The following is a 44,592-nucleotide window of genomic DNA, read 5'->3' on the forward strand; positions in this document are numbered from 1 at the left end:
TCGAACCCTCCCTGGGCCCCCTCGCCACGGCGTACGTCCTGATCCTGGTCATCCTGGGCCCCCTGACAGCGCGCTACACAGAACCCCTGGCAACCCGCCTCACCACGCACCGGCATCCGCCGGAGACACCGGGGCCGTCGTCGTCCCGGGTTACGGAGGCGACGGTGGGGAGGGACGGGGGGTAGGGGGTGCCGGGTGCGGTTTTGCGGGCGCCTAGGGGAATGCCGGGTACGGCTTACAGGCGGCTGCGGGTCCATCGTGGCTTGTCGCGCAGTTCCCCGCGCCCCCGCTGCGCTTGGCTTGGGCCGGGCGCCTACGGGGGTGCCGGGTTCGGTTTGCGGGCGGCTTGAGGTCCGTCGTGGCTGGTCGCGCAGTTCCCCGCGCCCCTGGGGAGTTCCAGTTCGCCTGCGCCATGACGGGACCGTCAGCCTCCGCCGCCCCCCCGACCGTCAGCCGTGCACGCCCGCCCTCCCCGGACCGTTCGCCGCGCGCGCCCGCCCTCTCCGGGCCGTGGGCCGCGTACGGCGGGCAGGGGACGGGGTGGGGGGTGTCCGCCCGCAGCGGCCGGCGTCCGGAACCGAACACATCTCAGAGTGACCGAGCCGCCGGACCGAGGACGGATACCCCCCACCCCGGCACCGACCCACCCACCGGACGGAACGCGCTACGCACAGCCCCACCGGACCGCAAGAGGCCGCCGCAGGCATCCAGGGGCGCGGGGAACTGCGCAGAACGCCCGCCCCCACCGAACCCGCAGACAAACACCCGCCCCCACCGAACCGGCAGACAAAGACCCGCCCCCACCCCAACCCTGGCCACCGCCCCACCCCCCTGGCAGGATCACCGCCATGCCCCACCCGCCGTCGCCGCTCCCCCACCTCACCCGCCGCCAGTCAAAGATCCTCCAAGCCGTCGCCGCCACCCTCGTGGCCCTCGGCCTCCTCCTCTGGTGGCTGCTCCCCCTCGGCAAGACCCCCCCGAGCGGCACGATCATCTTCAGCACGGGCACCCGCGCCGGCGTCTACCAGAAGTACGGCGGACTCCTCAACGACGCGATCCACAAGGACATGCCGGACCTGAAGGTGGTCCTGAAGGACACCGCCGGCTCCCAGGAGAACGTCCGCCGTGTCGCCAACGGACAGTCCGACTTCGCCATCGCCGCCGCCGACGCGGTGGAGAACTACCTCCAGAACCACGACCCCCACGCCGACACGCTCCGCGGAGTGGCCCGCCTCTACGACGACTACGTCCAACTCGTCGTACCGGCCGACTCGGACATCCGGACGGTGGAAGACCTCAAGGGCAAGCGCGTCTCGATCGGCGCCCCCAACTCCGGCGTACGCCTGATAGCGGACCGCGTGCTCAAGGCCACCGGCATCGATCCCGACAAGGACATCCAGCCCAAGGCCTACGGCATCGACACCGGCCCCAAACTCCTCGGCCACGACCTGGACGCGTTCTTCTGGTCCGGCGGCCTGCCCACCGACGGTCTGAGGAACCTCGCGGAACACTCGGCGATCCGCTTCATCCCGATCCAGCCGTCCCTGGTGGCGAAGCTGCACGCGGAGGGCGAGTCCACCCGCTACTACCGCGCCACGAACATGCCGGCGTCGGCGTACCCGTCCGCCCAGAACAACGCGACGGTACCGACCATGGCCGTCTCCAACCTGCTGATCACCCGCAGCGACGTGGACCCCGAGCTCGTCAAGTGGCTCACCCGGACCGTGATCAACAGCAGGGACCGCATCGGCCACGACGTCCACTCCGCCCAGCTGGTCGACGTACGCACGGCGATCTACACGGACCCGGTCCCCCTCCACGAGGGCGCGCGCCGCTACTACCGCTCGGTGAAGCCGTAGCAGACGTCGAAGAACCTCCAGCCGCAGACCTCACACCGCACCATCCAGGAGACCTCACCCCACCACGGGACGATCTCCCACCCGGCCCGGCCCCTCACACCGCAGGCCCACTACGCGGCACGGCCACCGTCACCACCAGCCCATGCGGCTCCTGACGCCCGTACGAGATCGTCCCTCCCCCCGCCGCCAGCAACGCCCGCGAGATGGACAGCCCCAGCCCGGACCCCTTGACGTTCTGATGCCGCCCGCTGCGCCAGAACCGGTCCCCCACCCGCGAGAGTTCCTCGTCGGTGAGCCCGGGCCCACGGTCGGCGACGACGACCGTCGACGTGTCCCCGTCCGCGGCGACGGTGACCGTCACGGTCTCGTCCTCCGGCGTGAACTTGAGCGCGTTGTCGATGACGGCGTCCAGGGCGCTGGACAGGGTGACGGGGTCGGCCCAGGCGGTGGTGGGCGGACACGTACCCTCCAGCCGTACCCCCTTGGCCTCCGCGGTCGGCGTCCACGCGGCGACGCGCTCCGCCGTGAGCTCACCGATGTCGGTGATCCGCAGATCCGCCTCGGTGTGCTCGGCGAGCGCGAGGTCGAGGAGGTCGTCGAGGACCTGGGCCAGCCGCTTGCCCTCGGTCTGGACGGACGCGATCTCCTTGTTGCCCGGGGGGAGTTCGAAGGCGAGCAGTTCGATGCGCAGCAGCAGCGCCGCGAGCGGGTTCCTCAACTGGTGGGACGCGTCGGCGACAAAGGCCCGCTGCTGTTCCAGCACGTCCTCGACGTTGTCCGCCATCTCGTTGAACGACCGTGCCAGCCGCTGGAGTTCGGGGGGTCCGCCCGCCACCGCCACCCGGGATTTGAGCCGCCCGGTGGCGATGTCGTGGGTGGTGGCGTCGAGCACCCGCACGGGCCTGAGCACCCAGCCGGTGAGCCGCAGTGCCGCACCCACGGCCAGCAGCATCGCCGCGAGTTCGCCCGCGAAGATGACGAGCCAGCCCTTCAGGATCCGTGAACGCATCGGCCCGCTGGGCGAGTCGGTGACGACGACCGCGATGACGTCCCCGTCGCGGATCACCGGGGAGGCGACGACGAGCCGGCCCTGCTGCCAGGGCCACACCTGCTTCGGGTCCTGGCTGCGGCGGCTGAGGAGCGCCTCGTCGAACGCCTCGCGGACCTCGCCCTGTTCGGGGATCGACCAGGTCCGGGGCGCCGTGGCCATGGGTACGCCGCCGTCGTAGAAGACACCGACGCGAATGTCGTAGACGTTGTGGTAGCTGGCGAGTTCGCTCTTCAGGGTCTCCAGGCGCTCGTCGGAGGCGTCGCTGACGAACTGGGCGAGCGCGGCGAAGTGGGCGGTGTCGTCGATCCGGTCGACGACGACCTTCTGCTGCTGCGCGGAGGCCACCCCGATGGCGAGCGGCACGCCCAGCGCCAGCAGCACGGCGGCCATGAGGACGATGAGCAACGGAAGAAGACGTGTCCGCACGGTCCCGCCTACACCCCGCCCAGCGACGATTCGAGGAGCCACGGCCCCCGGTACTCACCCGCACGGAGCCACAACCCCCGGCGCCCGCCCACGCGGGCCCACGGCCCCCGGCGCCCGCCCGTACGGACCCGAGACCCCCCGCAGCCGCCCGCACCGAGCCCCGACCGGGCGCCGCCACCCAGGGCACCGCACCCGTGGGCACTCACGCAGCCCCGCTCACCCGCGTCCACAGCCACCGTCCCTCTTCCGGTTCCGGCCCTATCTCCTCGCCCCGAGCCTCGCACAGGTCCGCGCCGCACACTCTCACGCGGCGCCTTCACCTCAGCGGCGCTCAGGGGCGCGGTCCAGTCCAGGGACCGGACCTCCTGACCCGTCACCGGTCCTTCTCGCCCGGCCCCTCTCGCCGGACCTCTCTCGCCCGGCCCCTCAGACCCCCGGCGCCACCAACCGGTACCCCACCCCCCGCACCGTCTCGATCAGCGCCGGCATCCGCAGCTTCGCGCGCAGGGACGCCACGTGGACCTCCAGCGTCCGCCCGGTGCCCTCCCAACTCGTGCGCCAGACCTCGCTGATGATCTGCTCGCGCCGGAAGACCACACCGGGTCGCTGGGCGAGCAGCGCGAGGAGGTCGAACTCCTTGCGGGTGAGCTGGACGACCGTGCCGTCGACGCTGACCTGCCGGGTCGGCAGTTCGATGCGTACGGCGCCGAGGACGAGCGCGGTGTCGGCGCCGCCGGGGGCGTCCTCGTGGGCGGTGCGCCGGCTGACCGCGTGGATGCGGGCGAGCAGTTCACCGGTGTCGTACGGCTTGACCACGTAGTCGTCGGCGCCGAGGTTCAGGCCGTGGATGCGGGAGCGGACGTCGGAGCGTGCGGTGACCATGATCACCGGCGTGCTGGTGCGCTTGCGGATCTTGCCGCACACCTCGTAGCCGTCCTGGTCGGGCAGGCCGAGGTCGAGCAGTACGACTCCGAAGCCGTCGCCCTCCGGGACGAGCGCCCGAAGTGCCTCCTCGCCGTTGCGCGCATGCGTGACGTCGAACCCGTGACGGGCGAGCACCGCGGACAGCGCGGCGGCCACGTGGTTGTCGTCCTCGACGAGGAGAAGTCTCACGCCGGCCCCCTTCGATCCATCGGGCGTACTATCTGAATATGTGCTGAACAGGCATAATGCGCACACCCCACACGCGCGTGCGCACCGTGCAGTCATGCTGATGGATGAGGACGGCGTCAAGAGGGTTCCGGTTGCGCCGCGGTTCCGTTATCCGGCTGATACGCACACCGGACGCACCTGGTCACAACTGCTACGACACGTGTCCGATTGCTATCGGATCGTGATGCTCAGATTCCCCTCAAGACTAATGACGCTGGTCGCATACGGTTACTACTGTCCTCCGAAACCGAGGAGGACGGAGCCAGAGAGCGATGACCGAAGTATCGGCGGCCAAGGAAGATGCGGTCGCGACCGGCGAACTGGTCGTCCTGAAGGGCGTCAACAAGCACTTCGGTGCGTTGCACGTACTCCAGGACATCGACCTGACCATCGCCCGCGGCGAGGTCGTCGTGGTCATCGGACCCTCCGGGTCCGGGAAGTCCACCCTGTGCCGCACCATCAACCGCCTCGAGACGATCGACACGGGTTCGATCGCCATCGACGGCAAGCCGCTGCCCCAGGAGGGCAAGGAGCTGGCCCGGCTGCGCGCCGACGTCGGCATGGTCTTCCAGTCCTTCAACCTCTTCGCGCACAAGACCGTGCTCGAGAACGTGATGCTGGGTCAGATCAAGGTCCGCAAGGCCGACAAGAAGAAGGCCGAGGAGAAGGCGCGGGCCCTCCTCGACCGGGTCGGCGTCGCCACCCAGGCCGACAAGTACCCCGCCCAGCTGTCCGGCGGCCAGCAGCAGCGGGTCGCGATCGCGCGGGCGCTGGCCATGGATCCCAAGGTCATGCTCTTCGACGAGCCCACGTCGGCGCTCGACCCTGAGATGATCAACGAGGTGCTGGAAGTCATGCAGCAGCTCGCCCGCGACGGAATGACCATGATCGTCGTCACCCACGAGATGGGTTTCGCACGATCGGCTGCAAACCGCGTGGTGTTCATGGCGGACGGACGCATCGTCGAGGAGGCTGCGCCCGACCAGTTCTTCAGCAACCCGCGCAGCGACCGCGCCAAGGACTTCCTGTCGAAGATCCTGCACCACTGACGTGCCACCCGGATCGACCACCGACGGCCCACATCTCTTCACCACCCAAAGGATGTTCACCATGAAGCTCCGCAAGGTCACCGCCGCCTCGGCAGCCGTTCTCGCCCTCGCCCTGTCCGCGACCGCGTGCGGCGGCGACAGCAAGGACGAGGGCTCGGGCTCGGGTTCCGGCGGCGGCAAGATCAAGATCGGCATCAAGTACGACCAGCCGGGCCTCGGTCTGAAGAAGCCCGACGGCTCCTTCTCCGGCTTCGACGTGGACGTGGCCACGTACGTGGCCAAGCAGCTCGGCTACAAGCCCGACCAGATCGAGTTCGTCGAGACCAAGAGTGCCGACCGTGAGAACGCGCTCGCCCGCGGCGACGTGAAGTTCATCGCGGCCACCTACTCGATCAACGACGAGCGCAAGAAGAAGGTCGACTTCGCCGGCCCGTACCTGCTGGCCCACCAGGACCTGCTGGTCAAGAAGGACTCCAAGATCAGCGAGGCCACGGACCTCAACGGCGAGAAGCTGTGTTCCGTGACCGGCTCCACCTCGGCGCAGAACGTCAAGGACGACTTCGCCCCGAAGGCCCAGCTGCGTGAGTACTCCGGCTACTCGGAGTGCATCGCCGGCCTCCAGAGCGGCGCCGTCGACGCCCTGACCACGGACGACTCGATCCTCGCGGGCTTCGCCTCGCAGGACAAGTACAAGGGCCAGTTCAAGCTCGCCGGCCTCAAGCTGAGCAACGAGAACTACGGCATCGGTGTCAAGAAGGGCGACACCGCCACCGTGAACAAGATCAACGCCGCGCTGGAGAAGATGGTCAGCGACGGCTCCTGGCAGAAGGCCGTCGACGCCAACTTCGGCCCGGCCGGCTACAAGAACGAGCCCGCCCCGAAGATCGGCGTCATCGTCAAGTAATCGCGGGAACCCACCAGCGCACCGCTGCGACCGCGGTCCGGCCGCGCCCCTGAGGGGGCGCGGAGCGCCGGCCCGCGTGTGGCCGGTCGTCGGCGGCAGCTGCCGGCGACGACCGGCCGGCGGGGCGTCTGCGCGGGGTACCCACCGGCTCGCCGCCGTCCGCCGCGATCAGGGCGGCGGCGCGTCGCGCCCCTCATCCCTCCGCCACACACCCGGAAGCGCGGGAGATCGTGTTCGACTTTATTTCAGACTATGACGACCCGAGCCTGTGGGGCGCCTTCTGGATGACGGTGAAGCTGACCTTCTTCTCCGGCATCGGCTCCCTCGTCTGGGGCACCCTGCTGGCCGCGATGCGGGTCAGCCCCGTCCCGCTGATGCGCGGGTTCGGCACCGCCTACGTCAACATCGTCCGGAACATCCCCCTGACGGTCATCATCGTCTTCACCTCCCTCGGCCTCGCCGACATCTTCCGCATCACGCTGGGCGCGGGCGACGACGTGAAGGTCATGAGCTTCCGGCTGGCCATCCTCGGCTTCATCGTCTACACCGCCGCGTTCGTCTGCGAGGCGATCCGCTCCGGCATCAACACGGTGCCGCTCGGCCAGGCCGAGGCCGCCCGCGCGATCGGGCTCAACTTCAGCCAGACCCTGCGTCTCATCGTGCTGCCGCAGGCCTTCCGCTCGGTCATCGGCCCGCTGGCCAACGTCCTGATCGCGCTGACGAAGAACACCACGGTGGCGGCCGCGATCGGCGTGGCCGAGGCCGCGTACCTGATGAAGACGATGATCGAGAACGAGGCTCAGACGCTGCTCATCGGCGCGGTCTTCGCCTTCGGTTTCGTGGTACTTACCCTGCCCACCGGCCTCTTCCTGGGCTGGCTGAGCAAGCGACTGGCGGTGAAGCGATGAGTTCGGTCCTCTACGACACTCCGGGACCCCGCGCCAAACGGCGCAACATCCTGCTGTCCGTCGTCTTCACCCTCCTGCTCGCCCTCCTGCTGTGGTGGGTGTGGCGGACCATGGACGACAACAACCAGCTGGAGTGGGACCTCTGGCAGCCCTTCACCACGGGCGAGGCCTGGACGACCTACCTCCTGCCCGGTCTCGCCGACACCCTCAAGGCCGCCGCGATCTCCATGGTGATCGCCCTGCCCCTGGGCGCGGTCTTCGGCATTGCCCGGATGTCCGACCACGCCTGGGTACGGGGTGTGGCCGGCACGGTGGTCGAGTTCTTCCGGGCCATCCCGGTCCTGCTGCTGATGCTGTTCGCGAACGAGCTCTACGTCCGTTCCTCCCTGAACATCAGCAGCGAGGAACGCCCGCTGTACGCCGTGGTCACCGGCCTGGTGCTCTACAACGCCTCGGTGCTCGCCGAAGTCGTGCGCGCCGGCATCCTCTCGCTGCCCCGGGGGCAGACGGAGGCGGCCTACGCGGTCGGTCTGCGCAAGGGCCAGACGATGACCAGCATCCTGCTTCCGCAGGCGGTCACCGCGATGCTGCCGGCCATCGTCAGCCAGCTGGTGGTCATCGTGAAGGACACCGCGCTCGGCGGCGTGATGCTCGGCTTCACCGAGCTGCTCAACGCGCGCCAGACGCTGGCGGCCAACTACGCCAACGTCATCCCGAGCTTCATCGTCGTGGCGATCATCTACATCATCGTCAACTTCATCCTCACCAGCTTCGCGAGCTGGCTGGAGCAGCGGCTGCGGCGCAGCAAGAAGAGCACGGGGGCGGTGCTGGGCGAGGACACGGTGGAGGTCAACCCGGCCGCGGTGCGCGGAGGCTTCGGTACCGGCGAGAACACCGGTGGCGGCGGATTCTGATGATCAGTCAAGTGGGTTGACCCACAAGTAGGAGTGACACGGAGGCAGTGGCATGATCGCCACTGCCTCCGTCACTTGACGCAAGCACCGGCAATAGGTTGCATACGTTCTGTGATCGTGCACCCTGCTCCAACCTCCTGTTCACAAACGTCCCTCGGGACTCCGCCGCGGTCAGGAGGCGCCGCACCGTGGACCCGGTGATCATCGTCGGAGCGGGGCCCGTCGGGCTCACGCTCGCCCTGGCGCTGGCGCGCCAGGAGGTCCCCTCCGTGGTCCTCGACGAGGGACCCGGCAAGGACGAACCCCGCCTGGCCCGCACCGCCGTACTGCACGAGGACACCGCCGCCCTGATGTCCCGGCTGACCGGGGTCCCGGTCACCGGGCTGGGCGCGCACTGGGCCGGATGGCGGTCCATGCGCCGCAAGCAGGTGATGCGCGAGGTCGACTTCGAGGAGACCGGGGACGCCCCCCTGCACCTCGCCCAGCACGTCCTGACGAACGCCCTGCGCACCGCCCTCGCCGAGGAGCGGCTGGTGAAGATCGTCACGGACAGCAGGCTCGACACCGTCGAGCAGGAGCCCTCGGGCGTCACCGCCCACACCCGCGGCCCCAAGGGCACGTGGTGGCGCGGGAGTTACCTGGTCGGCTGCGACGGCCCGCGCTCCACCGTGCGCAAACTGGAGGACATCCGCTTCCCGGGCCGTACGGCGGTGGAACGCCACGCGGTCGCCGCCCTGCGCACCGAACTCCCCTTCGAGGACTGGGCGTTGCTGCACCGGACGCCCCCGTGGCGGACGTCCGGGCCGTCGGCCGGGGAGATCTCCGCCCGCCCGCTCCCGGACGGCGTGTGGCGCCTGGACTGGCTCCTGCCCCCGGGCAAGGACCTGGTCACGCCCGAACTCCTGGTGACCCGCGTCCGGGAGACCCTCGCGGGCTGGACGGGCGGCTCGACACCGCCGTACGAACTCCTCGACACCGGCGTCCACACCGTGCACCACCGGCTGGCCCGCCGCTGGCGGGCGGGGCGGGTCTTCCTGGCCGGGGACTCGGCGCACTGCCTCGGCGCGCTCGGCACCCAGGGCCTCGACGAGAGCCTCAGGGACGCCGACAACCTCGCCTGGAAGCTGGCCCTGGCCTGGCACCACGGGCCGCACGAGGCGCTTCTCGACAGCTACCAGGCCGAGCGGCGCGCGATCGTCTCCGCCCGGCTGCGCGCCGCCGACCAGGCGCTGCCGCTGGTGCGCGGCGGCGGGGGCCTGCGCTCGGTCGTCCCGGGCTCGGCCCGCGGCCACGACGCGCTGCTCACGGACGGCCATCTGGGGCGCGGTCCGCTCGGTGCGCCGGGGTCGTACGCCCACTCACCGCTGGCACCCCGGCACCTCGAAGGAGAGGTACTGGTCGACACCCCGCCGGGCGCTTCGGTCACGGACGTACGGGTCACCGCCGAGGACGGTTCGTTCGTACGGCTGCACGAGCGCCTCGGCCGGGGCGCCCTGCTGGTCGTCCTGGTCGCGCCGGGCACCGGTGTGTGGGAGCGCAAGCACTGGGTGACCGCCGGAATCATGCCCCGCCTGGCCGCGGCGGTGACCGCGCTGCCGCACTCCGCCGAGCTCCTGGTCGCCGAGGAGTACCCGGGCGCCGCCCCGCACACGGTCCTTCTCGTACGACCCGACGGCTACCTCGTCACCGCCCTGAGCGGTGTCCGCCCGGCCGACCTGTACTCGGCGGCCGAGACGGCCCTGGGCGGACCGCCGGCCAGGACCGAGGCGGGCACGGGGGCCGGTCCTCGTTGACGTGCTCACTGTCACTGTGCGTCCACATAGTGACAGTGAGTTGAAAGGCCCCTGGGCGTCATGGTGTACTCCGCATCGTGACCGACACCTGTGTGCGCCTGTGGCGGAGGGTCCATATGGACCTCGTCCGCTATGCGGGCTGCGTGTGTCGCCCGTCCTGCTGAATTCGCCGCTTTCCTTTCTCGCGTGCCGCTGCTGAGCGGCACCGCGGTTCCGCGAACTCCTCTCAGGACGGTACCCGTGTCTGCCCTCCCCTCTGTCTCCGCCGTCGCCGCGCCCACCCAGGCCGAACTCCTCGACTTCGTCCGACGTACGGCCGCCGACACCGAGCTGATCGACTCGCTCCCGCTCGACCCCGAAGGCCGCACCTGGGTGCGCCTCGAGGGCCCGGGCGGCAGCGAGGCCTGGCTGATCGGCTGGCCGCCCGGCACCGGCACCGGCTGGCACGACCACGCCGAGTCGGTCGGCGCGTTCATCACCGCGGCCGGTGAGCTCAAGGAGAACTCCCTGGCCGCCCGGCTGCCCGCCGACGGCTGGAAGACCCTCGAACTCTCCGACGACGTGGACCGTGAGCGCCGCCTGCCCGCCGGCAAGGGCCGCTCCTTCGGACAGCACCATGTCCACGAGGTCCTCAACGAGTCCACCGAGGTCCACGCGGTCTCCGTGCACGCCTACTACCCGCCCCTCCCCCAGATCCGCCGCTACAGCCGCACGGGCCAGATCCTCCGCCTGGAGCACGTGGAACGGCCGGAGGACTGGCAGTGAGCGCACCCGGCCCGCGATCCGTGCGGCCGGAATCCTGGTCCCCCTGGACCTACCCCCGTCTCAGAACCCCTCGTTTCAACACCCCTGGTCTCAGAACCCCTCGTCGCCGAGGAACTCCGTCTCCTCCCCCTCCTCCTCCAGTGCCTGCCTGACCACCCGCAGGGCCATGCCCTCGGAGTAGCCCTTGCGGGCCAGCATCCCGGCGAGGCGGCGCAGCCGCTTGTCCCGGTCGAGACCCCGGGTGGCCCGGAGCTTGCGCTCGACCAGCTCGCGCGCCGTCGCCTCCTCCTGCTCGGAGTCGAGCTGGGAGACGGCCTCGTCGATCAGCGTGGAGTCGACGCCCTTGGTCCGCAGCTCCTGGGCGAGCGCACGCCGGGCGAGCCCTCGGCCATGGTGCCGCGACTCCACCCAGGCGTCCGCGAACGCGCTGTCGTTGATCAGCCCGACCTCCTCGAACCGCGACAGCACCTCCTCGGCGGCCTCGTCGGGGATCTCCCGCTTGCGCAGGGCGTCGGCCAGCTGCTTGCGGGTGCGCGGGGTCCCGGTGAGCAGGCGCAGACAGATCGCCCGCGCCCGCTCCACCGGGTCCGCCGGAGGCTCCCCCTTCTCGGCCCTCGACGAGGAAGGACCGCCTCCGTCCTCACCGGGCGACTCCCCGAAGCCGCGCCGGCGCTGCCGACGCCCACGGGGACCGTTCCGTCCGGGAGCGCCGCCGTCACCGCGACGCGAACCCCGTCCGGCTCCCCCGAAGCCATGCGCGGCCGCCTCTTCACGGCCGTACGCAGGACCGTCATCGCCGCGGGAAGAACCGTCGCCGTATGAGCTGGATGACGCACGGTCACCGTACGACTCGCCACCACCGTATGACGGATCGTCACCGTACGGCTCATGGCCGTGCCCCGCGCCCCCGCTCGCCCCACCGCCCTGCAGGACGGCGGCACCGTCGCCGGGGCGGCCCACCAGGTACGGCCGGCCGTCGCCGTACCTCAGGGCATGGCCCAAGCCCCCGTCCGCACCGCCCCCCGACGGCCCGTCGACGGAGGGGCGACGCGAGCCGCGCGACACCGGGCGGCCGTGTCCCCCGTCCGCCCCGTGCCCCGTACCGTCCCCGTGCTCGTCGCCGTCCGGCCCGGCAGAACCCCCGCTGCCCTTACCGCCCCGCCCTCGCGGAGCGTCCTCGTACTCGGCCCAGTCGGTTCGCCGTGTCACGGGATCAGCTCTTGGCGGCCGGGGCCTTGGCCTTCGTCGCCTTCGCGGCTGCCGGAGCGGGCACCTTCGCGGCGTCGTCCGCGGCGGCGGACACCGCGGCGTCCGCACCCGGCTCGGCGGTCGGCTCCTGGGGACGCACGCCGACGCCCAGCTTCTCCTTGATCTTCTTCTCGATCTCGTTGGCCAGGTCGGGGTTGTCCTTCAGGAAGTTGCGCGCGTTCTCCTTGCCCTGGCCGAGCTGGTCGCCCTCGTACGTGTACCAGGCGCCGGCCTTGCGCACGAAGCCGTGCTCCACGCCCATGTCGATCAGACCGCCCTCGCGGCTGATGCCCTGGCCGTAGAGGATGTCGAACTCGGCCTGCTTGAAGGGCGGCGCGACCTTGTTCTTGACGACCTTGACGCGGGTGCGGTTGCCGACCGCGTCGGTGCCGTCCTTCAGGGTCTCGATGCGGCGGATGTCCATGCGCACCGAGGCGTAGAACTTCAGCGCCCGGCCACCGGTCGTGGTCTCCGGCGAGCCGAACATCACGCCGATCTTCTCGCGGAGCTGGTTGATGAAGATCGCGGTGGTCTTGGACTGGTTGAGCGCGCTGGTGATCTTCCGCAGGGCCTGGCTCATCAGACGGGCCTGGAGACCGACATGGCTGTCGCCCATCTCGCCCTCGATCTCCGCGCGCGGGACGAGCGCGGCCACGGAGTCGATGACGATCAGGTCGAGGGCACCGGAGCGGACCAGCATGTCCACGATCTCCAGGGCCTGCTCGCCGTTGTCCGGCTGGGAGAGGATCAGGTTGTCGACGTCGACGCCGAGCTTGCGCGCGTACTCGGGGTCGAGGGCGTGCTCCGCGTCCACGAAGGCCACCTGGCCGCCGGCCCGCTGAGCGTTGGCCACCGCGTGCAGGGTGAGGGTCGTCTTTCCGGAGGACTCCGGGCCGTACACCTCCACCACACGGCCACGCGGGATGCCGCCGACGCCGAGCGCGACGTCGAGCGCGGTCGACCCGGTGGGGATGACCTCGATGGGCTCGTTCGGCCGCTCGCCCATGCGCATGACCGCGCCCTTGCCGAACTGCCGTTCAATCTGTGCGAGCGCGGCGTCGAGCGCCTTCTCGCGGTCGGTTCCTGCCATGGGTTCCACCCGATTTGCTTGAGTCGATCGCTTCACGTCAAAGACGCTAACGCCTGCCACTGACAATGCGCCCTGACGCCCGTCCGGCCTGTGGATAACTCGGGTACTTCTCCGGGCAAATCATGCCGAATGACACACCGTCGGCTAGGCCGGAGCCTCCATGAGAATGGATGTTCGATTTTCGTGTCAAGCGCACCACGCGGCACTCGGACGACTTCCTCCGACAGGCTCCGACCGCCTCCCGAAGCCTCCGTCGACCGCCTTTCCATGCCCTCTCCGGCGGGTCGGCTACTGCCCGCGGCGTACCCCAGGTGCCTTCGGCCGTACGACGACCCCGGGGGCCGTCCTCGCCAGTGTTGAGCCATGGACACCCGGAACAGCAAGGACCTCGACAGAACGCCCGCGGCGTCGGCACGGACATCGGTGCCGCGGATTCCCGGCGCACGCCGCGTGGAGCGGCTCTGCCACGCCACCGGTCTTTTCCTCGTCATCTCCGGGCTCGTGCACCTCGTGGTGTTCGCCGTGGACGGCGGCCCCTGGGACGGACCGGTCTCCTGGCGCAAGCCGGTGACGTTCGGGCTGTCCTTCGGGGTGACGCTGATCGCGGTCACCTGGGTGACGTCGTATCTGCGCGTCGGCGCACGCACGCGTGCCGTGCTGCTCGCGGTGTTCGCGGCCGACTGCGTGGTCGAGGTCGGCGGCATCACCCTCCAGGCGTGGCGCCGGGTGCCCTCGCACCTCGACATGGAGACGCCCTTCGACACGGCGGTGTCCATGACGCTGGCGGTGGGCGGGGGCGTCCTCGTGGTCCTGCTGACCGTGTTCGCCGTCGCGTCGTTCCGGCAGCGGCCCTCGGGCCCCGCGGGGATGGACCTCGCGGTGCGCTCGGGGTTCGCGATCCTGCTCGTGGCGCTCGCCTCGGGTGCCGCGATGATCGCGCGCGGAGTCGTCCTCACCCGTACCGGACACCAGGAGGCGGCCTACCACTCGACCGCCCCGCTCAAGCCGCTGCACGGTGTGAGCCTGCACGCGGTCCTTGTCCTTCCCGCGCTGGCCTGGCTGCTGTCCCGCACCCCGTGGAGCGAGACGCTGCGGCGCAGGCTCCTGTACGCGGCGGTCGGCGCTTACGTCACGGCCGTCGCCGGCGCCGGACTCTGGGCCGCCCTCACGTACTGAACCGGCGCCTCAGGCCGACTCGTCCCCGTCGGTGGAGTCCTGCGCCCCGTGCCGCCGCCGCTCCCACAGCGCACGCGCGCGCGTGACCGGCGAGGGCCCCTCGCCCCGCTTGCGGTGGCCGTGGACCCGCGGGTCGTCGGTGACGGCGTACCGCTTCACGTACGCCCCGAGGAACGCCTGGAGCGTGGCGACCGCCGGGATGGCGATCAGGGCGCCGACGGCACCGAGCAGGGCGGTACCCGCGATGACCGAGCCGAAGGCGACCGCGGGGTGGATGTCGACGGTCTTCGAGGTCAGCTTGGGCTGGAGCACGTAGTTCTCGAACTGCTGGTAGATCACCACGAAGACCAGGACCCACAGCGCGTACCAGGGGTCGACCGTGAAGGCGATCAGCATGGGCAGGGCGCCCGCGAGATAGGTGCCGATGGTCGGGATGAACTGCGAGACCAGGCCCACCCACACGGCCAGCACGGGCGCGTACGGCACCTCCAGGGCCTGGAGGAGCACGAAGTGCGCGACTCCGGAGACGAGCGCCATCAGACCGCGCGAGTAGAGGTAGCCGCCGGTCTTGTCGACGGCGATCTCCCAGGCGCGCAGCACCTCGGCCTGCCGGGCGGGCGGCAGCACGGAGCAGATCGCGCGGCGCAGGCGGGGCCCGTCCGCAGCGAAGTAGAACGAGAACAGCACGATCGTCAGCAGCTGGAAGAGCCCGCCGAGCACCTGGGCGGACACGTCCAGGACGCCGGTGGCGCTGTTCTGCACATAGTTGCGCAGCCAGTCGGAGCGCAGCAGGCCCTCCTGGACGTCCACCCGCTTCAGATCGGTGTGGAAGTGCCCGTTGATCCAGCTGATGACGGAGTCGAGGTAGTCGGGGAAATCCTCGACGATCTTGATGATCTGGCCGGCGAGCATCGACCCGAGCAGCACGATGAAGCCCGCGGAGACGATCAGCACCGCGAAGAAGACCAGGAAGGTGGCGAGTCCCCTGCGCATGCCCCGCGCGGCCATCTTGCTCACCGCGGGTTCTATGGCCAGGGCCAGGAAGAACGCGATGAGGATGTTGATCAGCAGCCCTATGAGCTGGTGGAAGGCCCAACTGCCGAGCTGGAACACGGCGATGAGAGCGAGGGCGAGCACCATGGCGCGCGGCAGCCAGCGCGGCATACGGGCGTTCGGCCCGGCGCCTGCGGCCGGGGGCCGGGAGGGCGGCGTCGTGCCGGACGGAGGTGCCTGCGGGGCTGTCTGCCCGGACTCGTCAGTGGGTGCCACGGAGCAAGTCTCACCCACGGCACTGACATTCGGCTGCCCTGCTGCGATCTTCGTGACCGGTCAGTGCTCTTCGGTGTGACCTGTCAGTGCTCTTCAGTGCCTCTCCGCGGGAACGTTCATCACCGTGCACACCACTCGCCACACGTCCTTGGCGTCCCAGCCGGAGTCCAGCGCCTCGTGCACCGTGCGTCCACCGAGCTCCGCCATCACATGATCGCGCGCGAAGGTGTCGGCGTACCCCGGACCGAAGTGTTCCGCCATCCGCTGCCAGAAGACCGTCAACCGCATGACTCCAGTATCCCGCCCCTGAGGGTGGGCCTCGGCCGGGACCGCTTGTCGAGACCGCTTTCCGCCCTACGGTCTGTCGCATGCCCGAAACAGGAGCTTTCCCACTCCCCCAGACGCCACCGGCGCACTCCCCGCTCTTCCGCGCGGAGCACTTCGTCTGGCTCACCGCGCGCGTGCTGGAACAGCGGCTGTTCGCGTACCACTTCCTGAACGGCGGCCCCGACCCGGTGGAGACGGCTCTGGACGCCTACCGCAACACGGACGGCGGGTACGGCCACGCCCTGGAGCCCGATCTGCGCGGCCCGGTCAGCCAGCCCCTGCACATCGCTCACGCCCTGCGGATCCTGGACGCCGTGGGGCGCTGCGGCGGACAGCGGGTGGAGCGCGTGTGCCGCTATCTCACGTCCGTCTCCACCCCGGACGGCGCCCTGCCCGCCGTCACTCCCGCCCAGCGCGGCTATCCGACGGCCCCGTTCCTGCCGGTGGTGGACGCCCCGCCGAGCGAACTGCTCGCCACGGGCCCGGTGGTCGGCCTGCTGCACCGCAACGAGGTGTGGCACGCCTGGCTGTTCCGGGCCACGGACTTCTGCTGGCAGGCGGTGGAGTCTCTCCAGGTGTCCCACCCGTACGAGATCAGGGCCGCCCTGACCTTCCTGGACTCCGTTCCGGATCGCCCGCGCGCGCAGGCCACCGCGGACCGCCTGGGCCGACTGGTGCGCGAGCGACGACTGGCCGTGCTGGACCCCGCGGACCTCGCCGCGTTCCCCGTCGCCCCCGGCTACGCGCCGGGCGAGCACCACTTCCCGCACGACTACGCGAGGACTCCGGACTCCCTCGCGCGCGCGTGGTTCACCGACGACGAGATGGCCCGCTCGCTGGACCACCTGGCGGCCGAACAGCAGGAGGACGGCGGCTGGCCGATCCGCTGGCGCCCCTGGGCACCGTCCACCACCCTCGAAGCGCGCCCCATGGTGACGATCGAGGCATTGCGCACCCTGCGCGCGTACGGCCGCGGCGTCGGCTGAGCCGGTCCGCGCGCGTACGACCGTCCTTCAGGCACCCAGAGCCCGCACCCCCGCCGTCACGACCACCGCGGTCGCGACCACGACCAGGAACGGCGCCCGCAGGAGCAGTGCCAGGGCGGCCGAGGCCAGTCCAGCGGCCCGCGCGTCGAGGACCGGCATCCGCCCGTCGGCGAAGGTCTGCTGAGCGGTGAGCGCGGCCAGGAGCGCCACCGGCACCAGTGCGGCAAGGCGCTTCACCAAGGGCCGGTCGAGCACGCCCGCCGGCACGAGCAGTCCGAGGAGTTTGACGACATAGCAACCGAGGGCGGTGACGCCGATCGCGATCCATGTGCTCACCGCCCCTCCTCCTTCGTCCGCTCGCGACGCCCTCGCGCCCACAGGACCAGGGGCGCGGCGAGGGCGGCCGCCAGCACCGGCACCCCGGCCGGCAGCACCGGAAGCAGCCCGAGCCCCAGCAGCACGGCGAGCCCGGCCACGGCCCGCTCGGTGCCGCTCCTGACCATGGGCGCGAGCAGCGCGAGGAACACGGCCGGCCCGGCCGCGTCCAGCCCCCACGCGCGCGTGTCCCCGATCGCGTCGGCGCCCAGGGCCCCCAGCAAGGTGGTCAGGTTCCACAACACATAGAGGGTGAGCCCCGTGACGGCGAAGCCGATCCGACCGGCACGCCGCGTGGGCTGCGCGAGCGAGACCGCGGCGGTCTCGTCGATGACCCACTGAGCGGCGAAGGGCCGCAGGAAGCGCGGAAGAGCGAGCAACTGGGACAGCCGCAGCCCGTAGAACGCGTTGCGCACCCCGAGGAAGAAAGCCCCGGCCGCGGCCGTGAAAGGACTCCCGCCGGCCGCGAGCGCCCCCACCAGAGCGAACTGGGACGCTCCGGTGAACACCAGAAGGCTGAGCGCACAGGTCTGCGGCAGCGTGAGCCCGCTGCCGGCCGAGGTCACCCCGAAGGCGAAACCGGACAGTCCGACGGCCACCCCGACTCCGAGGGCGTCTCGGACGACGGCGGAGTCCGGCTTTCCGCCCCCGTGGGGTTGCCGATCTGCGAGTGCGCTCTGTTCTGCCACCTCTCGGACGCTAGGAGCAGCGGTCCGGACGAGTCTTGTACGTTCTTGCGCTCCCGCTGGTAGGCCCCGGGCGGCACACCGACGATCCGGGTGAAGTGCCGGTTCAGATGAGACTGATCGGTGAACCCCACCTCGACGGCGGCCAGGGCCGGAGCGGCCCCTGTGTCCAGCAATCGGCGGGCCCGCCGCACCCGGGCATCGGTCAGCCAGGTGTGCGGCGGCATCCCGTACAGGCCCCGGAACGCACGCAACAGCGCGAACGGACTGGTCCCGAGATCAGCCGCCAGCCTCTCCAGAGAGGGCGGCTCAGCCATCCGCTCCTCCAGCACGGCACGCGCCCGCACCGCCACCCGCGCTCCGGCGGACCGCACGTGCCGCTCCGGCAGAACCCCGCCGTTCAGCCGCAGCAACCGCGTCACGGCCACCCGCAGCAAGGTGTCGGCGGCCAGCGCGTTGCCCTCCTCGGCGGCCCGCAGCACCTCGTGCACCAGACCCACGGCATACGGATCGTCGAGCACGGGCCGCACGAATCCCGGCGTACCGCGCAGCGAGGTGGTCTCGGCCGCGATCCCGGCCACCACCTCGGGCGACGGATAGACGGCCCCGTACCGCCATCCCTCGGGCACCCCGGCCCGCCCGGTATGAGCCGTATCAGGATTGACCAAGGCCAGCGTCCCGGCCCCGGCGTACTGATCGGCCCCGCGATGGTGAAAGACCTCGACCCCGTCGGCAATGGCAGCGATCACGAAGTTCTCGTGCGTATGCCGCACGAACCTCTTCCGCACGTACCGGGCCCGCAGCAGATCGACCCCGGGCAGCTCGGCATATTGCCAATGCCTGGCCCGCTCCTTGGAACCTGCCATACACCCATTGTGCCGGGTGCGGTTCCACAGTCGGCTGCGGCCCGGTGGGGGCTGGCCGCGCCCCCGCTGCGCTGGGCCTGAGCCGGGCGCCTACGGGGTGCCGGGTTCGGTTGTCGGGCGGCTTGAGGTCCGTCGTGGCTGGTCGCGCAGTTCCCCGCGCCCCTGGGTGGGGCATGGGGACGCCTGCCACGACGCACTGTTCGCCGCCTACGGCGGGAAGGGGACGGGGTGGGGGGTGTCCGCCCGCAGCGGCCGGCGTCCGGAACCGGGCCCCTTTGAATCGACCGAGCCGCCGGACCGAGGACGGATACCCCCCACCCCGGCACCGACCCACCCACCGGACCGCACGCGCTACGCACGCCCCCACCGAACCGCAACGGGCCGCCGCAGGCCTCCAGGGGCGCGGGGAACTGCGCAAAACGCCCGCCCCCACCCACCCCGCAGACGACAAACCCGCCGCACACCGAATGTCAGTGCCTGGGTGCAGGATGGAACACATGGTCAGCCCAGCACACCGCGCCCTCGACGCCTTCTCCCCCGCGACCCGCGGCTGGTTCACGGGTGCCTTCGACGCCCCCACCACCGCCCAGGCAGGCGCATGGCAGGCCATCGCGGAGGGCTCGGACGTGCTGGTCGTAGCCCCCACCGGCTCCGGCAAGACCCTCGCCGCCTTCCTCGCCGCCCTGGACCAGCTCGCCTCCACACCCCCACCCGCCGACCCCAAAAAACGCTGCCGTGTCCTCTACGTCTCCCCCCTCAAGGCCCTCGCCGTGGACGTGGAGCGCAACCTCCGCAGCCCCCTCACCGGCATCCGCCAGGAGTCCGTCCGCCTGGGCCTGCCCGAACCCGAGGTCAAGGTGGGCATCCGTTCGGGCGACACCCCCGCGGCCGAACGCCGAGCCCTCTCCACCCGTCCCCCGGACATCCTGATCACCACTCCGGAATCCCTGTTCCTGATGCTGACGTCGGCGACCCGTGACGCGCTCACCGGCATCGAGACGGTGATCCTCGACGAGGTCCACGCCGTGGCCGGCACCAAGCGGGGTGCCCACCTGGCCCTCTCCCTGGAGCGCCTGGACGAGCTCCTCCCGAAGCCGGCCCGCCGCATCGGACTGTCCGCGACCGTCCGCCCCGTGGACGAGATCGCCCGCTACCTCTCGCCGAACCGCAAGGTGGAGATCGTCCAGCCGAAGTCGGGCAAGGAGTTCGACCTCTCGGTGGTGGTCCCCGTGGAGGACCTCGCCGAACTGGGCGGCTCCCCGGTCGCCGAGGGCAACGAAGGCGCCGAGCGTCCGTCGATCTGGCCCCACGTGGAGGAGCGCATCGCCGACCTCGTCCAGTCCCACCGCTCCACGATCGTCTTCGCGAACTCCCGCCGCCTCGCCGAACGCCTCTGCAACCGCCTCAACGAGATCGCCTACGAGCGGGCCACCGGCGAACCCCTGGACGAACACCACGCCCCCGCGGAACTCATGGGCGGCTCGGGCGCGGCCCAGGGCGCACCCCAGGTGATCGCCCGGGCCCACCACGGCTCGGTCTCCAAGGAACAGCGCGCCCTGGTCGAGGAGGACCTGAAGGCAGGCCGTCTCCCCGCGGTGGTGGCCACCTCCAGCCTCGAACTCGGCATCGACATGGGCGCGGTGGACCTCGTGGTCCAGGTCGAGTCACCCCCCTCGGTGGCCTCCGGCCTGCAACGTGTCGGCCGCGCGGGTCACCAGGTCGGTGCCGTCTCCACCGGCGTGGTCTTCCCGAAGTACCGTGGCGACCTCGTCCAGGCGGCGGTCGTCACGGAGCGCATGCGTACCGGCTCGATCGAGTCCCTCAAGGTCCCGGCGAATCCCTTGGACGTCCTCGCGCAGCAGCTGGTCGCGATGACCGCGATGGACACCTGGCAGCTCGACGACCTCCTGGCCACCGTCCGCAAGGCGGCCCCCTTCGCCTCCCTGCCCGAGTCCGCGTTCACCGCGGTCCTGGACATGCTCGCCGGCCGCTATCCCTCGGACGCCTTCGCCGAACTGCGCCCGCGCGTCGTCTGGGACCGCATCGCGGGTACCGTCACCGGTCGCCCCGGCGCCCAGCGCCTCGCCGTCACCTCCGGCGGCACCATCCCCGACCGCGGTCTCTTCGGCGTCTTCCTCGCCGGCTCCGACCCCAAGAAGGGCGGCGGACGGGTCGGCGAACTGGACGAGGAGATGGTCTACGAGTCGCGCGTGGGGGACGTCTTCACGCTCGGCACCAGTTCCTGGCGCATCGAGGACATCACCCGCGACCGCGTCCTGGTCTCTCCCGCCCCCGGCGTCCCGGGCAGGCTGCCCTTCTGGAAGGGCGACCAACTGGGCCGCCCCCTGGAACTGGGCCGCGCGGTGGGCGCGTTCCTGCGCGAGGTCGGCTCGCTCCCCAAGGACGACGCCCGTCTGCGCCTCCTCACGGCGGGCCTGGACGCCTGGGCGGCGGACAATGTGCTCTCGTACCTCGACGAGCAGCGCGAGGCCTGCGGCCACATCCCGGACGACCGCACCATCGTCGTGGAGCGCTTCCGCGACGAGCTCGGCGACTGGCGGGTCGTCGTCCACTCCCCCTTCGGCGCCCAGGTCCACGCCCCCTGGGCGCTCGCCCTCGGCGCCAAGCTCTCCGAGCGCTACGGCATGGACGCCCAGGTCATGCACGCCGACGACGGCATCGTCCTCAGGCTGCCGGACGCCGACCTGATGAGCCTGGACCTCCTCGACCGGGACCCGGCCACGACCGGCACGGAGTACGACGCGGAGCAGGCCCCCGTGGGCGCCGCGGACGTCGTCTTCGACAAGGGCGAGGTCGACCAGATGGTCACCGACCAGGTCGGCGGTTCGGCCCTGTTCGCCTCCCGTTTCCGCGAGTGCGCCGCCCGCGCGCTCCTGCTGCCCCGCCGCAACCCCGGCAGGCGCACCCCGCTGTGGCAGCAGCGCCAGCGCGCCTCCCAGCTGCTCGAGGTGGCGAGCGAGTTCGGCTCGTTCCCGATCGTCCTGGAGGCGGTCCGCGAGTGCCTCCAGGACGTCTTCGACGTGCCGGGCCTCGTGGAGCTGATGGGCGACCTGGAGTCCCGCAAGGTCCGCCTGGTTGAGGTCACCACCCCCGAGCCCTCCCCCTTCGCCCGCTCTCTCCTCTTCGGGTACGTCGCCCAGTTCCTGTACGAGGGCGACTCGCCCCTCGCCGAGCGCCGCGCGGCCGCTCTCTCGCTGGACTCCCGCCTGCTGGCCGAGCTGCTCGGCCAGGCGGAGCTCAGAGAGCTGCTCGACGCCGAGGTGCTGACCGAGCTGGAGCGGGAGCTCCAGTGGCTCACCGACGACCGCCGCGTCAAGGACGCCGAGGGAGTCGCGGACCTGCTCCGCGTCCTCGGTCCGCTCACGGACGCGGAGCTGGCCCAGCGGGGCGCCGAACCGCAGTGGGCGCAGGAGCTCGCCCGCGCCCGCCGCGCGATCAGGGTCCGTGTCGCCGGCGCCGACCACTGGGCCGCGATCGAGGACGCGGGCCGCCTGCGCGACGCCCTCGGCACCGCGTTGCCGGTCGGTGTCCCGGAGGCCTTCACCGAGCCCGTCAAGGACCCCCTGGGCGACCTCCTCGCGCGGTACGCCCGCACCCACGGCCCGTTCACCTCGGCGACGGTCGCGGCCCGCTTCGGCCTGGGCACTGCGGTCACCGAGGGCGCTTTGCAGCGGCTCGCCGCGAGCGGCCGTGTCGTACAGGGAGAGTTCCATCCGGCGGGCATCGGCCAGGAGTGGTGCGACGCGACCGTGCTCCGCCGTCTGCGGCGCCGCTCCCTGGCCGCCCTGCGCCACGAACTGGAACCGGTGGCGCCCCCGGCCCTGGCTCAGTTCCTGCCGCAGTGGCAGCACATCGGCAAGGGCCATTCCCTGCGGGGCGTCGACGGACTGGTGCGCGCGGTCGAGCAGCTCCAGGGCGCGTCCGTGCCCGCCTCCGCACTGGAGAAGCTCGTCCTGCCGTCCCGCGTCGCCAACTACACGCCCGCCATGCTCGACGAACTCACCGCCGCAGGGGAGATCGTGTGGGCCGGAGCGGGCGCCCTCCCCGGCAAGGACGGCTGGGTCTCCCTCTACCTCGCGGACGCGGCCCCTCTCCTCCTGCCGCCGCCCCACCCCCTGGAGCTGACGGCACTCCACCAGTCCGTCCTGGATGCCCTCGCCGGCGGCTACGGCCTGTTCTTCCGCCAGATCGCCGACCAGGTCCGCGCCACCACCCACCCCGAGGCCACCGACCCCCAACTGGCCGACGCGGTATGGGACCTGGCCTGGTCCGGGCGGCTCACCAACGACACCCTCACCCCCATGCGCTCCCTGCTGGGCTCGGGCCGCACCGCCGGCTCCACCGCCCACCGCGCCAAACGCAGCGTCCCGCGCGGCCGCTACGGCTCCCTCACCGCCGCGGCTCGCAGCGCCTCCCGCAGCGGGCCGCCGACGGCAGCGGGCCGCTGGTCCCTGCTGCCCCCACGCGAGCCCGACCCGACCGTGCGCGCCCACGCCCTGGCCCGCACCCTCCTCGACCGCCATGGCGTCGTCACCCGCGGAGCGGTCGCGGCGGAGGGCGTCGAGGGCGGCTTCTCGGCGGTGTACCGCATCCTCTCCGCCTTCGAGGACAGCGGCCAGGCCCGCCGCGGCTACGTGGTGGAGGGCCTCGGCGCCGCCCAGTTCGCCATGGACGGAGCGGTGGACCGCCTACGAGCCGTCTCCAACGCCCGCGACCGGGGCGAGCCCGTCCCGGCCCCCGCTCCCGCAGGCCCGGGACTCGACGCCCCCACCGATCCCGGCACCCTGACCGAGGACTTCGACTGGGCGGACGCCTTCGGTCCCTTCGACCCACCCACCGACCTGGACCCGCAAGCCTCCGACGGTTCCCCCGCGCAAGCCCCCGACGGTTTCCCCGCACCGGGGCGCGGTCTGCCCTCGCCGGCCTCCCGGGACCAGTACATCTCCCCACGGGACTACCCCCCGCCCGCCCACGGCTCGGGCTTCCTGCACCGCAGGCAGACCCCTGCGGACACCTCCCGAGCGGTCGTCCTCGCCGCCGCCGACCCCGCCAACGCCTACGGCGCCGCCCTGCCCTGGCCCGACCCCCCGACGGAGGCCGGCCACAAACCGGGCCGCAAGGCGGGCTCCCTGGTCGTCCTCGTCGACGGCGAGCTCACGCTCTACATGGAGCGAGGCGGCAAGACCCTCCTGGCCTGGCCTTCCAGCCCCGACAGCGCCCCCGTCGACGACCCCCGCCTCCGCACGGCGGCCGAGGCACTGGCCGCGGCAGCCAAGGCCGGATCCCTGGGCACCGTCACCGTGGAACGCATCAACGGCACCGCTGCCCTGACCTCTCCCACAGGCACCCTCCTGGAGTCAGCAGGCTTCATCGCCACGCCACGAGGCCTGCGCCTGCGCGCATAGGACCGCCCCCGCCCGGGAGACCACGCGCAAAGCCCCCAGGAGTCGCCCCGCCCCGGCGCCCGCGCCCCCGTGCCACCCTTGACCCATGCCCGAAGGAGACACCGTCTGGCAAGCCGCGAGGCGCCTGCACGAGGCCCTCGCCGGCAGGCCCCTGACCCGCAGCGACCTGAGAGTCCCGAAGTACGCCACCGCGGACCTCACAGGCCGCCACGTCCTCGACGTCACTCCCCGCGGCAAGCATCTCCTCACCCGCGTGGAGGGCGGCCTCACCCTCCACTCCCATCTCCGTATGGACGGCACGTGGAAGGTGTACGCGCACGACCAGCGCTGGACCGGCGGTCCCGCCCACCAGATCCGCGCGATCCTGGGCAACACCGACCGCACGGCCGTCGGCTACCGCCTCCCCGTTCTGGAACTCCTCCGCACCGCCGACGAACACAAAGCCGTCGGCCACCTGGGCCCCGACCTGCTGGGCCCGGACTGGAACCCCGAGCGGGCCCTCGCGAACCTCCTCGAGGACCCCTCCCGCGAGCTCGGCGAAGCCCTCCTGGACCAGCGCAACCTCGCCGGCATCGGCAATGTCTTCAAGAGCGAGCTCTGTTTCCTGCTCGGCGCCACCCCCTGGCTCCCCGTCGGCGCGCTCCCCGCCGACCGCGCGGTCCACCTTCCCGCGCTCGCGAAGAAGCTCCTGGAGGCCAACCGGGACCGCCCGATCCGCAACACGACGGGCCGCCGCGGGCAGGACCTCTTCGTCTACGGCCGTGCCCCCCGCCCCTGTCTGCGCTGCCGCACCTCCATCCGCGTGGCCGACCAGGGCGACGGCTCTCGCGAACGCCCCACCTACTGGTGCCCCCACTGCCAGACCGGCCCCACCCCGGGCCCCCGGCGCCGAGCACCGAGCGGACACCCCGGAACCTCACGCCGTACGACCAATTGACGCTCCGTCAGAAACCCTCGTACGGTCGCTCCATGGCCGTCAGCGCGTACGACCTCACCGGACGCACCGCGTTCGTCACCGGCGCCGCGAGCGGCATCGGCCGCGCCTCCGCCGTCCTGCTCGCCCAGGCCGGTGCCACCGTGCACTGCGCGGACCGCGACGAGATGGGCCTGCACGGGACGGCGAGCCTCGTCAAGGACGCCGGCGGAACCGCGCACACGCACCCCCTGGACGTCACCGACCGCGAGCAGCTGCGCCGGGCCGTCGCCTCCTGCGGGCACCTCGACATCCTGGCCGCGGTCGCCGGGATCATGCACAGCAGCCCGGTCCTGGAGACGCGGGACGAGGACCTCGACCGCGTCCTCGACGTCAACTTCAAGGGCGTCCTGTACGCCTGCCAGGAGGCGGCCCGTCTGATGATCGCGCGCGGCACGCGGGGCAGCATCGTCACGATGGCGTCAGGAGCCGTGGACACCGGAGGCCCCGGCCTGCTCTGCTACGGCGCGGCCAAGGCGGCGGTGGTCCAACTGACGAAAACGCTGGCCACCGAAGTGGGCCGCTACGGCATCCGGGTCAACGCGGTCGCCCCGGGCTGGATCCGCACCCCGATGACCGACCGCCACGACGAGGAGGCCCAGACCCACACCGAGGCACTCATGTCCCGCATGTCACCGCTCAAGCGGGTCGGCGAGCCGGAGGACATCGCCCACGCGGTCCTCCACCTGGCCTCGGACGCCTCGTCCTTCACCACGGGGCAGATCCTCCGCCCGAACGGCGGGGTAGCGATGCCCTGGTGACGACGGCACCCGCACACGCGCCGGCCGCTTCCGCCGGACCGCCTCAGCTCACCCCGCCGAATCCGCCCGCTGCCCTTGCCGAATCGCCCTCACCGCACACCAACGCCCCTCACCGACTCCCCTCCGCCTCGCCCTCCCCCACAGCAGGCGCCGGACCGCCGTAACGCCGCGCACTCCCCGTCCCCCACGCCCGACGCCACCGCCCGGCCCCCAGCGCCCCCATGGCCCGCCCCTTCGGCACGCAGTGGACCGGCAACAGGCTCAGCCCCCACCCGCCGGCTGCGACCGCCCCTTCGAGCGCGCCGGCGTCGGGTGACAGCAGCAGCCACGCCACGGCCCACCACCACAGCACCCCGAGCCCGAGAGCCACCCCCCGGCACACTGTCGGCCCCGCCATGCAGCCACCTCCAGCCCGGACGCTAGACCGCCGCCTCACCCGAGAGGGAGGGCGCACCCCGGGCACACGGACGCACCAGGACGTCCACCGTCACCGAAGCAACAACCCAGGCACCCGACAACGCCACCCGCAGATCGCTCCAAGATGCACGAAAACCCCGACCCGCGCCTCTCCAGATCAACCGGAGAAGCCCGTCCGGGGCCTCGCACACTTCTTCTCAGCGCGCTGTCGGCACACGCTCACACCAGCGTGAGCGACGCGCTACGCCGCGACGACGTCCACCGCTTCGCTGGGCGCCTTGATGGTGACCCGTTCCGGTGGCACACCCTTGACCGAGACGGAACCCAGCATCGGGCGTACCGGCGCCGGTACGGGCTCGCTGGGGGTGGCCGCAGCGGACTGGGCCAGTTCGGCGAGGGCGAGCTCGTCGCTCACTTCCCGCATGAGTTCGGACATCCGTACGTCCAGCGCGTCGCAGATCGCGGAGAGCAGCTCGGAGGAAGCCTCCTTCTGCCCCCGCTCCACCTCGGAGAGATAGCCGAGTGAGACTCGGGCGGACGAGGAGACTTCGCGCAGAGTACGGCCCTGGCGTTGGCGCTGCCGACGCAGCACGTCACCCAGCAGGCGACGGAGCAGAATCATCGGTGGCTCCCTCCTCGGACCGCGTAGCCGCATCCTTCACGCCCCACCGTACCGCCTTGCGCCGCGGCCGTGCGGGGAGCGATGTCGTGTTCACTCAGGGCTGCAAACATCAAAACCCCCCGTTCCGTTCCGTATCCTGTGCCCGCTCATTCCCGGTCTGTTCGCCCGTAAGCTCTTCCAGGAGCAAAGCGAGTACGCTCCGTACACTCTCCATACGAATTTCCGCGCGGTCGCCGTTCAACCGCAGCGCGGTCACTTTCCCGCCATCAGTTGCCGCGGAAGCGCCCCTGGCGGGCCCGTCCACAGCCACGTACACCGTTCCGACCGGCTTGCCGTCCTGCGGTTCCGGGCCGGCGACCCCGGTGGTCGCGATCCCCCAGTCGGCACCGAGCGCCTTGCGCACTCCGGCCGCCATCTGGGCCGCGACCTGCGGATCCACCGCCCCGCACTGGTCCAGCAGGGTGGCGTCGACCCCCAGCAGCTCGTGCTTGAGTTCGGTGGCGTAGGCCGTCACCGAGCCCCGGAACGCCTGGGAGGCTCCGGGAGCCGCTGTGATTTCCGCCGCAACCAGCCCACCGGTCAACGACTCGGCGACCGCGAGCGTCTGCCCGTTCACAGCGAGTAGTCGTACCACCTGGGCGGCCGGGGAATTCACGCTTCCGCCTCCTCCAACGCCGCCTTGCGCTCGGCGATTCCCTGCCTGCGCAGCACGATGGCCTGTCTCACATAGTCGAGCCCGGTCGCGACGGTCAGCACGACCGCCACCGCCATCACCCAGAACCGCGCGGTGGCCAGCCACCCCGTCAGCATCAGGATGTACATCCCCACGGCGATCCCCTGACTGAGGGTCTTGAGCTTGCCGCCCCGGCTCGCCGGGATCACGCCGTACCGGATGACGAGGAAACGCAGCAGGGTGATCCCGAGTTCCCTGCCGAGGATGACGATCGTCACCCACCAGGGCAGGTCGCCGAGCGCGGAGAGACAGACCAGCGCCGCCCCCATGATCGCCTTGTCGGCGATGGGGTCGGCGATCTTCCCGAAGTCGGTGACGAGGTTGTAGGTGCGGGCCAGGTGACCGTCGAACAGGTCGGTGATCATGGCGACCGAGAAGGCCGCCCAGGCGAACGACCGCCACGCGGGGTCGTGACCGCCCTCGGCGAGCATCAGGAAGACGAAGCCGGGCACGAGGACCAGCCGGAGCATGGTCAGCAGATTGGCGATGTTCCAGACGCTGGCCTGGTTGACGGCGGCAGCCGCGATCTTCTTGCCCGGCGAAGGCTTGGCCTCGGAGCCGCCCTCGCGGTCCGGGGAGACCTCGGACACGACGGTGGCCCCAGGAGCGACTCCCGCTCGTGGGACGGCACCCGCCCCGGTCGCCACGCTCGCCCGCGCCTCGCCCGCCGTACCGGAGACCGCGTCCGAAGGAGTGCCGGGGACCGCACCGGAGGCGGCACCGGGGACCCCGCCCACCCGTCCGCCCTTCGCGGCGGAGGGGCCACCTGCGGCGGACGCCGGTACTCCGGTCATCTGCCCGCCTCCTCACTACACGCGAGCGAACCGTCGAGCGGCTCGGCCACCAGGTCGACACCTTCCGTACCGACCACCTTCGCTTCGACCATACGGCCGACGCTCAGGCCTTCGCCGCTCGTGAGCAGCACCTGGCCGTCGGTCTCGGGCGCCTGGTGCGCGCCACGGCCGTACACGCCTTCGTCGTCGACCGACTCGACCAGCACGTGCACGGTCTCACCGACCCGCTCCTCGGCGCGCTGCGAGACGAGTTCCTCGGCGAGCCGCGACACCCGCGCCAGCCGCTCGGCGACGACGTCCTCGTCCAGCTTGTTCTCGTACGTCGCGGCCTCGGTGCCCTCCTCGTCGGAGTACCCGAAGACACCGATGGCGTCCAGACGCGCGCCGTTGAGGAACCGCTCCAGCTCCGCGAGGTCGCCCTCGCTCTCGCCGGGGAAGCCCACGATGAAGTTGGAGCGCACGCCGGCCTCGGGAGCCTTGCCCCGGATGGTGTCGAGGAGCTCCAGGAAGCGGTCGGTGTCGCCGAAGCGGCGCATCGCGCGCAGCACGCCGGGGGCGGAGTGCTGGAAGGACAGGTCGAAGTAGGGCACGACCTTCGGCGTGGAGGTCAGCACGTCGATCAGGCCGGGGCGCATCTCGGCGGGCTGGAGGTAGCTCACGCGCACCCGCTCGAGGCCGTCGACCTCGGCGAGCTCGGGCAGGAGCGACTCCAGCAGACGGATGTCGCCGAGGTCCTTGCCGTACGACGTGTTGTTCTCGGAGACCAGCATGATCTCCTTGACGCCCTGCTCGGCCAGCCAGCGGGTCTCGTTCAGGACGTCCGAGGGGCGGCGCGAGATGAAGGAGCCGCGGAAGGACGGGATGGCGCAGAAGGAGCAGCGCCGGTCGCAGCCGGAGGCGAGCTTCACCGAGGCGACCGGCGAGCCGTCCAGACGGCGGCGCAGGGGCGCGCGGGGGCCGGAGGCCGGAGCGAGGCCTTCCGGAAGGTCGGCGGGGGCAGGGGCCTCTACGGCGGGACCGTGGCCCGGCAGGGCGACGCCCGCCGCCGACTCCTGGCGCTCGGCGGGGCTGATCGGCAGCAGCTTGCGCCGGTCGCGCGGGGTGTGGGCGGCGTGGATGCCGCCGCTGAGGATCGTCTGGAGACGGTCGGAGATGTCGGCGTAGTCGTCGAAGCCAAGCACGCCGTCGGCCTCGGGGAGGGCTTCGGCGAGGTCCTTGCCGTACCGCTCGGCCATGCAGCCCACCGCCACGACGGCCTGGGTTCTGCCGTGGCCCTTGAGGTCGTTGGCCTCCAGGAGGGCGTCGACGGAGTCCTTCTTGGCGGCCTCGACGAAGCCACAGGTGTTGACGACGGCGACGTCCGCGTCGGCGGCGTCCTCCACGAGATCCCAGCCGTCCGCCTCCAAACGGCCTGCGAGCTCCTCCGAGTCCACCTCGTTACGGGCGCAGCCAAGGGTGACGAGTGCGACGGTACGGCGTTCAGGCATGGGCTCAAGACTACTTCGTCCCACCGACACCCCATGTCGAAGGGGTTGGCCGATCTTGGCCAACCCCTTTGCGACGGAAACCGAACAGATGCCTAGCCGACCTGCGGGTCGCCCTTCGTGTAGGTCAGGCGCTCCACGGCGCCGGGCTGCCAGTCGTCGTCGATCTTCTTGCCGTTCACGTACAGCTGGATGGCCCCGGCGTCACCGAGGACGAGGTTGATCTTGTCGCTGTCCTGGAAGGTCTTGGTGTCGCCCTGCTTGAGCAGTCCGTCGAAGAGGGTCCGGCCGTTGTGGTCCTTGGCGAGGATCCAGCTCTTGCCGTCGGCGGCGCTGACCTGCACGGTCACCTTGTCCTGGGGTGCCGCGGCAATGGCGCTGTCGGACGGGGTGGGCTTCGGGTCCTTGGTGGCCGTCTTGTCGGACTTGGGCGTCGGGGACGCGGTGGTGGCGGGCGTGGTGCCGTCGGCCACCTGCGTCGTGCCGCCGTCGTCGCCGCCCTTGAAGGCGGTGAACCCGACGAAGCCGACCACGGCCACGATCGCGGCGACCATGGCCGCGGTCCAGTTGGGTCCCCGGCGCTCGGGACGGATGCGCTCCGCCTCGAACAGCGGGGCGGCCGGGGTGGGGGCCGGTCGCCCACCGCCGTGATCGGCGGCGTACTGGTCCAGCAGCGGAGCCGGATCCAGATGGACGGCCTTGGCCAGGGTCCGGATGTGGCCCCGGGCGTACACGTCGCCACCGCAGGGGGCGAAGTCGTCCGCCTCGATGGCGTGCACGATGGCGATGCGGACCCTGGTGGCGCTGCTGACGTCGTCGACGGTCAGCCCGGCCGCGATCCGCGCCTGTTTCAGGGCGCGGCCGACGGAGAGGCGGGCTTCCTGCGGGTCGTCTTCGAACGGACGCTCGTCTTCAGGGGAGTTGCCGATGGACACGGGGGCGCCTTTCGAGCGTTTGAGCCACCTGTGCTGAGGGTTCAGTCTAGGGGGGGTACGAAAGGGTGGGGCAACCGGGCGGTAGGACTTTGTACGCCATCGGTATGGCCGGACACGCCGATGGTGGAGCAGCAGCTTTTCGCTTCCCTCAACTTGACGTGCGCCGAAGGGAAACGGTTGCTCAATGATCCCTTACGGGTGAGTCACGATCGAACATCGGTGGCCGCACCCGTTCCGTGCTCCCCTCAAGCCTCCCCGCGAATCACCGCGAGCACTCCGTCCAGCTCGTCAGCCTTCACGAGAACGTCACGAGCCTTGGAGCCCTCGCTCGGCCCGACGATCCCCCGCGACTCCATCAGGTCCATCAGCCGCCCCGCCTTCGCGAACCCGACCCGCAGCTTGCGCTGGAGCATGGACGTGGACCCGAACTGCGTGGAGACGACCAGCTCGGCCGCCTGGCACAGCAGGTCGAGGTCGTCGCCGATCTCCTCGTCGATCTCCTTCTTCTGCTTGGTGCCCACGACGACGTCGTCCCGGAAGACCGGCGCCATCTGGTCCTTGCAGTGCTGGACGATCGCCGCGACCTCGTCCTCGGTCACGAAGGCGCCCTGCATACGGGTGGGCTTGTTGGCGCCCATCGGCAGGAAGAGCCCGTCGCCCTTGCCGATCAGCTTCTCCGCGCCGGGCTGGTCGAGGATGACCCGCGAGTCGGCGAGCGAGGAGGTGGCGAAGGCGAGCCTCGAAGGCACGTTCGCCTTGATCAGACCGGTGACGACGTCCACCGACGGCCGCTGCGTGGCGAGCACCAGGTGGATGCCGGCCGCGCGCGCGAGCTGCGTGATGCGCACGATCGCGTCCTCGACGTCCCTGGGCGCGACCATCATCAGGTCGGCGAGCTCGTCGACGATCACCAGCAGGTACGGGTACGGCTGGAGCTCACGCTCACTGCCCTCGGGCAGCTTGACCTTGCCGTTCCTGATGGCCTCGTTGAAGTCGTCGATGTGCCGGAATCCGTACGCCGCCAGGTCGTCGTAGCGCAGGTCCATCTCGCGTACGACCCACTGGAGCGCCTCGGCGGCCCGCTTCGGGTTGGTGATGATCGGCGTGATGAGGTGCGGGATGCCCTCGTAGGCCGTCAGTTCCACACGCTTGGGGTCGACGAGGACCATGCGCACGTCCTCGGGGGTCGCGCGCACCATGATGGAAGTGATCAGGCAGTTGATGCACGACGACTTACCGGAACCGGTGGCTCCGGCGACGAGCACGTGCGGCATCTTCGCCAGGTTGGCCATCACATAGCCGCCCTCGACGTCCTTGCCGAGCGCGACCAGCATGGGGTGCTCGTCCTCGGCGGCGGCCGCGAGCCGCAGCACGTCACCGAGGTTGACCATCTCCCGGTCGGTGTTGGGGATCTCGATGCCGACCGCGGACTTTCCGGGGATCGGGCTGATGATCCGCACGTCCGGGCTGGCGACGGCGTACGCGATGTTCTTGGCCAGCGCGGTGATCCGCTCGACCTTCACGGCGGGTCCGAGCTCGACCTCGTAGCGTGTGACCGTCGGCCCGCGCGTGAAGCCGGTGACGGCGGCGTCGACCTTGAACTCGGTGAAGACGTTGGTCAGCGAGGCGACTATGGCGTCGTTGGCCGCGCTGCGCGCCTTGCCCGGGCCACCGCGCTCCAGGAGGTCGAGCGAGGGCAGTGCGTAGGTGATGTCGCCCGAGAGCTGGAGCTGCTCCGCGCGCGCGGGCAGGTCGCTCGGCGCCTCGGGAGCGGGCTTGGTGAGGTCGGCGACCTCGACCTTGAGCTTCTCCTGCTTCGGCTTCGCGTCCTGCTTGGGCCGCGCGGCCGGGACCGGGGTGGGCACCGGGGTCGTCTCCACCCGGTCGCCCACGCTCACCCCTTGGGTGAGGTCGGCGACCAGCGGCGACGGCGGCAGACCGTGCATGACCACGCCGTCCAGGTCCGCGGCGGCGGCCGCGGCGAAGTCCACGGCGTCCATCTGCCGGTCCATCGCGGGCTGCGGCACCGCGGAGCGCCTGGGGCGCCCGCGACGCTGCGAGAGGGCTTCCTGTTCCGCGCCGTCGGGGTCGTACGACTCGGGTGCGGGACCGCGCCGGCGACCGCGCGCGGGCAGCGCCTCACGCCACTGCTCGTCGTAGCGCTCGTCGTCGTCCCCGAACTCGTCCACCACCGGGTCGGGCAGGATCCCGAGCCGCACCCCGAGCTCCCGCAGCCGTCGCGGGATGGCGTTGACGGGGGTGGCGGTGACGACGAGCAGGCCGAAGACGGTCAGCAGCACCAGCAGCGGTACGGCCAGGACGTCGCCCATGGTGTACGTGAGCGGGGTCGCCGCTCCCCAGCCGATGAGGCCGCCGGCGTCCCTTATGGCCTGCATGCCGGCGCTGCGGGCCGGCGAGCCGCAGGCGATGTGGACCTGCCCGAGCACGCCGATGACGAGCGCCGACAGACCGATCACGATCCGGCCGTTGGCCTCGGGCTTCTCGGGGTGCCGGATGAAACGGACGGCGACGACGGCGAGCAGTATCGGTACGAGGAGGTCGAGCCGGCCGAAGGCGCCCGTCACGATGATCTCGACGAGGTCGCCGACCGGGCCGCGCAGGTTCGACCAGGTACCGGCGGCGACGATCAGGCCGAGTCCGAGCAGCAGGAGGGCCACGCCGTCCTTCCGGTGCGCGGGGTCGAGGTTCTTGGCTCCCTGCCCTATGCCGCGGAACACCGCGCCGACGGCATGGGCGACGCCGAGCCAGAGGGCCCGGAAGAGCCGCAGGACGCCACCGGTGGGGCTGGGCGCGGGCCTCGGCGGCGCGGCCTTCTTCGCGGGGGCCTTCCTGGCGGGCGCCTTCTTCGCCGGACCCTTCGCGGGAGCGGCAGCCTTCTTGGCGGGCTGCTTCTTGGCTGCGGAGGGACGTGAGGCCATAGGTGTGAGATTACCGGTGGAGAAGGCAACGGACACGTGTGCCCGCTGCTTCACCCGTTCGTGTCGCCTCTGAAGAGGCGTGGAACTGACGCACCCTTGTGGAACGGGTGAACTGACGGATGCTCACCGGCGATCCCGCGTCAGTTCTGCGAGGACACCGAAGGAGAGGGCCCGGTGCCGGGCTCCAGCGCGTCCAGCGCCCGCCGCAACCCGGTGAGTTTGCGTTCGAGATGGGCCGCGGTGGCCACCGCGGCCGCGTCCGCGGACTCGTCGTCGAGTTGCTTGGACAGCGCCTCCGCCTGCTCCTCGACCGCCGCGAGGCGCGCCGACAACTCGGCGAGCAGACCCGCCGGCTCCTTGGCGTCGCCGACCGCGGCCTTGCCGCCACCGCCCTCCAACTGGAGCCGCAGCAGCGCCGCCTGCTCACGCAGCTGGCAGTTCTTCATGTAGAGCTCGACGAAGACCGAGACCTTCGCGCGCAGCACCCACGGGTCGAACGGCTTGGAGATGTAGTCCACCGCGCCGGCCGCGTACCCACGGAAGGTGTGGTGCGGACCGTGGTTGATCGCGGTGAGGAAGATGATCGGGATGTCCCGGGTCCGCTCCCGCCGCTTGATGTGCGCCGCGGTCTCGAAGCCGTCCATGCCAGGCATCTGGACGTCCAGCAGAATCACCGCGAAGTCGTCCGTGAGCAGCGCTTTGAGCGCTTCCTCCCCGGACGATGCCCGCACCAGTGTCTGATCGAGCGCGGAGAGGATGGCCTCCAGCGCCAGCAGATTCTCCGGCCGGTCATCGACCAGGAGGATCTTGGCCTTCTGCACCATGGCCCGCCCTCCTCGCCCCGGATGTGCACCGGGTGCCGCCCCTGGGGACGACTCCCTTTCGCCGCCCGTCCTTGTGCCGGTCATCGTAGCCGCACCCTGTCTGTCGCCACACCCTGTCACCGCGATGTCACTGTGCACGTAGCACGAACGAAGCGGGAGACCAGAAGGTTCCCCGAATCCCGCAGTTCTACACGGCGTCGGACACACTCGGTCAGCAACTCCGCGTGAACTTCGCCGAATCCCATCACTCTCCCCGCATCCACTGTTGCATCACCGACAGCAGATGATCGGGATCGACCGGCTTGGTCACGTAGTCGGAGGCCCCCGACTCCAGCGCCTTCTCCCGGTCGCCCTTCATGGCCTTCGCGGTCAGCGCGATGATGGGCAGCCCGGCGAACTGCGGCATCCTGCGGATCGCCGTCGTGGTCGCGTACCCGTCCATCTCCGGCATCATGATGTCCATCAGGACGACCGCCACGTCCTCGTGCTGCTCCAGCACCTCGATGCCCTCACGGCCGTTCTCCGCGTAGAGCACGGACAGTCCGTGCTGTTCGAGGACGCTGGTGAGCGCGAACACGTTGCGGATGTCGTCGTCGACGATCAGCACCTTCTCCCCACCGAACCGGATGCCCCGGCGCGGCTGCGGGGCGGACTGGTGCTCCACCGCCGACCACTGGTCCGGCTGCCCGATCCGCTGCTCCAGGGCGGGCGCGGTCCGGCGGCGGCGCCGGAACAGCGCAGCGGCACCGTTCTGCGTCTCCTGGTACGACCTCACCTCGGCCGGCGTCTCCACCTCGGCCCCGGACATGCCGTTCTCCGAGGTGGACGCCACGAGGTCGCCGGCCTCCAGGGCGGGCATGGACTGCTGGTAGCCCTGGGGCGGCAGTTCACTGGGGTGCAGCGGCAAATACAGCGTGAACGTCGATCCGCGCCCCGGCTCGCTCTGCGCGTGGATCTCACCGCCGAGCAGCTGCGCGATCTCCCGCGAGATCGACAGGCCGAGACCGGTACCGCCGTACTTGCGGCTGGTCGTGCCGTCTGCCTGCTTGAACGCCTCGAAGATCACCCGCATCTTGCTGGCCGCGATCCCGATGCCGGTGTCGGTCACCGAGAACGCGATCAGGTCGGCGTCCGCGTCACGCAGCGAACCGGCCTCCAGCAACTGCTCCCGGATCGCCACCGGCACATCCCGCCCGGCGGGCCGGATGACCAGCTCGACGGCCCCGGAGTCGGTGAACTTGACCGCGTTGGACAGCAGGTTGCGCAGCACCTGGAGCAGGCGCTGCTCGTCGGTGTGCAGCGTGGCGGGCAGCTCGGGCGAGACCCGTACCGACAGGTCGAGCCCCTTCTCCGCGGTCAGCGGCCGGAAGGTGGCCTCCACGTAGTCCACGAGCTGCACGAGCGCGATCCGTGTCGGGGAGACGTCCATCTTGCCCGCCTCGACCTTCGACAGGTCGAGGATGTCGTTGATCAGCTGGAGCAGGTCGGACCCGGCCCCGTGGATGGTCTCCGCGAACTCGACCTGCTTCGGGGTGAGGTTGGAGTCCGCGTTGTCGGCGAGCAGCTTGGCGAGGATCAGCAGCGAGTTGAGCGGTGTCCGCAGCTCGTGGGACATGTTGGCCAGGAACTCGCTCTTGTACCGCATCGACACGGCGAGTTGCTCGGCACGCTCCTCCAGGACCTGCCGCGCCTCCTCGATCTCGGTGTTCTTCACCTCGATGTCGCGGTTCTGCTGGGCCAGCAGCTCGGCCTTCTCCTCCAGCTCGGCGTTGGACGCCTGGAGGGCCTTCTGCCGGTTCTCCAACTCCGCCGACCGCTCCCTGAGTTGCTCGGTGAGCTCCTGCGACTGCTTCAGCAGCACCTCCGTCTTGGTGTTGACGGAGATGGTGTTGACGCTGGTCGCGATCATCTCGGCGATCTGGTTGAGGAAGTCCTTCTGGATCTGCGTAAAGGGTGTAAAGGAGGCGAGCTCGATGACTCCGAGCACCTTCCCCTCGAACAGCACCGGGAGGACGATCACTTGCGCGGGCGGCGCCTCTCCGAGACCGGAGGAGATCTTCAGGTAGCCGCTGGGCGCGTTCTCCACCAGGATCGTGCGCTTCTCCTCGGCGGCCGTCCCGATGAGCGCCTCACCCGGCCGGAACGACGTCGGCATGGAGCCCATCGAGTAGCCGTACGACCCGAGCATCCGCAGCTCGTACTGGTCGTCGCTGTCGGCCGCGAGGTCCTTGCCGTCGAGCAGCGGCATGGCCACGAAGAACGCCCCGTGCTGCGCGGACACCACCGGCGTCAGCTCGCTCATGATCAGCGAGGCCACGTCCTCCAGGTCCCGGCGGCCCTGCATGAGCGCCGAGATACGGGCCAGGTTGCCCTTGAGCCAGTCCTGCTCCTTGTTGGCGATCGTGGTGTCGCGCAGGTTGGCGATCATCTTGTTGATGTAGTCCTGGAGCTCCTGGATCTCCCCGGACGCGTCCACGTCGATCTTCAGGTTCAGGTCGCCCCGCGTCACCGCGGTCGCCACGCGCGCGATGGCGCGTACCTGGCGCGTAAGGTTTCCTGCCATTTCGTTCACGGACTCGGTGAGGTCGCGCCACGTGCCGTCGACGTCCCGCACCCGCGCCTGTCCACCGAGCTGTCCCTCGGTGCCCACCTCGCGGGCGACCCGGGTGACCTCCTCGGCGAAGGACGACAGCTGGTCGACCATCGTGTTGATCGTGGTCTTCAGCTCCAGGATCTCGCCCCGGGCGTCGATGTCGATCTTCTTCGTCAGGTCACCCTTGGCGATGGCCGTGGTCACCATGGCGATGTTCCGCACCTGACCGGTCAGGTTGGACGCCATCTGGTTCACGGACTCGGTGAGGTCCTTCCAGGTGCCGGCCACACCGGGCACCCGTGCCTGACCGCCCAGGATGCCGTCCGTGCCCACCTCGCGGGCCACCTTGGTGACCTGGTCGGCGAACGAACTCAGTGTCTTCACCATGGTGTTGAAGGTGTCGGCGAGCTGGGCGACCTCACCGCGCGCTTCGATGGTCACGGTCCGCGTGAGGTCACCGTTGGCGACCGCGTTGGCGACCTGGGAGATGTTGCGCACCTGCATGGTCAGGTTGTTGGCCATCAGGTTCACGTTGTCGCTGAGGTCCTTCCAGATGCCCGTGACACCCGGAACCCGTGCCTGGCCGCCCAGCTGACCCTCGGTGCCCACCTCGCGGGCCACCCGCGTCACCTGCTCGGCGAAGGACGACAGCTGGTCGACCATCGTGTTGACGGTGGTGACGAGCTCGAGGATCTCGCCCTTGGCGTCGACGGTGATCTTCTTGGAGAGGTCGCCCTTGGCGACGGCGGTCGTGACCTCGGCGATGTTGCGGACCTGGATGGTCAGGTTGTTCGCCATGAAGTTCACGGACTGCGTGAGGTCCTTCCAGGTGCCGGAGACCCCCTGCACCTCGGCCTGCCCGCCCAGGATGCCCTCGGTACCCACCTCGCGGGCCACCCGCGTCACCTGGTCGGCGAAGCTGGAGAGCTGGTCCACCATCGTGTTGAGGGTGTTCTTCAGCTCCAGGATCTCGCCCCGGGCATCCACGTCGATCTTCTGCGACAGGTCACCCCGGGCCACCGCGGTCGCCACCTGGGCGATGTTCCGCACCTGGGCAGTAAGGTTTCCTGCCATTCCGTTCACGGAGTCGGTCAGGTCCCGCCACACACCGGCGACGCCGGGTACCTGCGCCTGCCCGCCGAGACGGCCCTCCGTGCCCACGTCACGGGCCACCCGGGTCACCTGGTCGGCGAAGGCGGAGAGCTGGTCGACCATCGTGTTGATGGTGTTCTTCAGCTCCAGGATCTCGCCCCGGGCGTCCACGTCGATCTTCTGGGAGAGGTCACCGCGGGCCACCGCCGTCGTCACCTGGGCGATCTGCCGCACCTGCGAGGTGAGGTTGCCACCCATGAAGTTGACGGAGTCCGTGAGTTCCTTCCAGGTGCCGGAGACCCCTGGCACCACGGCCTGACCGCCCAGGCGCCCCTCGGTGCCCACGTCCCGGGCCATCCGCGTCACCTGGTCGGCGAAGGCGGACAGCTGGTCCACCATCGTGTTCACGGTGTTCTTCAGCTGGAGCATCTCGCCGGAGACGTCCACGGTGACCTTCTGCGACAGGTCACCGTTGGCCACCGCCGTCGTCACCTGGGCGATGTTCCTCACCTGACCGGTGAGGTTCCTGAACGCCGTGTTGACGGAGTCGGTGAGGTCCTTCCAGGTTCCGGCGGCCCCGGGCACCTGGGCCTGACCGCCCAGCTCACCCTCGACGCCGATCTCACGCGCCACACGCGTGACCTCGGCACCGAACGCGGACAGCTGGTCCACCATCCCGTTGACGGTGTTCTTCAGCTCCAGCATCTCGCCGGCCACGTCCACGGTGACCTTCTGCGACAGGTCACCGTTGGCCACCGCCGTCGTCACCGCGGCGATGTCCCGCACCTGCGTGGTGAGGTTCCGGAAGACCGTGTTCACCGAATCGGTGAGGTCCTTCCACGTCCCCGCCGCACCCGGCACGTTCGCCTGCCCGCCCAGCTGCCCCTCGGCACCGACCTCGTTGGCCACCCGCGTGACCTCGTCCGCGAAGATCCGCAGCGTCTCGGTCATCTGGTTGATCGTGTCGGCGAGCTGCGCGACCTCACCACGCGCCGACACCGTCACCTTCTGCGACAGATCACCGTTGGCGACCGCGGTCGTCACCTGGGCGATGCCGCGCACCTGGGCAGTAAGGTTTCCTGCCATCAGGTTCACCGAATCGGTGAGGTCCTTCCACACGCCGGCCACACCCGGCACCTGCGCCTGGCCACCCAGCTCGCCCTCGACACCCACCTCACGCGCGACGCGGGTCACCTCGGAGGAGAAGGACGACAGCTGGTCCACCATCGTGTTGACGGTGTTCTTCAGCTCCAGCATCTCGCCGGCCACATGCACCGTGACCTTGCGGGACAGGTCGCCCTTGGCGACTGCCGTCGTCACCAGGGCGATGTCCCGCACCTGGGCCGTCAGCCGGTACGCCATCGTGTTGACGGACTCGGTCAGGTCCTTCCAGGAACCCGACATGCCCCGCACACGTGCCTGGCCGCCGAGCTTGCCCTCGGTACCGACCTCGCTGGCCACGCGCGTGACCTCGTCGGTGAAGGTCGACAGCTGATCGACAAGGTTGTTTACAGTCCGCCCGACCTTCAGGAACTCCCCGCGCAGCGGATGCCCCGTCCCGTCCGGCGCCTGGGTCCTGAGCTCCATGCGGGGCGACAGGTCACCCTCCGCGACCGCCGAGAGCACCCGGCCGACCTCGGAGACCGGCCGTACGAGATCGTCCACCAGCGCGTTGGACGCATCGATGGCGGACGCCCAGGAGCCCTCACAGGCGCCTGTTTCCAGCCTTTCCGTGAGCTTGCCCTCACGGCCCACCATGCGCCGCACCCGCGACAGCTCACCCGTCAGATGCAGATTGCGGTCGGCCACCTCGTTGAAAACAGCCGCGATCTCCGACATCACGCCGTCGCCGGACACCGTGAGCCTCTTGCGGAAGTTCCCGTCCCGCATGGACACCAGGGCGGCCAGCAGCCGGTTCAGGGCCGCCGTGTCCACCGCGGTGGTGCCATTGCTCGGTTTGCGCTGGTTGCTCGGGGACTGTCCGCCTTTCGCGCGCGTCTTAGTGCCCCGCGTCGCTGCGCCAGACTCCACTGTGTCCCTCCCGCAGGGGTCGACCGTTACTGCTGTGCTCGGGTGGTGCCGCGCGGCATACCGGTTGCTGCCGCGCACTCCTGCTTACTACAGCGATATCTCAACCGGGCGAACAAAGCCGCACGACGGGCTGCTGCCCGTCTCACGCGGACGGCACTCGGCCTGCCCGAACCTTCTTCAGGAGCCTGCCCAGTGTTTCACCCAGGTTGAACCCGGCCATAACAGTTCGGCAGCTTCGCACATCGTCCGCACACCCTCCGGACGGAAACACTGCAGACCGGCATCCGCACAGCCGTCGAAGGTAAGTAACCTTGCATGCGGCTGTCCAGCCGAGCCGGTCCGTCCGGCCTGGGCGGTGGCACGAGCACGAGCGGGCATCGGAGGGCGGCCGCACACATGACCACCGGACTGGTCCCCGGGGGACAGAACCCGGACCCCCGGCCGACGGGCGGCCTGCCGCAACAGCGGCACCACCCGGTCGGCCAGGCAGCCCTGCACGTCGACAACCGGTCGAGGAGTTCTGTGATCACCGCGCGCGCGGCCGCCAGCTTCGAGCCCGTCGGACGATCGGTAGCGACCGCCCGCTCCTTCGTCCGCGACACCCTCCAGGGCTGGGGCTTCGCCGACATCGTCGACGACGCGGTGGTCCTGACCAGCGAACTCGTCACCAACGCGGTGGTCCACGCGGGCACCTCCGCGGACGTTCTGTGTCTGCGCAGTGACGAAGGCGTACGGATCGAGGTCGCCGACCGCTACCCCGAGCGCGAGATCCCCCTCCAGGGCCAGGCCGTCACCATGGGCAACCTGGACCGCGAGGGCGGCCGCGGCCTCCAGCTCTGCGCCGCGCTCGCCAGCCGCTGGGGAGTCGAGTACACCCCCACCCACAAACAGGTGTGGTTCCGCCTCGACCTGCCCGAACGCCCGGTCGGCACCCGTACGGCCGGTCCGTCGCTGCCCGCCGACCTGCTCCCGCTGGCCGACGGCCGCGTCCGCGTCGCCGTCGTCCAGATCGACCGCACGTGCGCCATCACTTCGTGGAACGAGGACGCCGAGGAGCTCTTCGGCTACCCCGCCGAACAGGTGATCGGCAAACCCCTCACCGATCTCGCGGCCTGGCCGCACACCCCCGGCACCGGCACCGGCATCGCCGAGGCCCTGCGGCTCTCGCGCTGGGAGGGCAGTTACGGCATCCGGGCCGCCAACGGCCGCGTCACCTCGGTGTACGCCTCCCACCTGCGCGTCCGCGACTCCGGCGGCGAGCCCTCCACGGTCTGCCTGCTGGTCCGCGACCACGAACGGGCCGTGCTCCAGACCCCGTTGCGCGTCGCGGCCTCCGACACGACCACGTCCCCCGACGGCCAGAACACCGACCCCTTCGAGGTGTTCATCGGCTCGCCCGCCCCCGACGACCTCGACGGCCTCCTCCAGCGCACGGTCGAACGCGCCCGCGACATGCTCGACGGTGACTCCGCCTTCCTGCTCCTCGCGACCGACGACGAGACGGAGCTGGAGGTCCGCGCCTCCACCGGCCTGCCGTCCGCCCGCCAGCGCTTCGCGCGCGTGCCCGTCGAGGCGGGCCCCGGCCGCTACGGCTCCGCCCGCATGCCGGCCGTCCACGACGACCTGTCGGCCGTACCGGGCGCCGTACCGCTCCTCAGCGGCACCGGAATGCGCTCGGTCGTCACCGTCCCGCTGAAGGTCGAAGGCCGCCTCACCGGCTCCCTCGGCGTGGCCGCGGAAGCCCCCGGCAGATACTCCAACGAAGAAGCCCTGCGCCTGCAATTCGCCGCCGACCGCATCGCGTTGGCCGTCGAGTCGGCCCGCCTGGGCGAGCTGGAGCGACTGCGCCGCGGCTCCCTCAGCTTCCTCGTCGAGGCCTCCGACCTCCTCGCCGGCACGTTGGACCGCGACCAGACGCTGGCCCTGATGGCCCAGATGACCGTCCCGACCCTGGCCACCTGGTGCGCCGTCTACACGATCGCCGACCAGGCCTCGGAGCCCTATCTGTCGTACGTCCTGCACGAGGACGAGGAACTCATCGACGGCATCAAGTCGTTGCTGTCGAAGGTCCAGCCCCCGGACCCGGTCCCCACGCCCGGCGCCCGCGTCTGGTCGGCCCCCGGCGAGGCCGCCCACCAGGCGGCCCTGCGCAGCTCCATGCGCAGCCTCGGCCTCAGCGGCGGCCCCACCCACCAGGTCGCCTCCGGGATCGGCCCCACCCTCGCCACGGCCTCCGCGGTGGGCGGCGAGACCGTCGTCCTCCCCCTGGTCGCCCGCAACCGCGTCATCGGCATGCTGACCCTCGGCAAGCCCACCGACGAACACTTCCGCCAGGAAATCCTGGAACTGGCCGAGGACTTGAGCCGCCGGGCCGCCCTCGCCCTGGACAACGCCCGCCTCTACTCCGAGCGCACGGCGATCAGCCAGTCCCTCCAGCGCAGCCTCCTGCCCCCCGAGCTCCCCGAGATCGACGGCGTCGAGGTCGAGGTCATCTACCGCGCGGCCGGCGAGGGCAACGAGGTCGGCGGCGACTTCTACGACGTCTTCCCGATCAGCGACGGCGCCTACGGCTTCGCCATCGGCGACGTCTGCGGCACCGGCCCGAACGCGGCGGCGGTGACGGGCCTCGCCCGACACGCCCTCCGCCTCCTGGCCCGCGAAGGCCTGAGCGGCCCGGCGGTCCTGGAACGCCTGAACTCGGCGATCCTCGACGAGGGCGCCCGCAGCCGCTTCCTGACCCTCCTGTACGGCGAGTTGTGGCCCCAGGAGGACGGCAGCGCCCGCCTGAAGGTCGTCTGCGCCGGCCACCCGCTCCCGCTCCGCCTGCGCCAGGACGGCACCGTCGAACCGGCCGCCGAACCCCAGCCGCTCCTGGGCGTCATGGAGGACCTGGAGCTCTACGAGGAGACCGTGACCCTCGACCCGGGCGATGTCCTCCTCTGCGTCACCGACGGTGTCACCGAACGCCGGGAAGGCACCCGCATGCTGGGCGACGACGGCCTCGCCGACGTCCTGACCACCTGCACGGGTCTGACGGCCGGCGCGGTGGCGGCCCGCATCATGCGCGCGGTCGAGCGCTTCGCCTCCGACGCCCCGTCCGACGACATGGCGATTCTGGCGATGCGTGTCCCGGGCCTCCACAAGGACTGAGAGAAAGCACGAAAAAGGCCCCGCCCGATTGGGCGGGGCCTTTTGGCTGGAGCCCCCTAACGGAATCGAACCGTTGACCTTCTCCTTACCATGGAGACGCTCTGCCGACTGAGCTAAGGGGGCCTGTCGCTTTTCGAGGTTTCCCTCGCGGCAACGGAATAGATCATACCCCGAACAGACCCGTGCTCCCAACTCGCTCAGAAGGCAGGCTGAAGCAGTCCACCGAGCGCATTGCACGCGGCCACGACCCGCTGCATGTCCCGCTTGGTCAACGAGGCGTCCACCGGCAGGGCAAGGGTCTCGTCGGCAGCACGCTCGGTCTCCGGCAGCGACACACAGCGCCGGAACTCCGGCAGCCGGTGCACGGGCGTCTTCACCGGCACCCGGCAGTCAACTCCCTTGCCCCGCAGGGCGCGAGCGAAGGCGTCCCGATCCGGACGGCCGTTCCCCGGCACCCGCACCACGTACTGCTGATAGGTGTGCCCGTCCCCACCATCGGGCGTGCGCACCCCGCGCAACTTCCCGTCCAGGTAGCAGGCCCGCTCCCGACGCTGCGCGACCTCGTCGTACGGCGCCTCGGACTCGCCCTCCTGGAGAACGAGCAGCCCGTGCCGTTGCCCGACCTCGAGCAGCCGCCGCATGTCGGCGGGCCGACCGAAACGGTGGACGACAACGACGGCCGCCGTCCGCGGAGTTACGGCCGCTTCGACAGCGGACGCGTCAAGGCAGTAGGTCGACGGATGTATGTCCGCGAACACCGGAAGCGCACCGGCGAGTGTCACCGCCTCGGCGACCTCGACGTTCCCGAAGGCCGGTACGACGACCTCGTCACCGACTCCGACGCCGGCGGCCCTGAGCATTGCAGCAGTACCCATGCTTCGGATGGTGATTGCGCAACGTGAACTTCAAGTGACGCACAACAAAAAAGGGTTGGACCCCGAACCGAAGTTCAGGATCCAACCCTTTCAATGATT

At 70.6% G+C, this 44,592-nt stretch carries 34 protein-coding genes and 1 tRNA gene (1 of these 35 cut by a window edge); 15 read left to right on the plus strand and 20 right to left on the minus strand.

What is annotated here, in order from left to right; genetic code table 11:
• Together AQJ54_RS18410 and AQJ54_RS18415 are read left to right on the plus strand one after the other, a co-directional pair.
• A protein-coding gene (locus AQJ54_RS18410) for a cation:proton antiporter (RefSeq protein ID WP_062022690.1) crosses the window boundary here: on the plus strand, positions 1-185 show its end. The gene continues 1,042 nt to the left of window position 1, outside the view; only the last 185 of its 1,227 coding nucleotides appear in the window; its start codon lies off the left edge, out of view; the stop codon is at positions 183-185.
• 663 nt (positions 186-848) lie between these two features.
• A complete protein-coding gene (locus tag AQJ54_RS18415; protein ID WP_062238555.1) occupies positions 849-1,859 on the plus strand; it encodes a TAXI family TRAP transporter solute-binding subunit in 1,011 nt (336 codons plus the stop codon).
• A 94-nt stretch (positions 1,860-1,953) separates the two neighbouring features.
• On the opposite strand, the gene AQJ54_RS18420 is transcribed toward AQJ54_RS18415, so the two are convergent.
• Both AQJ54_RS18420 and AQJ54_RS18425 read right to left on the minus strand, forming a co-directional pair.
• Positions 1,954-3,336: a sensor histidine kinase gene (locus AQJ54_RS18420; protein WP_062238557.1), complete on the minus strand. Its 1,383-nt coding sequence runs from the start codon at positions 3,334-3,336 to the stop codon at positions 1,954-1,956.
• 426 nt (positions 3,337-3,762) lie between these two features.
• Complete coding sequence (locus AQJ54_RS18425; protein ID WP_062022699.1) at positions 3,763-4,449, minus strand: response regulator transcription factor; 687 nt, start codon at positions 4,447-4,449, stop codon at positions 3,763-3,765.
• A 311-nt stretch (positions 4,450-4,760) separates the two neighbouring features.
• Here AQJ54_RS18425 and AQJ54_RS18430 point away from each other — a divergent pair, with 311 nt between their 5' ends.
• The 7 genes from AQJ54_RS18430 to AQJ54_RS18455 all read left to right on the plus strand — a co-directional run bounded on the left by AQJ54_RS18430 (position 4,761) and on the right by AQJ54_RS18455 (position 10,821).
• Positions 4,761-5,537, plus strand: a complete 777-nt coding sequence (locus AQJ54_RS18430) for an amino acid ABC transporter ATP-binding protein (protein ID WP_020139116.1) — start codon at positions 4,761-4,763, stop codon at positions 5,535-5,537.
• Positions 5,538-5,598: 61 nt separating this feature from the next.
• Entirely contained in the window at positions 5,599-6,441 is an 843-nt protein-coding gene (locus AQJ54_RS18435; RefSeq protein WP_020139115.1) for a glutamate ABC transporter substrate-binding protein, read from the plus strand.
• A gap of 230 nt (positions 6,442-6,671) precedes the next feature.
• A complete protein-coding gene (locus tag AQJ54_RS18440; protein ID WP_028809886.1) occupies positions 6,672-7,349 on the plus strand; it encodes an amino acid ABC transporter permease in 678 nt (225 codons plus the stop codon).
• Positions 7,346-8,263, plus strand: a complete 918-nt coding sequence (locus AQJ54_RS18445; RefSeq protein ID WP_062238559.1) for an amino acid ABC transporter permease — start codon at positions 7,346-7,348, stop codon at positions 8,261-8,263. Before AQJ54_RS18440 ends, AQJ54_RS18445 begins: the two co-directional genes overlap by 4 nt.
• A 188-nt stretch (positions 8,264-8,451) precedes the next feature.
• Complete coding sequence (locus AQJ54_RS18450; RefSeq protein ID WP_062238561.1) at positions 8,452-10,056, plus strand: FAD-dependent monooxygenase; 1,605 nt, start codon at positions 8,452-8,454, stop codon at positions 10,054-10,056.
• A 116-nt stretch (positions 10,057-10,172) separates the two neighbouring features.
• Complete coding sequence (locus AQJ54_RS47780; RefSeq protein WP_309506048.1) at positions 10,173-10,220, plus strand: hypothetical protein; 48 nt, start codon at positions 10,173-10,175, stop codon at positions 10,218-10,220.
• Between the two features lie 76 nt (positions 10,221-10,296).
• A complete protein-coding gene (locus AQJ54_RS18455; RefSeq protein ID WP_030326891.1) occupies positions 10,297-10,821 on the plus strand; it encodes a cupin domain-containing protein in 525 nt (174 codons plus the stop codon).
• A gap of 90 nt (positions 10,822-10,911) precedes the next feature.
• On the opposite strand, the gene recX is transcribed toward AQJ54_RS18455, so the two are convergent.
• The gene (gene recX / locus AQJ54_RS43555) at positions 10,912-11,781 is read right to left on the minus strand and encodes a recombination regulator RecX (protein WP_388359203.1); all 870 of its coding nucleotides are present in this window, start codon (positions 11,779-11,781) and stop codon (positions 10,912-10,914) included.
• A 253-nt stretch (positions 11,782-12,034) separates the two neighbouring features.
• Complete coding sequence (gene recA / locus AQJ54_RS18465; RefSeq protein WP_062022713.1) at positions 12,035-13,159, minus strand: recombinase RecA; 1,125 nt, start codon at positions 13,157-13,159, stop codon at positions 12,035-12,037.
• Positions 13,160-13,522: 363 nt separating this feature from the next.
• On the opposite strand from recA, the gene AQJ54_RS18470 reads away from it, so the two are divergent.
• A complete protein-coding gene (locus AQJ54_RS18470; protein WP_248845374.1) occupies positions 13,523-14,335 on the plus strand; it encodes a hypothetical protein in 813 nt (270 codons plus the stop codon).
• 9 nt (positions 14,336-14,344) lie between these two features.
• Here AQJ54_RS18470 and AQJ54_RS18475 read toward each other — a convergent pair whose 3' ends face one another.
• Together AQJ54_RS18475 and AQJ54_RS18480 are read right to left on the minus strand one after the other, a co-directional pair.
• Positions 14,345-15,604 (minus strand): AI-2E family transporter, encoded by a 1,260-nt coding sequence (locus AQJ54_RS18475; RefSeq protein ID WP_079069902.1) that lies wholly within the window; start codon positions 15,602-15,604, stop codon positions 14,345-14,347.
• Positions 15,605-15,697: 93 nt separating this feature from the next.
• Positions 15,698-15,892: a DUF3046 domain-containing protein gene (locus AQJ54_RS18480; protein ID WP_030326905.1), complete on the minus strand. Its 195-nt coding sequence runs from the start codon at positions 15,890-15,892 to the stop codon at positions 15,698-15,700.
• An 80-nt stretch (positions 15,893-15,972) separates the two neighbouring features.
• Here AQJ54_RS18480 and AQJ54_RS18485 point away from each other — a divergent pair, with 80 nt between their 5' ends.
• Positions 15,973-16,917: a hypothetical protein gene (locus AQJ54_RS18485; RefSeq protein WP_079069903.1), complete on the plus strand. Its 945-nt coding sequence runs from the start codon at positions 15,973-15,975 to the stop codon at positions 16,915-16,917.
• 27 nt (positions 16,918-16,944) lie between these two features.
• Here AQJ54_RS18485 and AQJ54_RS18490 read toward each other — a convergent pair whose 3' ends face one another.
• Genes AQJ54_RS18490 through AQJ54_RS18495 form a run of 3 tightly spaced genes read right to left on the minus strand, consistent with a single transcriptional unit; the run spans position 16,945 to position 18,844 of the window.
• Positions 16,945-17,253, minus strand: coding sequence for an AzlD domain-containing protein (locus AQJ54_RS18490; RefSeq protein WP_062238562.1), 309 nt, complete (start codon positions 17,251-17,253; stop codon positions 16,945-16,947).
• Positions 17,250-17,891 (minus strand): AzlC family ABC transporter permease, encoded by a 642-nt coding sequence (locus AQJ54_RS43560; protein WP_243659577.1) that lies wholly within the window; start codon positions 17,889-17,891, stop codon positions 17,250-17,252. Before AQJ54_RS43560 ends, AQJ54_RS18490 begins: the two co-directional genes overlap by 4 nt.
• Positions 17,855-18,844 carry an AraC family transcriptional regulator gene (locus tag AQJ54_RS18495; protein ID WP_062238565.1) on the minus strand — a complete coding sequence of 330 codons (990 nt, stop codon included), beginning with the start codon at positions 18,842-18,844 and terminating at the stop codon, positions 17,855-17,857. The genes AQJ54_RS43560 and AQJ54_RS18495 overlap by 37 nt, the downstream gene beginning before the upstream one ends.
• 497 nt (positions 18,845-19,341) lie before the next feature.
• On the opposite strand from AQJ54_RS18495, the gene AQJ54_RS18500 reads away from it, so the two are divergent.
• The 3 genes from AQJ54_RS18500 to AQJ54_RS18510 all read left to right on the plus strand — a co-directional run bounded on the left by AQJ54_RS18500 (position 19,342) and on the right by AQJ54_RS18510 (position 26,004).
• Positions 19,342-24,270 carry an ATP-dependent helicase gene (locus AQJ54_RS18500; RefSeq protein ID WP_062238566.1) on the plus strand — a complete coding sequence of 1,643 codons (4,929 nt, stop codon included), beginning with the start codon at positions 19,342-19,344 and terminating at the stop codon, positions 24,268-24,270.
• 85 nt (positions 24,271-24,355) lie between these two features.
• Positions 24,356-25,207 carry a DNA-formamidopyrimidine glycosylase family protein gene (locus AQJ54_RS18505; protein ID WP_062238568.1) on the plus strand — a complete coding sequence of 284 codons (852 nt, stop codon included), beginning with the start codon at positions 24,356-24,358 and terminating at the stop codon, positions 25,205-25,207.
• 32 nt (positions 25,208-25,239) lie between these two features.
• Positions 25,240-26,004: an SDR family NAD(P)-dependent oxidoreductase gene (locus AQJ54_RS18510; RefSeq protein ID WP_062238570.1), complete on the plus strand. Its 765-nt coding sequence runs from the start codon at positions 25,240-25,242 to the stop codon at positions 26,002-26,004.
• A 109-nt stretch (positions 26,005-26,113) separates the two neighbouring features.
• Here the strand turns inward: AQJ54_RS18510 and AQJ54_RS46725 are convergent, their stop codons facing one another.
• The 9 genes from AQJ54_RS46725 to AQJ54_RS18555 all read right to left on the minus strand — a co-directional run bounded on the left by AQJ54_RS46725 (position 26,114) and on the right by AQJ54_RS18555 (position 40,468).
• On the minus strand, positions 26,114-26,401 hold the full coding sequence (locus AQJ54_RS46725; RefSeq protein WP_062238572.1) for a hypothetical protein: 288 nt from the start codon (positions 26,399-26,401) through the stop codon (positions 26,114-26,116).
• A gap of 261 nt (positions 26,402-26,662) precedes the next feature.
• The gene (locus AQJ54_RS18520) at positions 26,663-27,043 is read right to left on the minus strand and encodes a helix-turn-helix domain-containing protein (protein WP_007385114.1); all 381 of its coding nucleotides are present in this window, start codon (positions 27,041-27,043) and stop codon (positions 26,663-26,665) included.
• Positions 27,044-27,152: 109 nt separating this feature from the next.
• Positions 27,153-27,698 carry a CinA family protein gene (locus AQJ54_RS18525; RefSeq protein ID WP_062022739.1) on the minus strand — a complete coding sequence of 182 codons (546 nt, stop codon included), beginning with the start codon at positions 27,696-27,698 and terminating at the stop codon, positions 27,153-27,155.
• Positions 27,695-28,570 carry a CDP-diacylglycerol--glycerol-3-phosphate 3-phosphatidyltransferase gene (gene pgsA / locus AQJ54_RS18530; RefSeq protein WP_062238574.1) on the minus strand — a complete coding sequence of 292 codons (876 nt, stop codon included), beginning with the start codon at positions 28,568-28,570 and terminating at the stop codon, positions 27,695-27,697. The genes AQJ54_RS18525 and pgsA overlap by 4 nt, the downstream gene beginning before the upstream one ends.
• Positions 28,567-30,057 carry a 30S ribosomal protein S12 methylthiotransferase RimO gene (gene rimO / locus AQJ54_RS18535; RefSeq protein WP_079069905.1) on the minus strand — a complete coding sequence of 497 codons (1,491 nt, stop codon included), beginning with the start codon at positions 30,055-30,057 and terminating at the stop codon, positions 28,567-28,569. The genes pgsA and rimO overlap by 4 nt, the downstream gene beginning before the upstream one ends.
• A gap of 92 nt (positions 30,058-30,149) precedes the next feature.
• A complete protein-coding gene (locus tag AQJ54_RS18540) occupies positions 30,150-30,989 on the minus strand; it encodes a helix-turn-helix domain-containing protein (protein ID WP_062022749.1) in 840 nt (279 codons plus the stop codon).
• 245 nt (positions 30,990-31,234) lie between these two features.
• Entirely contained in the window at positions 31,235-33,928 is a 2,694-nt protein-coding gene (locus tag AQJ54_RS18545; protein ID WP_062238577.1) for a DNA translocase FtsK, read from the minus strand.
• 140 nt (positions 33,929-34,068) lie between these two features.
• Positions 34,069-34,752, minus strand: a complete 684-nt coding sequence (locus tag AQJ54_RS18550) for a response regulator (protein ID WP_062238579.1) — start codon at positions 34,750-34,752, stop codon at positions 34,069-34,071.
• Positions 34,753-34,996: 244 nt separating this feature from the next.
• Positions 34,997-40,468 (minus strand): HAMP domain-containing protein, encoded by a 5,472-nt coding sequence (locus AQJ54_RS18555; protein ID WP_107121083.1) that lies wholly within the window; start codon positions 40,466-40,468, stop codon positions 34,997-34,999.
• A 396-nt stretch (positions 40,469-40,864) separates the two neighbouring features.
• Between AQJ54_RS18555 and AQJ54_RS18560 the strand changes: the two genes are divergently transcribed.
• A complete protein-coding gene (locus AQJ54_RS18560; protein ID WP_062022759.1) occupies positions 40,865-43,618 on the plus strand; it encodes a SpoIIE family protein phosphatase in 2,754 nt (917 codons plus the stop codon).
• Positions 43,619-43,665: 47 nt separating this feature from the next.
• Here the strand turns inward: AQJ54_RS18560 and AQJ54_RS18565 are convergent.
• Positions 43,666-43,741 (minus strand) — tRNA-Thr (locus tag AQJ54_RS18565).
• 74 nt (positions 43,742-43,815) lie between these two features.
• Positions 43,816-44,478, minus strand: a complete 663-nt coding sequence (locus AQJ54_RS18570; protein WP_020139089.1) for a DegT/DnrJ/EryC1/StrS family aminotransferase — start codon at positions 44,476-44,478, stop codon at positions 43,816-43,818.
• Positions 44,479-44,592: the final 114 nt, after the last annotated feature.

Source organism: Streptomyces griseorubiginosus, from assembly GCF_001514195.1.
Taxonomy (GTDB): domain Bacteria; phylum Actinomycetota; class Actinomycetes; order Streptomycetales; family Streptomycetaceae; genus Streptomyces; species Streptomyces griseorubiginosus.

Excerpts from the sequence above, each read along its gene's own strand:
- AQJ54_RS18430 (WP_020139116.1), top strand. The coding sequence starts at position 4,761 with ATGACCGAAGTATCGGCGGCCAAGGAAGATGCGGTCGCGACCGGCGAA.
- rimO (WP_079069905.1), bottom strand. The coding sequence starts at position 30,057 with ATGCCTGAACGCCGTACCGTCGCACTCGTCACCCTTGGCTGCGCCCGT.
- AQJ54_RS18435 (WP_020139115.1), top strand. The coding sequence starts at position 5,599 with ATGAAGCTCCGCAAGGTCACCGCCGCCTCGGCAGCCGTTCTCGCCCTC.
- AQJ54_RS18510 (WP_062238570.1), top strand. The coding sequence starts at position 25,240 with ATGGCCGTCAGCGCGTACGACCTCACCGGACGCACCGCGTTCGTCACC.
- AQJ54_RS18550 (WP_062238579.1), bottom strand. The coding sequence starts at position 34,752 with ATGGTGCAGAAGGCCAAGATCCTCCTGGTCGATGACCGGCCGGAGAAT.
- AQJ54_RS18445 (WP_062238559.1), top strand. The coding sequence starts at position 7,346 with ATGAGTTCGGTCCTCTACGACACTCCGGGACCCCGCGCCAAACGGCGC.
- AQJ54_RS18480 (WP_030326905.1), bottom strand. The coding sequence starts at position 15,892 with ATGCGGTTGACGGTCTTCTGGCAGCGGATGGCGGAACACTTCGGTCCG.
- pgsA (WP_062238574.1), bottom strand. The coding sequence starts at position 28,570 with ATGACCGGAGTACCGGCGTCCGCCGCAGGTGGCCCCTCCGCCGCGAAG.
- AQJ54_RS18470 (WP_248845374.1), top strand. The coding sequence starts at position 13,523 with ATGGACACCCGGAACAGCAAGGACCTCGACAGAACGCCCGCGGCGTCG.
- AQJ54_RS18545 (WP_062238577.1), bottom strand. The coding sequence starts at position 33,928 with ATGGCCTCACGTCCCTCCGCAGCCAAGAAGCAGCCCGCCAAGAAGGCT.
- AQJ54_RS18505 (WP_062238568.1), top strand. The coding sequence starts at position 24,356 with ATGCCCGAAGGAGACACCGTCTGGCAAGCCGCGAGGCGCCTGCACGAG.
- AQJ54_RS46725 (WP_062238572.1), bottom strand. The coding sequence starts at position 26,401 with ATGGCGGGGCCGACAGTGTGCCGGGGGGTGGCTCTCGGGCTCGGGGTG.
- AQJ54_RS18415 (WP_062238555.1), top strand. The coding sequence starts at position 849 with ATGCCCCACCCGCCGTCGCCGCTCCCCCACCTCACCCGCCGCCAGTCA.
- AQJ54_RS18485 (WP_079069903.1), top strand. The coding sequence starts at position 15,973 with ATGCCCGAAACAGGAGCTTTCCCACTCCCCCAGACGCCACCGGCGCAC.
- AQJ54_RS18520 (WP_007385114.1), bottom strand. The coding sequence starts at position 27,043 with ATGATTCTGCTCCGTCGCCTGCTGGGTGACGTGCTGCGTCGGCAGCGC.
- AQJ54_RS18500 (WP_062238566.1), top strand. The coding sequence starts at position 19,342 with ATGGTCAGCCCAGCACACCGCGCCCTCGACGCCTTCTCCCCCGCGACC.
- recA (WP_062022713.1), bottom strand. The coding sequence starts at position 13,159 with ATGGCAGGAACCGACCGCGAGAAGGCGCTCGACGCCGCGCTCGCACAG.
- AQJ54_RS18495 (WP_062238565.1), bottom strand. The coding sequence starts at position 18,844 with ATGGCAGGTTCCAAGGAGCGGGCCAGGCATTGGCAATATGCCGAGCTG.
- AQJ54_RS18570 (WP_020139089.1), bottom strand. The coding sequence starts at position 44,478 with ATGCTCAGGGCCGCCGGCGTCGGAGTCGGTGACGAGGTCGTCGTACCG.
- AQJ54_RS18560 (WP_062022759.1), top strand. The coding sequence starts at position 40,865 with ATGACCACCGGACTGGTCCCCGGGGGACAGAACCCGGACCCCCGGCCG.